Source organism: bacterium, assembly GCA_039961635.1.
In the GTDB taxonomy this organism is placed as follows: Bacteria; 4484-113; 4484-113; order JAGGVC01; family JAGGVC01; genus JABRWB01.
The window spans coordinates 1-57,671 of the sequence record JABRWB010000037.1; the positions used below are offsets into that span (position 1 = coordinate 1).

Genomic DNA, 57,671 nt, shown 5'->3' on the forward strand with positions numbered 1-57,671 from the left:
CGGTATCCGCTGAATCCAAATCTTCGGAATCCGCGGCCTTTGTTTCATCCGGCCCGGCCGGAGCGCCGCCGTCCCCGTTCTCGAAGCTTGCGCCGTCGTGGCGCAGCCCCGCGGGATATTCTAGCTTGAGCTCGCGGACGACGGCCAGCGCAGCGTCAAGCTGGGTGCGCCCGCCGTCAATCAGCAAAAGCGTATCGGGGAAATGCCACTTGTCGTCGGAGAGAAACCGCAGGAGGCGGCGGCGCAGCACTTCGGAGAGCGCCTTCAGGTCGTCGCCGGCGGTCTTGCCGCGGATCGTGAAGCTGCGGTAGGCGCGGTTGTCTGGCGAGCCGTCCGTGAATACGACCATGCTGCCGACGGTCTCCTTGCCGCGATGGTGGCTGATGTCGTAACCCTCGATGCGGCGTGGATAGAACGGAAGCGAGAGAAGCTCCTTGACGCGGGAGACGCCGGGGGTGATCACGAACTCGCCGGGGGCGCGCAGCAGCCGGGATTTAAGGCGCTCGGCGGCGTTTTCCATCACCATCCGCACGAGATCCGCACGGGGGCCGCGCCGCGGGACTTTCAGATGGACGCTTCGGCCGAGGAGGGAGGTCAGCCATTCGGCGGCGGCGGGCGCGGCGGGGATTTCGAGCGGCAGCAGGATCTCCGGCTGGATGTGCTCGCGGTTGGAGTAATACTGCTGGATGAAGCTGGCGAGGATGACGCCGGGCTCCTCCTCCAGCTCGTTCTCCATCTTGAATTCTAGCTCGCCCAAGACGCGGCCGCCGCGGACGGGCAACACCATCACGACGGCGGTTTTTTCGGAATAGGCATAGCCGAGCGCGTCGAAGAAGTCGTCCGGGCGGCCCCAGAGCCGGTGGCGGTCGCGGGTGCGCTTCACGGCATAGAGGACGTCGCGGAACCGGGCGGCGGCTTCGTAGCGGCGGGCTTCGCTGGCTTCGTACATCATCCGCTCGATCTCGGACTGGACTTCGGATTCGCTGCCGGAGAAAAACTTGATCGCCTGGCGGACTAAGCCGCCGTAGTCGTCACGGTTTATCAGGTCGGCGCAAGGGCCGCTGCAGAGCTTGAGGTGGTAGTCAAGGCAGGGCTTGGGGATGAACTTCTTGCCGTCGAGGTCAAGGGAGCAGGTTCGCAGGTTGAACAGGTTCGATATGAACCGAAGCGCCATCCGCATCGCGTTGACGCTGGTGTACGGCCCGAAATACCGGCTGCCGTCGTCGGCGACGCTGCGCGTGACGAGCAGGCGCGGATACGGCTCGTTCGTCGTGATTTTTATATACGGGTATTCCTTGTCGTCCTTCAACAGGATGTTGTATTTCGGCTGGAACTGCTTGATGAGGCTCGCTTCGAGGATGAATGCTTCGTTTTCGGTACGCGTCAGCATCACGTCGAAGTCTTCCAGGCGCCCGAGCATGTACTCGATATTCGGCCCGTGCTTGGGCGATTTGTTGAAATAGGACGACACGCGGTCGCGCAGCGAGAGCGCCTTTCCGATGTAAAGTATGCGGCCGCGCTTGTCCCGCATCCGGTACACGCCGGGCGCGTCGGGAAGGCTGCGCACCTTCTCCAGAATTTCGGGCGGCCACTCTCGGAAACGTCCCACGGCGGCATTATACCCGCCGGCGCTTGACAATGTGACGGATGTGTGCTATACGAGCGTTTGTCATGAAAGAAATCACCGACAACCAGAAAGTGATACTCGAAATCGTCGCCGAATTCATAGACGACGAGGGCTACCCCCCCACCATCCGCGACATCGCGGGCGCATACCAGTGCAGCGTGAAAGGCGCTTACGACCACGTTTTGGCGCTGGAAAAAAAAGGATACTTGGTGCGGGACAAGATGCGCAGCCGCGGCATCCTCTTGACAGACAAGGCAGACGTCGCGCTTGGCCGGATCGGGCGCGGCGCCGTGCCGCTGTACGGCGCGATCGCCGCGGGCGAGGCCATCTTCGCGGACGACAACGTGCTGGGAACGCTCAACTACCCGACGAGCCTTCCGGAGGGGGGGGAGTTCTTCGCCCTGCAGGTGAAGGGGGACTCGATGATGGGCGCGGGCATCTTCGACGGGGACACGGTCGTCATCCGCAAGCAGCCCAAGGTGCTCTCCGGCGAAATCGCCGCGTGCCTTATCGAAGACGAAGCGACGCTCAAGCAGGTGATATATAAAGAGGGCAAGGTCATCCTGCGCTCGCACAACCCCAAGTACCGCGACCGGGAGCTCAAGGAAAAGGAGCTGCGCGTCCTCGGCAAGCTCCACGCGCTGTTCAGACAGTATTAGCAGGGGCAATTTTCTGAATTTGCTCCCGCGGGCTTTTCGGCTTCCTGCATTTTCCGCCTATAAATCCGAGCCTGCATCCTGACGTACTCGGCAAGCGACTTCGCCTTGATCGGGTCCGAAACAAACTCCCGGAACTGGCGTTCTGCTTCCATCCGGGCGACCGCAATCTGAACCGCCAACTCGATTGTTTCCTCGTCAAGATCGAATCGTCCATTTATCGATTCTGGTTTCTCAGGCACATGCATTCAGAACTTCCTCCAGCCGGTGATAAATCCGGGTAAACTTGGAATTATGATCGCTCGGAATGAACGGATTACCCGTCTCTGTGAAGTTGACTGCCGGACACCCACTGGAGCAACGGTCCGCAATGTCGCAATCCCTGCATTTTGATCTCAATTGAAGGTTATCCCAGTTGAGTGCGTACCGTTCGCGCAAGTTTGTTATGCCTTCGAAGATATTGCCTAATACGAAAATGCCGTTGCCGTTGTTGCAGCCCTGAATCTTGGCACATCCAGTAATCGTGCCTGCCGGATCAACTGAAAGCCTTCCCCTGCCCGCGCCGCAACCCCATTGGCCCCTTTTGCGATCCTGAGGCTTTTCGGTGTCGTACTCGAAAATGGTCAGCCGGATGGGCGCCTTTTTCGCCTTCATTTCGTTGTGATATTGGGCAACCTTTAACATTTGCTCTTCATAGGCCGTTATTTCCTCGTCTTTCCACTCAACCCCCGTCGCCGCGCCTATGATAAACTGGTTAACGCCGCACTCGAAAAGACATTTCACACCCTCGGCCAAATCGCAAACAGTGTCGGGATTAACCGTAACACGCGCTCCTTGCCATGGTTGATAGCGCTTCAACTCTGGAAGCCGTGACGTTATCAATTTCCATGTCGGTGCGCCGTCGGCAAAATGTCGGTATTTATTATGCGAATGCTCGGAACCGTCAATGGAAAGCAGATATTTAATTTGCATACCTGCCAGGCGCTCGGCCATGGTCTGGTCAAGCAGCGTTCCGTTCGTCGTCAGCGAAAAGCCTGGAGTTTTTCCTTGCTTCGAGCATATTCCCCTGTACAGCGCCGTTGCATGCTCAATCAGGCCTATCTCAATTAGTGGCTCGCCGCCTATATATGTAACCTGCGGATTCAAATGACGGCAATACTCGCTGTGAAACGCAACAGCGCGCTCCAACACATCCGGAGACATGGATCTGGGTTGCTTCTTTTCCATGAAGCAGTAGGTGCAATACAGGTTGCACTTGGTCGTCATGATCATGTCCAAGTGCATGACGGGTGGCATCATGCGCTTATTGATGAAGGTGTCAAAGGAATTCACAACATGGCCTCGAACTATGGCTATAAGTGGTACATCACCACTGAACACACATGTGTTTCGTTTCCGCAATCGTACCTCTCGCAGTCAAATCCTTCCGGATGGTCTTCGTCGCACTCGAACTTGTGATCGTCAATGTCGCAGGCGAAAATTTCGTACACAAGATACGGAGGACCCGATCCTGCGCATTTGCCGCAATGGTATGCGTTGTCCGCGCAATGGAACTTAGTCCCGTTGTTCCCGCAATTAAAGGTGTCCTGACCTTCCGCATTCCTGCAAGTAAAGCTTGGGGAAGTTGCACCTGCCTTCCCACAAGAAAACATAGAGTGCGTTGTACATAAAAAATGCGTAGCCTGCTCATCCTCCGCACTGCAGTGAAACTGCCACATGCATGAAAACACACCCGGACCGGGGTCATCCGGTAATCCCTCTGGATCCCAAGTCTGAGAACAGGATGTGTCGCCGCCGGTGCAGTCATGGCCACCTTTGCAAGTAAACAAATTGTTGCAATTGAATATGTGCTTCTCCGAACAGTCGAAACTGTCTTCTGTGTCGTCATTGCAATCAAAACGAGTTCCGGGATAGCCACCGGGCAATTCCCCGCACGCGAAATCGTACTTGCTGCCATCGTCGCAGTCAAAATAAGTGCCATTTTCGCCTTCGCACTCAAACTTGTTTGTATCTTGAGATGCGTAGCATTTAAAAACGTCAGCTTCACACCGGAAGTTTTCCTGTTCATCGCAAGAAAAATCGTAATTTTCGTAACAAGTCGGTTCCGGTGCCGATGCACATTCGTAGTTTACCCCAGTGCATCCTCCGTAAACATCCAAACACCTAAACGATTGGTCATTGCACACAAAAAGGGGCTGCGATGAATCACAGGTAAAACTGGAAACACACGTATATGGACTTGGACCAGGACACATGGGGATGCCTTCAGGAGAAATGTTGCCACCTCTTGTCGTGACATCTTCTATTTTATGCGGCTGCGGATATTTGCTTCTGCAATTTTCCACAATCTGCATGATGCGATCCGAAAGCGCTATTGCAACAGCCATCTTCACCACAGCATTGGGGAAGTCCAAATTGCGGTCTTCCAAAGCCATTTCACTTGCCATCATCCTCTCCTTCTAAGCTGTTAACATTAATACCAAACCAGCTATGATACGGCCGGTAGATCGGATTATCCTGCACAAAATCCCTGCTTGATGAGTATGTTTCCGAGAATTCAATCCTTAGAATGTTGATCGCAACACCAGTCGAATCAGCCTCTAAGAAACTGACTGTATTTGGCCAATCCTCCAGCAGTGAACCTTGATCCTCCATCAGGCAAATCGCCGGTCCCGAATATTTTCTCCATAGCAAATCGAATTCCGATTGCAATTCATGGTTGCCCCTAAGCAAATCTAATGCTTGGGAAAACGAGCAGAACCGAAGCAAAATTAATGCCCCAACAAAATCCGTGCAATAATCTCTAGAATTAATCGCATCAGCAGAAGCATAGTCCCATCGGCTTGCACCTGCTGTCGGAACTGGCTCCATCCTCTTCATAGGATTGGCTAATGTAGAATCATATTGCTCGACATCGGTGAGAAACTCATAGATGGCACTAAGGTCGGATTTAATGCCATATCCATACAAGGCCCGACAGCAAGTATTCGACCAGAATTGTGAATAGCGTTGTCCGGAAATCTCGGTCGAATTCGCGGGCGCATCTTGCACCATTACTACCTGCACTAGAAGTAGCAGAAAAACAAAGACAAGGTTGACACTGTGACTCAGTTTCAACTGCCTTTTTCCAAGAAGCATATACCCAGCACACTCCTTTGGCCTTTCCAACCGATTGCCATTATACCCGGAACCGAGGTGCTTGTCAAGCGAAAAAGCCACTTACGACAAAAAAAAAAAATCGGATGTCATATGTTGGCATTCAGGAGCAAAATTACCTGATTATTTTTCCTTTATTCACGCCAAGCTCCAGTTTTCACAAGGCCGCGAGACTCCAATTTAACGACAATCTTTAGACTTGCGCTGGAGGATTTTGTTGCATCGCAAGCAAAAACCTGTCCGAAATTGCGCCCTTTAAGGGGGATTCGCCAATCTGGAGATCGGCAGTATATGCAGTGGGGAAATATTGCGGAGTGCTTTACCTAATGAAACAAAGCGCAGGCATGGCCTGCGCACTCCTTAAAGCAAAGCCGCTAGTCCGTATGCACAACCCGCCCCGCTACCATCGTCGCGGCGCAGGTTTCGTGGCCCGTCACGATCTCGCGGATCACTTCGTCCGCGCTTTCGCCCGCGACGCCGGGCCAGACTGTCAGGTCGCCGATGCATCCGAGGCGCACGCGGCCGAGGTCGTGGTGCAGCCCGAGCGGACGCAGGCCGTTGATCGTAATCATGTCGAACAACGCGGCCAGCGGCATATCCGGGAACGTTTCAAGCACCAGCCGAGCCTCGTGCAGCACCGAAAGCCTGTCGTTCGACGCGTACGAGTCGGTGCCGAGCGCGACGCACAATCCCGCGCGCATATACGTCTCGACGGGATGCTTCGGATGCCGGAAGTAGCGGTGGCTCTTGGGGCAGTAGACCGGAGTCAGCCCGCTTTTCGCAAGGTAGTAAAGGTCGTTTTCTTCCCAGTAATTCAAATGAATCCCGTAGGTGCGCCGACCCAGCATTCCGAGCCGGTAGTAATATTCGACCGGCGTCATCCCCGCGCCCTGCCAGTGGGGATCGTGCGCGTCGCCTTTTTTGAGCAGGCGCTCGATGTCCTCGTTGCCGGTGCGGATAAACTCTATTTCGGCGCGCATCTCCGACAGGTGCGTCGATATCGGCCGCCGCCAGGAATCCGCGAGGCTTTTGCATGCTAGCGCGATTTCCTTGGACGCGGTGTAGGGCGCGTGCACCGCGAAGCTGTACGCGGTGTGCGCGGCGAGCTTTTTTATGTCCGGCTCGTGGTTGTTGAACTCGAACATTTCCCGCATCGGGAAATAACGAAGGCCGGTGGCGCGGACGCGCGCGATCGGCACGTCCATCGTGTAATGATCCACGAGCGTGGTAGTGCCTGTAGAAAACATCTCGCGTATGGATGGAAACGGGTCGGGAACGGGAGGATTGGGGCCGAATTTGATATCGCGGATGGACTGAAGCCAGTCGATGAAATTGCCGTTGTAGCCGATCCTGCCCTTGCACCAGTCCAGTTCAAGATGACAGTGCGAGTTGATGAAGCCGGGAAGCACCGCCGCGTTCGGAAAATCCAGCACGCGGTCGCCGGAATTGCGGGAAACGAGCGCGTTGAAATCGCCGATTTCGGAAATCCTGCCCCTGCTCACGCGCACGGACTTGCCGCGCAGGAGCGTGCGGCTGTCGGAAAGCACAGACTTGGCCCGAACGATGGTTCCCATGCCGGCGATTGGCGGATTTTTAATTATATCACGGCGAGCCGGACGCGCCCGGTCAGGCGCGCACGCGCCGCAGCGCGGCCTTGATCAGCTCCGCCGCATCCGCGCCCGCGCCGACTTCGTCCTCCGCTTCGGATACGGCTTTCAGCGCCGCGCGGTTGGGGAATCCGAGCTGCAAAAGCGCGGCGACCGCGGTTTTAAAAGCGCCGTCGGCCGCCTCTGCGGACGGGGCCTGCTCCCTGCCCTTGCGCGGCGGCTCGGTGAGCGCGGCGAGCTCGCCGATTTTGTCGCGCAGTTCGACGATTATTTTTTCCGCGAGTTTCGCCCCGACGCCGGGCGCCGCGGTGAGAAGCCGCGATTCGCCGGTCGCGATCGCGCGCGCGACCGCGGGCGCGGAAAGCGAAACGAGTGAAAGCGCGATCTTAGGCCCTACGCCGCTCGCGGTCAGGAGCAGCCTGAAAAGGTCGCGTTCCTCCGCGGTCGCGAATCCGTAAAACGCGAGTTTTTCCGCCGTAATCGCAAGGTGCGTGTATACGCGCACGCTGTCCCCCGCCGAAAAATGCGCGTCGCATCCCGGCGCGGCCGCAAGCTCGAAACAAACCGGGCCGACTTCCAGCTCCAAACGGCCGGCGCGGTCAACGGAAATCACGACTCCGTCCAGATGCGAAATCATGCCGTCACCCTTTCGCGGCGCTTGAACGCGTGGCACAGCGCGACCGCGACCGCGTCTATTTCGTCGTCTGCCAATTTTTTCACGTCGAGACCTGTAAGACGCGCGACCATGAACGCGACCTGCGACTTGTCCGCCTGGCCGTTGGACGTTATCGCCTGCTTGACCGCGACGGGCTTGTATTCGAACACCGGAAGTCCGGCCTGCGCGGCCGCGAGCAAAATCACGCCGCGCGCCTGCGCGACGCCGATTGCGGTTTTAACGTTTCTTGAGAAATAAATTTCCTCGACCGCGACCGCTTCCGGGAAATAATCAACTATTGCCTGGCGGACGCATTCATGTATCAAGGCCAGCCGCTCGGCGAAATCGCATTCAGGATTTGTTTCTTCAAGCGCGCTGTACGCAAGCGACACCGTGCTTCCCGCGTAGTCCACTACGGCAAGCCCCATCCTGTGATAACCAGGGTCGATGCCGAGGACGCGCACTATCCGGCCGCCTTCTCCAAGATTTCGTCGTCCATCTCCCAGTTGGCCGAAACGCTTTGAACATCGTCCAGGTCTTCGAGCGAATCCATCAGCCTGAGCAACTGCGACGCCGTTTTCTCGTCGCTGATGGGAACCGTACTTTTGGGCACAAGTACGAGATCGGCGGCGTTCAACTCGATTTCCTTGCTTTCGAAAAACTGGCGCGCAGCGCCGAAGCACTCCGGCTTGCTGGTTACGACGTAAACATCGCCTTCCAGAGAATAGTCGTCGGCGGGGGATTCGAGAACTAGTTCCATAATCGAGTCTTCGTCGAAACCTTCGGCCGGTATTTCGAATCGCCCCTTGCGCTCGAACATCCAGGAAACGCATCCCGTTTCTCCCAGGTTTCCTCCCGACTTTGAAAACGCGTGACGAATATCGGATACCGCGCGATTGCGGTTATCCGTAAGCGCCTCGACGATCACCGCGACGCCTCCCGGGCCGTACCCTTCGAAAATAATCGTTTCGTACTTCGTGCCGCCCGCGCCGCCGGAGCCGCGGGCAATCGCGCGCTCGACCGTATCCTTGGGCATATTGGCGGCGCGCGCCTTTTCCAGCATCGTCTTGAGCGCGGCGTTGTTCTCCTCGTTCGCGCCGCCTTCACGCACCGCCACGACGATGTCGCGGATGATTTTGCTGAAGAGCGCACCGCGTTTTGCGTCCTGCGCGCCCTTGCGATGTTTGATGCTTGACCATTTGTTGTGACCGCTCATACCCTTACACCATCCAACCGATTCTACCGCGGATTCCGCGTGTCGCTAGCGCGCGTATTCCACCTCGCGCACCTCGCGGATCAGCGTCACCTTGATCATCCCGGGGTATTCGAGCTCCTGCTCGATTTGCCGCGATATCTTGCGGCAGAGATCCCAGGCAAGCACGTCGTCCACCACATCGGGCTTGACAAGCACCCGAAGCTCCCGTCCCGCCTGGATCGCGAACGCTTTGTCCACGCCCGTGAACTTGCTCGCAACCTCCTCCAGCTTGGTCAGGCGCTGAATATAACTTTGCAGCGCCTCGCCGCGCGCGCCGGGCCGCGACGCGGACAATGCGTCGGCAACCTGAACGATCGCCGCCTCCAGCGTCATCTCGATGTCGCCATGATGCGCGCCTATCACGTTGCACACGATCGGATTTTCATTGTATTTGCGTGCAAATTCCATGCCCGCGGCCGGGTGGCTTCCTTCCTGCTCCGCGACTATCGCCTTGCCGATATCGTGCAACAAACCGCCGCGCTTCGCGTATTTCGGCTTGATACCAAGCTCGGCAGCGATCAGCCCGGATAGGTGCGCGACTTCCACCGAGTGTTTTAACACGTTTTGGCCGTAACTGGTGCGGAATTTGAGCTTTCCGAGAAGCTTGATTATTTCCGGATGGACGCCGCTGATTCCAGTCTGAAAGCACGCTTCCTGACCGGCCTGCCAAACTATCTCCTCCACCTCTTGCTGCACTTTTTCAACGATTTCTTCCACTTTGGCCGGGTGGATTCGGCCGTCGGTAACGAGACGCTCCAAGGATAGGCGCGCGATTTCGCGCCTCACGGGATCGAAACAGGAAAGCACGACAACGCCCGGAGTATCATCGATAATCACGTCCACTCCGGTCGCGGCCTCGATAGAGCGGATGTTCCTGCCCTCGCGCCCGATTATCCTGCCTTTCATTTCGTCGTTCTTGAGCGTGATAGTGGAAATGATCGCTTCGCTGTAATGGTCTACCGTCGTACGCTGCATGGCTTCGACGATAAGCTGGCGCGCGCGCGCCGCCGCGTTCTGCCGCGCCTCCTCCTCGAGTTCGCGCGTCATCTTGGCGATTTCGTATTCCGACTGCTCGCGCGCCTTGGCGAGAACGATGCTCTGGGCTTCGTCCTTGCTCATTCCCGCGATTTTTTCCAAAAGGCCTTCGACTTCGGACCGCCGCGCTTCCGCTTCGCGATCCTTCGCTTCGGCATCCTCAAGCGTCTTGTCGGCCTGCTGAAGCTTGCGCTCCAGCCGATCCAAATTTTTCTGAAGTCGTTCTTCCTGGCGGTAGAGCGACTTTTCCTTGTTCTTTATTTCGCGCTCCAGGTCTTTGGCTTCCCGTTGCGCCTGCTGAACTATCCTCTGGGCTTCTTCCTTCCCGTCCGCTATGCGTTTCTTGGCTTCTGCGGATGCCCTTTCGAGCTCCATCTTCGCTTTCTCGGTAGCTTCTCCAAGAATCTTTTCCGCTCTTCGGCGGTTTAGGACGGGACAAGTCAGGAAGTGCCCGATCGCCGCGCCTATTATGAACCCCAAAAGGCTCAAGGCGCCTATCAGTACACCTGGCATAACACACCGCCTGTCTTGAATGATTGATCACGTTCATTTCCCCGGTCAGGCTTCCGCCTCGGTCGCGCCGGCTTCGGTGACGATCTCGATGCCGGCCTTTTCCAGGATTTTGCCGCGGATTTCGGCGAAGAGCTTGGGATCGTCCGCAAGCACCTGCTTCGCGTTTTCCCTTCCTTGGCCGAGCTTCTCGTCGCCGTAGTTGTACCAGGAGCCGCTCTTCGTAACGACACCCATTTCCACGGCCAAATCCAGCAAATCCCCGGTACGCGAAATCCCCTGACCGAAAATAATGTCGAACCGCGCGCGCTTGAACGGCGGCGCGACCTTGTTTTTTGCGATCTTGCCTTCGACGATATTGCCTATAACCTCGTTGCCGACCTTTACGCTGTCCACCCGCCGCACTTCGATCCGCACGGAAGAGTAGAATTTAAGAGCGCGCCCGCCGGGCGTGGTCTCGGGATTGCCGAAGACGATTCCTATTTTCTCACGTACCTGATTGATGAAAATCAGAATCGTGTTGGACTTATGGACGATCGCGGTCAACTTGCGAAGCGCCTGGCTCATCAGGCGCGCCTGGAGCCCCATGTGCGCGTCTCCCATCTCGCCCTCGATTTCCGCCTTCGGGACGAGAGCGGCGACGCTGTCCACTGCGATAACGTCTATCGCGCCGCTTCGCACCAGCATCTCGCAAATCTCGAGCGCCTGCTCTCCGGTATCCGGCTGTGAAATCAGCAGCTCGTCAATGTTCACGCCCAGCCTTGCCGCGTATTCGGGATCGACAGCGTGCTCCGCGTCGATAATCGCGGCGCGGCCGCCCAGCTTTTGCGCCTCCGCGATGCAATGAAGCGCAAGCGTGGTTTTGCCTCCCGCCTCCGGCCCGTAAATCTCCACGATTCTTCCGCGCGGCAATCCGCCCACTCCAAGAGCGAGATCCAGCGCAAGGCTGCCCGTGGAAATGACCGCGGTCCGCACGATCGGCTTTTCGCCGAGCTGCATTATCGAACCTTTTCCGAACTGCCGCTCGATCTGGGCTTTCGCAGCTTCAAGCGCCTTGTCCTTGTCAGCTTTCGAACTCATTCCTATCTCCTTGCGTACGAACGATTAATTCAACTGCACGAAAAACACCAGCAAATCCGATGCTAATTCAGGTTTTTGCAGCGCCCGCAGCCGACTGGAAACCCTCCAGCAGCATTTCGAGCGCCTTTTTTGCGGCCTGAATCCGCACTTGGTTGCGATCACCTGCAAAAACGAATCGGCGGGAATCCGCGCCGCGCGGACAAGCCGTTGCAATGTAAACGAGTCCGACGGGCTTTTCCTCGGTGCCTCCGTCCGGACCGGCAATGCCGGTGGTCGCCACCGCGAACGAAGCACCGAACGCCTTTCGCGCTCCCTGGGCCATCTGCTCCGCGACAGCCGCGTCAACCGCGCCGTTTCGCTCGATCAACTCGGGATCAACTTCAAGCAGGGCCGTTTTTGCTTCATTCGCGTACGCGACGACGCCGCCCTTGAAATAGGCGCTGGAACCCGGAACGGATGTGATTGCGGCCGCGATTTTCCCGCCCGTGCAGGATTCGGCAACCGCAAGCGTCGCGCCCGTACCGGTCAGGATCTTATGAAGCCTGGCCGCGAGTTCGGCAACCTCGTTCATTTCACTCCTTTTCCGGAGAGGAAAAGACCGCGGGCCGCCGGGCCGACGAGTTCAGCCTATGAACGCCGCTTCAAGATCGTAAGGATGCGCTTTGGTTATGCGCACAAGCGCAAATTCCCCGGTGGGCCTTCGCTCCCGCGAATGCACGTAAGTGACGCCGTCGATTTCGTGCGCGTCACGATAGCTCCTGCCGAGGTACACATAGCCCTTCCCGTCGACCTTCCTTCGCTCATAGATCAATATCCTGGACGTTTGACCGACCAGTTGCTCGTTCTTCAGCCTAGCAACCTCCTGCTGCGCCTGCATCAGAAGGTTACGCCGCGCTTGCTTCTCCTCCTCGGAGATAGCTTCGTTCTCCTGGTACGCAGGAATGCCGGGATGATTCGAGAAGGGGAACACCCCTAAACGATCGATGAAGCCTTCCTTGACGAACTCCAAAAGTTCGCGGAAATGCGCTTCGGTTTCACCCGGATAACCCACAACCAGGTTTGTACGTATAATCGCGCCGGGAACTTCCCGGCGAATCGTCGAAAGACAACCGATTATAGCACGCTTGTCGCCGATCCGGCGCATGGCGCGCAAAATATCGTCGCTGACATGCTGTATCGGGATGTCAAAATATGGCAAAAGCCGCTCGGGATTGGCCGCAACCTGCGCTAAAACGGCGTTTGTGACCTTGTTTGGGTACAAATACATCGTCCTGACCCAGAAATCGCCCGGAATCGCGGCCAATCGCGCGTAAAGCGCGGGCAAATCCTCGCCGTCGGCGCGCCTGTCCTTGCCGAAATGCGTGCTGTCCTGGCTTATAAGCACGATTTCGCGGACGCCCGAAGCGACCAGCGCCTCGACTTCGCCTGCAATGCTCGCGATCGTCCGGCTGCGGAATCTGCCGCGGATGCTAGGTATGCAGCAGAATTGGCAGGTGTGGTTGCAGCCCTCGGCGATCTTGACGTAGGCCATCCCCGGCGGGGTGCTGCGGATCCGCGGCCCGGCACCGTCGTAAAGGAAGCTCGGAAGCGGGACGCTCTGCCCGACGGTGATCCGCTCGCCGTGCTCCAGCTCCTCAAGCACTTCGGGAAGCTTCATCACGTCGTTCGGCGTCATGAATGCGTCGACGAACGGGTACTTCTCGGCCGCTTTGTCCTTCATGTATTGCGGGAGGCAGCCGGAGACAATCAGCCGGCTGCACCGGCCGTCGCGTTTGTAGCGCGCCGCGTCGCGGATGTTGCGGTCGGCTTCCTCGACCGCGGGGCCGATGAACGCGCAGGTGTTGACTACGAGGATGTCTGCTTCCTCTATACGGTTGGTTATGCGGAAGCCGCTGACCTCGGCCTGGCCGAGCATAAGCTCCAGATCGAGCTGATTCTTTGGGCAACCGAGGCTGATGAATCCGATCGTCCGGACGCGCGCGGGCTGCGCGGATTGCGCGCGTCGCTGGCCGGATTGAACATGTACCGGGTTCATAAGGTGGGTAAGGATAGCATTTGTCCCGCGGTCGGATCCTTGGTGGCCAAATGCAACACCCGCCCCGGCAATTTCGGTTATAATCAGTATGAAGGATTTGATGACCGAAATCGTATTCATGGTGGAAGAGGATCCGGACGGCGGATACTCCGCTTGCGCGGTCGGCCAAGCCATCTTCACGCAGGCTGACAGTTTGGAGGAACTTCACGAAATGGTGCGCGACGCAGTCAAATGCCATTTCGATGAGGATGATGGGATGCCGAGAGCAATCAGGCTGCATTTCGTGCGTGACGAAGTAATTGCTGTCTAGCAATTAAGCTTCCAAGAAATCTCTCTTCCGGTAAACTGATTGCCGCGCTTGAGCGACTAGGTTATAGGCGCATCAGGCAAGCTAGCAGCCATGTTTGACTAGCTCGAAACGGTCATAAAATTACTGTCCCTGCGCATAATCCCATCAAAACGAAAACGCTTTCCAGTATTATCAGGGAAGTAGCACAACATTTGGGGATGAGCAAAGAAGCGCTAATTGAACAAATCATCAACATCTGATTAATTGCATCGCGCGTTATGCGGTTGATTGTATCGAGTTAAGAAGACATTGGAAGGACTATTCCTCCAACCCCTTTATTTTTTCCACCCGCGCCTCGTGCCTGCCGCCTTCGAACTGTGCGCCAAGGAATATTTCGATCAGCTCCATCACGTCGTCGTGCGACTGGCGCTCGTTCGAGAACGTGATCACGTTCGCGTCGTTGTGTCGCTTTGCGTACTCCGCGATCCACCTGTCCCACAGCGGCGCGGCGCGCACGCCCTTAATCTTGTTCGCAGCGATGGCGACGCCCACCCCGCTGCCGCAGAACAGGATGCCGATGCTGCCGGGATCGGCCGCAACCTTGCGTCCAACGTCCGCGGCCTGGTCGGGATAGTCCACGCTTTCGGTAGTGTCCACGCCGCAGTTGACAACCTCGTGGCCCTGTTCCTGCAGCCATTGCATCACGTGCTTCTTTAGCGGGACACCGCGGTGATCGTTGCCGATGTAGATTTTCATAGGAAGTTAATTTTACCATCGGACCGGCGGCGCGAGCCCGGTTTGGCCATTATTCCAGCTCGGAGTAGAATATTTGTCGGTTTGTATCGCTGATTGATTTGAATTGGAAGCGAACGTAGCGCGAAAGTCAAAGAAGCAACGCGGCCTGGACGAGCTGGCCGGGGCGCTGGCGCGCGCGGGCGTCGAGTTCGAACGCGGCGTTCCGCTCGCCCCGTTCACTACTTTCAAAATCGGCGGGCCGGCGGGGATCGTCGCCTATCCGTACGATACAGACCAGGTTGCGGCCGCAGTTGCGTCGTCCGCGGCGCTCGGCGTGCCCTACATAGGCCTCGGCTGGGGATCGAACGTGCTGGTGGACGACGCGGGCTTTCCTGGGCTTGTCGTCACGACACGTAAGATGACGTATCTTGAGCGCGACGGCGCGGTCATTCGCGCGGGAGCGGGGGTGTGGCTGCCCGACGTGACCGAGTTCGCATTCGAAAACGGGCTATCCGGGATGGAGGAGCTTTGCGACGTGCCGGGCAGCCTGGGCGGCGGCGTGTATATGAACGCCGGGTGCTACGGCCGCTCCATCGGCGACATACTTATTGATGTGACCTGGGTGGAGCGCGACGGAACGGTCGTATCGAAAACACGCGACGCGGTTTACCTGGGATACCGCGAGAGCGAGTTCACCGGCACCGAAAGGCTGATAACCGAGCTTTCCATCGCGCTTACGCCGGGGAAGGACGCGGCGGCGATCCGCGCGCGGATGGACGAAATAAAAACCATCCGCTCGACGCGGTTTCCGCAGAATTACCCGAACTGCGGAAGCGTGTTCAAGCGAGTCGACCTGGACGCCGCGGCGCCGTTCGTGGAGAAAGACGGGACGGGCGCGTATTCGGCCGGCTATTACATAGAGCGCTGCGGACTCAAGAACGAAAGGCGCGGCAACGCGCAAATCAGCAGCTTGCACGCGAACTTCATCGTGAATTTGGGCGGCGCGACCGCGGCGGACGTACGCGCGTTGATCGAGCTGGCGCAGGCGCGCGTGAAGGAGCAATACGGCATCGAACTTGCAAGGGAAGTGAATTACTTGGATGCATCCGGGAGACATTGAGGGGGAATAAATTGCGCCCGAATTTAAACGAACTCATTTTAAGGGCATATTACGCGGCCGCGCCGGTCATGCAGCCCGGATACGCGCGCGGGCGCGAGTGGTGCAGGAAAATGTGGCGGCTTCCCGTTCAGGAGTACGAAAGGCAGGCGCTTGCCCGCCTTTTCAAGCTTGTCTCCGTATTCAAAAGCCGCGGCATCTCGCTTGAACCCGACTTTGAAATGGACGGCGGTATTCGCGGTTTCGAGGATCTGTGCGCGCTGCCGGTGCTCACCAGGGAAAAGCTGCGCGAATTGTTCGCGAAGTTGAAAACAAGGTACGACGGCAATCCGATTTATTTCGAGCGCGGAACAGGAGGTTCCACCGGCGAGCCCGTTTACCATTTCAGAAGCAAACTTGACGACGACGAAAACCGCGGAGCGACCCACGAGGCGATGACCGTTGTGGGCTGGCGGCCATGGATGAAAACGTTCAGCCTGTGGGGGAGCGACCGGGACATCGGCATCTTCGCCGCGAAAAAGTCGGGCCTGCGGAGGTTTCTCGATCCGCTGACCGTATTCGGAGGATTCAGTCCCACGAGGGATGTTTACATTCGCTTTTTGGAGACGGTGAAGAAAAATCCGGGCTGCGCCGTATACGGTTTTTCCGGACTGCTTGAAGAATGCTGCAGGATCGCGGCCGAGGAAGGAATTTCGATCCCTCGCGGTACGGTAAAGGCGGCATGGGTCGGGGCCGAGGTTCTCACCGACCGGCTGCGAGCCGAATTCGCGCGGGTGTTCGGCGCGCCGATCAGGGATCATTACGGAAGCAGGGAAGCAAGCTCGATTGCGGTCGAGTGCGAGTACGGCACGCGGCATGTCAATCCCAGGTACATCGTCGAAAGCCAACGCTGCGCGGATCTGGATGCAAACGGCGACACCGGAATGCTGCTTGTCACCGACCTGATGAACACCGCCACTCCGATGATCAGATACGAAATCGGGGACCTCGGCTCGGTGAATTTCACAGAATGCAAATGCGGCAGAAGCGGGCAGGCCCTGCCCCTGCTTGTGGGCAGGAGGGCGGAGCTTGTGGAGCTGCCTTCTGGACGCAAGACGACGCCGCTGTTTTTCAACCATTTGCTTAAGGAATACGATGCGATAAGGAAATTCCAAGTGGCGAGAATCGCGGACTTTAAATACGAACTGCGGTATTGCGGCGGCGATCTCGATTCCAAATCGCGAACCGAAATTATTGAATGCTCCAGAAAAATCCTGGAGGAAGCCGAATTCGAGATTGTCAGAGCGGAAAATCTCGCTCTATCGCCGCACGGAAAATTAATCCAATACCGCGATGAGCGAAAACCGAAACCATATGCGAATTATGAAAAAGGAGCCGGCATAATTGGCTAGCGCGGAAGTTGAAGAGCGCAGGCGCAAGGTGCTTTTCGTTTATCCCTCTTGCTCGCACGGGGGGAGAACGATGCAGCTTTACTATCTTTGCAGCGGGCTGATCCGCCGCGGCTGGGAAGTACACCTGCTCACGATCGTCACGCCCGGTCCGACTGAAAAATCATTTCGCGAATTCGGAGTAAATACGCATTCATACATCCGCCGCGGGAAATTCGACCGCGGGCAAGCACGCGCGATCCGCAGCGCAGCCGCGGAACACGATGTAAAGCTGATCAATGCATGGGGTTACACAACCGGCATATGGGCGGTTCTTGCGTTTCCCGCGAGTAGCAAGCCGGAAGTCGCGGTCACGGTAAATCTCGGAGGCATAGAGCTTGGCCGATCGTTTTTTTACAGAATGCTCGATCGCGCGGCCGCCAAAAATTACAAAGCCGTTTTTTCGAATTCTTATAATTGCAGCGATTACGCGGCCAGATGGTACGGTGTGGACAAAAGCGTCTGTTTCACCGTACCCAACGGATTCGATTTTTCCGCGGTCGAAAATCTGCCGCCGCGAAACGATCTGTTAAATCTAAGAACCGAGCTTGGGATACCGGAAAATGCAATTGTGGTAATCCAGGCTGCAAGAATCGACCCCCTTAAAAACCAGCACGACATGCTGCGCGCAGCTGATAAGTTGGCGAAAAACCGCGGCGACGTGTATTTCGTTCTAATTGGAAGCGCAAAATCCGGACGGGAAAAAAAATACCTTGGGGTACTTGCGGCTGACCTAAAACGTTCAAACGCTCGCAATAATTTCATTATCGCGGGCCACAAAACAAATCCATTGGAATATTTGGCGGTGAGCGACATCTTCCTGCAGACATCTCGCACCGAAGGACTTTCCAACGCGCTTATCGAGGCGATGGCCTGCGGGCTTCCGGTCGTCGCAACCGACGTGGGCGACACCGCGCGAGCCGTAGCCGACGGCGAAACGGGCTTCCTTGTGAAGACGGGCGATGTGGATTCAATGGTCGCTCGTATTTTGAAGCTGGCGGAAAACGCAGATTTGCGAAAGAAACTGGGCGCAGCCGGGAGGGAGCTCGTTCGCTCGAAATACACAATCGAAAACCTGGTGGAACTGCACGAAAGGGAATTCATCAGGCTGTTGGATGAACTACCGCGAAAGGAAACCGGCGGAATCCTGAAAAAATGAAAATCGCCTACCTTATCAACGGCCTGGGATACGGCGGAGCGGAAGTGCAGCTCGTCCGGCTCGCGGAAGCGATGGCCGCGGAAGGCGTCGAAACAACGGTAATTTCGATGACCAAACCGGGAGCGTTTTCGGATAAGCTGGAAAAGGCGGGAGTCAAGGTCGAAAACCTGGGCGTCAAGCGCGGCGTTACCAGCGTTGCGGTGGCTTGGAGACTTGCGCGCCTGTTGCGGCGAATCCGGCCAGACATTCTGCATGCGTTCATGTTTCATGCGAACCTAGCCGCCCGCGTCACGCGCGCCTTTCATCGCGTGCCGGTCGTTATTTGCTCAATCCGCACGAACAACGACGGCGGCAAAAAGCGGGATTTGCTGTACCGGCTTACGGCAGGCCTGGCGGACATGACCACGCACGTATCGCGGTTCGGACGCGACAAATATTCCAAGCTCGGCGCGGCGAAACCCGGCAGGCTTGTTTACATGCCGAACGGCGTCGATACGAACAGGTTTTGCCCGGACGAATCGAAGCGCGGCAAAACGCGGGCCGCACTGGGGCTGTCAAACGAATTCGCATGGATCGCCGTCGGGAGACTGACGGAAGCGAAGGACCATAAGACCCTTTTTCGCGCGTTTCAATCGCTCGTCAATGAGAAACCAGAATCGGTGTTGCTTCTCGCCGGCAAAGGGGAGCTCTGGGAATCGCTGGTCTACCTTGCATCGGAACTGCAAATCGGGAGCAAGGTGAAGTTTCTCGGCGTCCGCGACGATATTCCCGACCTGCTAAACGCATCGGACGCTTACGTGCTTTCGTCCGTTTGGGAGGGCCTGCCGTCCGTTCTTGTCGAGGCCGCTGCATGCGGTCTTCCGATTGTGGCGACTGACATCGGCGGAGTGGACGACGTAATCGAAAAGGACAAAACAGGTCTGGTCGTGCCCGCGCGTGATCCGGACTCGCTCGCAAGGGCGATGCTGTCTTTGCAGAACATGCCTGAACGGGAGCGCAAGGAATTGGGTATCGCGGCAAGAAAAAAAATCGAAGCCGAATTCAGCCTCGATGTTTTCAAAGCCGAATGGATGAGTCTTTACCGCAAATGCCTTGAGGAAAAAAAATTGCGGCTTTAGCGGGTACGCGCTCTTGTCAAGTTGCGGACGCGTCGCCGGCAGGAAGCGTGGCATCCCCCGCCGCTGAAGCACCTGCAGCCGCCGTTCCTGCAAGTCCCAGCTTGCACGTGGCCGAAGCAAGCCCCAGTATCACGTGAACAACCGGCCGCACCGAAACCTCGTGAAGCGTGGCCACGACCATAAGGACGACAATCGCGGAATTTATCGCGGCCGCGGCCAGCGAAAGCTCTCTGTTTCGGCGCGCCGCCGCAAGCGTCGTAGAAATCCCGGAAAGAAGGAAACCTATATAAGCGACGAGGGCGGGAATGCCCGAATCGGCTCCGATTTCGAGATAGGTGTTATGCGCATTCAAAGGAAGCTCCATCGGAGGCAGGAGTTTCCGGCCATAGTTGTACGCTTCCCACCTGAACATGTCCAGGCCGACGCCGGTGAGCGGCTTGTCGAGAATAATATTCTTCGCGGCGACCACGTTTTCAATTCTGTACAAAACGTCAAGTTCCTCAATTGACTGGGTTATGAACAGCCTGCGCTTGAACGCGTTGACGACACCTGTGGGATCGAGAATGAATCCCAAGATGGCCGCAACCGCCGCGATGGACGCGGCAATCCATGCCAATTTGACCAGATTGAATTTCACCACCCTGACGAGATACCAGAGAAACAAAAGCACAAGCGCCGCCCAAACCGATCGAGACTGCGTGATGAGAACGGTGAATCCCAAAATCGCGATCGAAAAATAAAGCAAGATGCGGATTGCGGGCTGCTTCCAGCAGGTGAGAAGATAAACCGCAAGCACGAGGCCGACCATCGCGGTGAAGCCCACCCAAGTGGGATTCTGAACGCTGTATCCGACGCGCTTGAACGCTAGCAGATTGTGCGGCTCGAGTACGAACAAAATATACATATCGAGAACAACGTTGCCGACCACAAAGGCGAGAAACGCCTTTCGGAGATGGTCGGCAGAGCGAACCGCGAGAGCGACGAGGAACATAATCGCCAAAAGCCAGATGTGAAGCCTTAGGTAGTAAAGAGAATGTGAAATATTCTGGGACTGGGCGATGCCGGGAAGTGACAACGCCAGAAAAGCGGAATACCATATCCACGGCACCCCGATCGAAGCGTTGACCGCCGTCAAGGCGCGCCGATAATCAATAACCGTCCCGGAAAGCAGAACGAGCGAAATCAACCTCGGCGCCACCAGCCCCATTCCGCCCACGGTGATTATCCGTTCAAGCGGCGCGATGAAAACCATCGCGTACATTCCCCAGACGGGATTGAATACCATCAGGAACAACGCAGCGGCGGCGGGTAACGCAAGGGAAACCGGGCCGAACAATCCAATCAAAACGCCGCCTATCGCGGCCGAGGCCAGCGCCGCCGCAACCTTCAAATTGCCGCCGTTCGGCCGCATCACAAGGCGATTTTATCAGAAGCGCCGTCTGGCAACGGCCCGCCAAATTTCGAAGTAAAGCGCCAGGTCGGCTCTGTTTACAAGTAACACGGATGCAATTGGAATCCTGTATTCCCTGACATAAAAGAACAGCGCCATCAAGGCCGTGACGCCGTAGCCGACGCAGGTGGCGATTGCCGCCCCGACGCTTCCGTAAGGACCGGCAAGGACCCACGTCAGCGCGACGGTCACGGGTATAGAACTTGCGAAGGACAACATCAAAAGCAGCGGCTTGCCCTGCCCCAGCAGATCTCGATAAAGGATCCGGTAAATTCCGAACAGAACGACGCCGGGGAGAAGCCATAGGAACACCGCGCCGCTGGCGGCGAATTCCTCGCCGTAAAGAAGCCGGATCATCGGCGGGCCGGCGACCGCGCCCGCAATGCAAATAAGAATCGTCACGAAGGTCGTGTTCCTGCAGACGCGCGAGCTCATCGCCGAAGCTTGCTCCCGCGACGACGCAGCCACGCGAGGGAATAGCACGGTTCCCACCGAATCCGGAAGTTTGAGCATCAACATCGAAAGCGAAATGGCGACGGAATAGACACCCACCGTGGCGCTGTCTGTCTTGTATTTCAGGATGAACGTTGTCAGCGGCCCGGAAAGAACGCTCAACATCAGGATTCCGTGCGTCTGCAACCCGAACGATAGCAGCGAGCGCACTTCGCTCCAGGGAATTCGGAACTCTATCCTCGCACTCCTGCCGAGCAACACCATTGCAAGAACGGTGGAGAGCACTCGCCCGATAATCAATCCGACAATCACTCCCGGTATGCCCATGCGGAGCCAAAGCAAAAACGCGACAATCAGCATCACTTCGGTGAAATGCTTCGAAAACTCGACCAAGTTATATCTTCCAACCTGCTGCAATCCAAGCGAAATGTGCTGTATGTAGCTCGTGAAAAGAGACAGCGGGACGATTGCCAAAACCGCTATCGCAAGCCTCGGATCGGTGTCGGAAAAAAGCGCCGTTTTCAGAAACGGGAAAATTGCAGCCACAACAAACGCCATTACCACACTGATAGCGACCGCGAAGTAAAACGAGGCTCCATATGCGCGGCTTGCGGGGATTTTCTTTCCTCCCACGTGATAAGCATTGCTCGGCCCGATGGAAAGATGCCCCAGCTCGAGAACAAGCTTTGACAGCTGCATTATTACATACAGCGTACCCTTGCCTGACGGCCCGAGCACACGAGCAATGACTATGCCCTGAACGGCGTTGAAGAAAGTATTAAGCGTGTTTACACCGAAAGTCAAGCCGCTTTGCCTGATGAAAGCGGCCGCGCCGCGCGTAAGGCCGCCGCCTGATGCATTAGAATCCAATTTCTTCACAGAGCGATTTTGGGACACTAACCGCAAACCCGCTTGTAGTAATCGATGGCGAGCTCAAGCCCGCGGCGGATATCATAACGCGGCTCGTACCCGATCAGCCTTTTCGCCTTGTCAATCGAAGCGTAGCTGTCCCGAACATCGCCCGCGCGCGGCTCCAAAAACTCTGCTTGCGCATCCGGCCTGCCGAGCAGGTCGCGCAGCATTTCGAACAATTCGAGAACGCTCGTGCGCCCCGAAGCGCCGATGTTAATCACCTCACCGGCGCATGTCGGCGGCGCGCTGCACGCGAGCAGGTTCGCTTCCACCGCGTCTGCGACGAACGTGAAATCACGCGTTTGACGGCCATCGCCGTGAATCGGCGCAGGCTGGCCGCGGATAATCTGGCGGCAGAAAATCGGAATAACCGCTCCGTACTGGCTGTAAGGATCCTGCCGCGGCCCGTAAATGTTGAAATATCGAAGGGCGACGGTTTCAAGGCCGTAACAATAGAAAAACGCCTTGCAGAATTGCTCGCCGGTGAGCTTTGTCACCGCGTAAGGCGACATCGGATTTGCGGGCATTTCCTCGTGCTTCGGCAGAGTCGGCGTGTTGCCGTAAGCGCTCGACGAAGCCGCGAACACGAAACGCTTCACACCTGCTTTGACCGCCGCGTGGAGCAAATTGACCGTTCCGCCGACATTCACATGAGTAGAAGAAACCGGATCGATTATCGACCGGGGTACTGAAGGCAACGCCGCCTGGTGCAGCACGAAGTCAATCCCCTCGCATGCGCCACGGCATGTTTCGAAATCGGTTATCGAGCCTTCGACAAGCTCGAAGTCCGCTTCTGCGCCTTCCAGGTTTTCCCGCCTGCCCGTCGAAAAATCGTCAAGAACACGCACCCGCTCGCCGCGTCGCGCCAGCTCGTGGACTATGTTGCTTCCAATGAACCCAGCCCCGCCCGTCACCAGATAGTGCGCCATTTCTTCCCCGTTAAAGCCGTACGATTTTTTCGTTGACGATGCCCTTTGTCGCGTTTCTGGTGTCGAAAACCTGCACCGCATGGTTAAGAATAAACGCCCAGTCGAACGCCGAATGGTCTGTGGTGCATACGACCAGCCCCGCCGAGGATATATTCTTGGGCGTCAGCTCAACCGAGCGCATAGTCACGGGCTTGCCGCTTACTTCCCACAACTTGCATTCCGGCACGTGCGGATCATGATAATAAACGTTCGCACCGCGGTCTATCAAAAGCTCCATCACTTCGAGTGCCGGAGATTCCCTTACGTCGTTTATGTCCTTCTTGTATGCAACACCCAAAACAAGTATGTCCGTGCCTCTTATATGCATCGAGCGGTCATTCAGAATGTCGGCGATCCTCTCCACAACCCACATGGGCATTTCCCGATTAATCTCGTTCGCGAGTTCGATGAACCTCGTACGGAAATTCAGGGAGCGCATCTTCCACGAAAGATAAAGCGGATCTATCGGTATGCAGTGCCCTCCCAGTCCCGGGCCGGGATAAAACGGAACAAATCCGAACGGCTTGGTTGAAGCCGCATTTATCACTTCCCATACATCCAGACCAAGCCTGTGGCAGCTCATTGCAATTTCATTCACGCTGGCAATGTTTATGGCGCGGAAAGTATTTTCGACAAGCTTCACCATTTCTGCCGCCATTGTGGAGCTGACCGGGACGATTTTCGAAATTATCGTTCCGTACAGGCAGCTTGCACGGCTGACGCATTCCGGAGTCACTCCGCCAATCACTTTGGGAGTGTTGCCCGTCCCGTAAACCGGATTGCCCGGGTCAACACGTTCCGGGCTGAACGCGAGGAAGAAATCCTTGCCCACTTTGCGGCTTTTCTTTGAAAGCAGAGGCAGCATCACTTCCTCGGTCGTCCCGGGATACGTGGTGCTTTCGAGCACTACCAGCGCACCCGGCTTAATGTGCTTCGCCAACTGCTCCGTAGCCGAGAGGATATAGCTGATGTCCGGCTCTTGCGTTTTCGAGAGAGGCGTGGGTACGCATATACTCACGGAATCGCATTCGGCAAGCCTGGGGAATTCCGCGGTCGCCGCGAGCTTCCCGTCCGATACAAGCTTGGCGAGCAGCCCGTCGTCCACGTCGGGAATGTAATTTCTGCCGGTGTTAATGCTTTGAATCTTGCCCTTGTCCACTTCGAATCCAAGGACGTTGAATCCCGCGCGTGCGAATTCAACCGCAAGCGGAAGACCCACATAGCCGAGGCCGATTACGCCGATTTTGAGACTTCGGTCGTTCGAGCGATTCTGAAATTCAAGCAACTTTGGCTCCACCCCCGGATTCCGGGGCAACGAAAGGCGAAAATGATAGCACCCCGCGTCGCGGGGCGCACAGACAAGTATAGCCCTCTCGGCGCGCGCCCGCAACAGCTTCCGGAAGCCGGCACTATGGAACTACAGCCGCATAAACAACCGGTCCAGCGGGCAAATTAAGCAGACCTTCAAGCGTGGACAAGTCGATTTCTCCGGTTTCCAGAAACGCAGCCTGAACCTTCCCCGCGCCGAACTCGGCCGCAAGCCCCCTTCCCTGTCCAAGGCCGACGTCGGCGGCGTTCGGCACGTTCGAGCCGGTCTGGCCACTCGCTTCGAGGTCGATCGTCGCGGCGCCCGAGAGCGCGGGGAACGCTGATACGTTGACTTCCGCGTGCGCGGTCACCGCGCCGATCCACGCGTCCTTGCTTGAGCCGGACGGAATGGACACAATCGCGGGTACAAGGCCGTAGGTTATCCCGACTGTAGGCGGGAAAAGACCTATCAGCGAAATCGAACCCGAAACGAAAGTCTTGTTCACAGGCGAAGCTCCGCCCCTCCATACCGACAAATCGAAAACGGGAAGATCGCCTACGGACGGGACTGTGACCGACCTCGCCTTTTGGTAAGTGATTTCCATCTCCCCTTCGACGAAAGCCGCGGACATCGCAAGAGGATTCACATCGCCGAGCTGCGACGCGAGGTCGCTTACGCTCCAGGAATCTGTGCCGAGGCGCGCCGCCCTGAAAGCCGAAGTATCGAATGCAAACGTCTGCGAGTCCACCTGTCCGCCGGTGTACACAACAACGGGCGAACCGTCCGCGGGATCGAAGTCGAGCGCGACCGATACAACCGTGGGCTGCGATCCGATTGTTTCAAAATTCCAGGACAGCCCGTCGGGCGAGCCTCCGGTGTACGGCGCAAATGCGTATCGAACCTCGGCGTCCCCGCCTCCTCCGGGAGCCGAATACGCGATCGCGATATCGCCGCCCGGGGAATAAGCCGCCTTAAGCGAATTCGCGCCCAATGCAGCGTCGGTGACAAGCGCCTCGGCGAAGCCCTGCCCCGGAAGTCCGTAAAATAGCGAAATCGAGCCTGCCGTCGCATCGGGGACGGCGATTAAAACCTGCCCACCCGCAAAGAAAACGTCCGGCGCGCCGAGTCCGGCGCTTCCCGGCGAAACCTGCTCCTCCTGCCAACCGTTTTTGTAATACGCGATGTTGAGCGCGCCTCCCGGCTCCGCGTACGCGATAACCGGCGCGCCCGGCTCCATCGGAACGGGCGGCAGTGCGGATTCGGGCGCAAGCGCGATGTCGCACGCATCCGCGTCCACGGCGCTCACCTGCGTTTTCGTCGCGGGAGGGACGGTTGCGAGCGCATCGAAGGGAGTCGCAAACAGCGTACCTCCGGACGTGTTTTCGTTCGGCGGTGACTCGCTGTCGAGCGCGGTGACGAAAAACGCGTACTCCGCCAAATCCAACCCCGTTATCAGAGCTGAATGGGTATTCGAGCCGAAATCCTCGTAAAACGCATTCGGCGGAATTTCTTCCGATGACAGTCCGTAATAAACTCGGTAAGTCACGGGCGGGCTGTCCGCATCCTCGGCGGTTCCCCAGGTAACCAGAGCCGATCCCGCGCCGGCAACCGCCGACTCTATTCCGTTTCCGGATATCCACACGGGCGGCGTTGTGTCGCCGGGCTCCGTTATTGCGTAATCGCTTGGTGTTCCTTCCGATGCTCCGTCGGTCGGCACTACGCGCCAAGCGGACGAAGACGAAAGAAACGCAGGATCCACCGGAACGGTCACGTCGAACCTGAAAAATCCGTACTGCGGATCTCTGCCCGGTTCGTAAGGAACTACGGTTGAGTTTTCCGGTACTATGCCTATTTCAAGCGGTTGTGCGTTCCAAACCGGCTCGCCGGGGGGGGAGGGGACTCCGCGGTAAATATGGTAGCCGGAGAGCACCGCCAAATAATTCAGCGCGATGGGAGTTATGTCGGATACGCCTACGTCTCCGCTTCCGTCTCCGTCGATCAGCGATTCAAGGACGTCATCGCCTTCGCCGTCGTTTGGATCGCGCAGGAAATTGAGAGCAATCGGCGTGATGTCCGCCACGTTGACCTCACCGCCCGCATCGTAATCGCCGTTGTTTTTGCCGTTCCAGGTAAACCGGATCGAATCGGCGGACTGCGGCGTCGCAATCAGGTTCGTCACGACGTTCGCCGGGCCGGACGGAGCTGCGGATATTGATCTTTCGCCCGAGGTTCCGCAGACAAGGTTGATTGCGGCGATTTCCCCGGCGGGAATAGCCCCGCCGCCGATGCGAGTTACGCCTATCGCCGCTATGCCGGGGCGCGTCAGCACCGCAAGTTTCAAGTATCCATCGCCGAACCTGCGCGAGAAATACGCGGATTTTGCTTCGTACGAATCCTCGGGATACTCGATGTGAACGAAAAATCCATCCGATGCTGCCGGAGCACTCAACTCGATTCGAATCCCGTCAGCCGTTTCTGTTAGATTGATCGAATAATCCATAACGCCCGCGATTGCAACCGCTTTGAACCGGCCGTCGGCGGATTGTGCGGGAAATACGTTTTTCCCGCCGCAAGAAGAAAGCGATAATGCAACAGCAATTGAGGCGAAAAAGACTATGGACGCCGTAAGAATCTTGCTCAAGCGCATTCCCCTGAATTCATTTCAAAAAATGAGACATTTCTATCGAATCGTACATAATACGCGCGCCGAAATCCGCCGCGAAATAGGCGTACAGCGCGGATCCCTCCGGCACGAGCGCAATCGATGCGCTGTCGTCCATCGGCTGGAACGGGTCGTCTAGCTGGTACGCACTTTCGGGAGGAATCGCATACGAGCCGCCCGGATTTCCGAACACGCGCACAAATACCTTCTCCCAGTTCTTTGTCGAGCCGAACTGGCTGAAGTGCGCGAGCGCGTAGTCCGCGCTGCCGTCGCCCGGCCCCGCTCCGGGCGTTGGTATCAAACAAGTGCCGTCGTGAACGTTTGAACCGTTGTTAATATCGCCGAGAGAGACGATATTCCAGACGTCCGCGCCGACCGGCAGCGCGATTTTGAGCAGCTTGTTTTCGATGTCCGAGTAAACGATAACCGGCAGGTCGTTCCCGTCCAAAATCATCGAAAGGTGGTATCCGGTCGTGCCGGTCAGCGAACCGCCGTCGACAGGTACAATCCGCCAATCCGCGACGCCGCGGCGCTCCGCTACGAACAATCCCGTATTGCCGCCGGTCATCGTGTTGCTCTTCGTATATGCAACTACAGGCGTTCCGTCTTTCTTGAACGCTAGATCTATGTACCTTGTCTGCACGAGATTGGCATCTGAATCAATAAATTCTTGCATCCACTGGGGCGGATCCTGGCTGGACAAGTAATGGTATTGCGGCAACAGCTCGGTCAGCGTCAGCGGCATCGAAAGGTCGTTCCAATAGGTATTGGCGGCGGCGGGATTGCCGTTCCCGTCGAATGCCACGGAAACCGTTCCCCAATCATGGCCCGCGCCTGTGGGCAGCTTGGCCATAGGAAATTGCTCGGTAGCGCCCGCAATTGTCCCGATGTAAAGATCTTTGAAACCGAGCGAATTTTCAACTACCGCCGCAAGGGCGTAACTTCCGTCGGCCTCGTTTTTCTCCAAATCCAGATATCCGAGACCGACGATGTCCGGATTCCCCAGCAGGTCGTATTCATGCCGGATAAGCTGGCCTTCCTTGAATGTCGAAAGCTTCCATCCGGACGGCGTTGTCTTGAACATCGCGACAAGAGGACCGTAAAAACCGGCTGAAGCCGCGTCGAACGTGTATATCTTCTCGCCCGCACCGGCGTCGTAAAGCGAATACTCGCCGTTCCAAGGGAACGTATAGTCAACCGTGACCTCGTTGTCGTCTTCGTTCGGCGGAAACGCGCTGTCAAGCGCGCGCGCCGCGTACCACGCGCGGTGAGCATCCCACTTCGCTTTGGCGCGGTTCATGTCCGCGACGTTGAACGTGTAATTCCCCCAGGCGATGGGGCCGAACGAAATCGTGCCGCTGGTCGGCCCGTCCGCGCCGTCGAAATCAACGATTGGAAAATCCGAGAGAAAGTACCGCCACCTTACCGGGGGCGATATCAAATCCACCGCATCGCCCGCTATCAAATTCAGCATCACGTTTTGTCCGACGGAGCCATGCCCCGCCTGGAGAAGCCCGGGCTGTCCCGTCCAAACCGGCGGATCGAAATCGAACGTCGGATCGAACGCCCGAAGCGCGTGATCCGCGCCCTGGTGGTAAATCCTGTTGTTCCATACTACCGGACTGCCCGTCGTGAGCGACGGCGGCCCGCCGCTTGACCACTCCCAAAGCTTTGCCCCGGTTGCGGCATCGTACGCGAGGATTTTTCCGTTGCCGTCCACGACGTACAAATAGTTTCCCGCGATAAGCGGAGACGAGCGGACGGGCGGACTGGCGATCGTTGCCGGCGCGGGCCAAGCGAAGTCGCCCGTCTCCACGTTTATCGCGTAAACGCGGCTCGAGAAGCTGTCCATTACCGCCGATACATAGGCAATGCCGTCCGAATAAGCCGCGCTCGCGTTTATCTCTCCGCCCAGATTGATCGGAGCGTGGAGCGACGCGCCGAATGTCGTGAGGATGTAGAACCGGCCGTTGAGATCGCCGACCATCACGCGGCCGTCGGCGACCGCGGGCGAGGCACGCACTCCCCCCGGTGTATTCGTAAACCAGTCCAGACCGGTGCTTGTATCGTAGCTGACGATTTGCGCGGGGACTCCGGCCTGCGTCCCGCTCCCGACGAAAACCCTTCCGTCCGCCACGGCGGGGCTTGACGCCATCACAGTGTCCACTCCGTACGTCCATCGCGGCCTGCCGTCGAGCGCGGAAAGCATCAGAAGCTCGCCCTGCGCCGTGCCGCAATAAACCACATCGTCAACGACAACTGGACTGGATGGCACGTTTCCGCCGGCGGGGTATTCCCACAGCTTTGTCCCGTCAAGCAAACTCAAACAATACAAGTATCCGCTCTGGCTTCCGACAAAAACACGATCGGCCGCGACGGCGGGGCTTGAATCTATCTGCTCGCCCGGCCCGCCCGCCGGAAACACCCAGCGCTCGGTTATGTTCTGCGGATCGGAAATGTCGTAGGCAAAAAGCGAATCACCCACCGCGCACAGCGCGATTTCGGCATCGCCTGATGCGCCCGCGACAATGGCGGGCGTCGTGTTAGACTGGCCGTCCGGATCCAGCGGATGCTCGAAAACCAGCGTCAGCGGGGGGGGGAGACTTCCGGGCGCCGCGCCCGTCCTGCCGGACCCGCCGCGGAAATCCAACCAACCTTCGTTTTCGACCAGCGTCACCGTCCGCGTTTCGGTGTTTTGATCCTCGTTGGGAGGCGAGTGCGAGTCCCTCGCCCTCACGGCGACAGAAAATTTGGAACCAGCCGGCAGATCCCACAATTGGAATGTATGCTCCGGATCGTCCGGATCGCCTGCATCCACATCCTGCACGAGATCCGGCACATCGAAATCCACCGCATCGCCCAAGGAAAGATAAATGCGGTACGTCACCGGTGGCGAGGCCGCATCCACAGCGCGCCCCCACTTCAAAAGAATGCTGGACTCGCCCGCGATTGCGTCGGTCACGCCTTCTTCGCCGCTGTCCCAGACAGGCGGAACTACGTCCGCGCCCCCGTGAAACGTGAAATTTACCGCCGCCGGATCACTTTCGATGCCGACGGGCTCGTCCTCAAGCGGGTCAGAAAACGGACGCACCGTGTATGTGTAACTTCCCGAAGCACCGGGCGAATCGAGCCATTCGTAATGGAGCCTTCCCTCGCCGGGTTCGGGAACTGGACGTAAAGTCGTGGCTCTCGTCGAGCTGCCGGGCGGAAGCGGCCCCGAAATCCCGCTGCGGTAAACATGGTAGCCGGTTATCCTGTTCAGGTAATTGAGGGCAATCGGCGTAATGTCCGGAATACTGATTTCGCCGTCGCCGCTTCCGTCAATCAGCTCGAAAACTTCCGAATTTTGCGTATTCGCCGGCGTTTCCATCCAGTGCAAGGCAATCGGCGTAATATCGGCGATGCCCACCTCGCCGTTGTTGTCGTAGTCTCCTATGTTGCGCTCCCGCCAAGTCAGCAGCACCGTATCGCCGCCTGTATCCGAAGCCGCGAGGTCGGTTACTTTGTTCCAATCCTGCAGCGGCGCGTTCGCAGCGCGGCGCGATGGCGCTTCCGCCCCCCGCGCAAACCGAACCTCGAAAACTGCCGCGCCGACCGCTCCTTCCGGCTCGGTGCCGCCTCGCGCATCCGCTAATCTCGATGCTCCCAAATGAAGCGTTCCGCTCCCCGCCGGTATTTCCGCGTGGATTGCGTCGCTCCCAAGACCGCCCCTGTATTCAGCCGATTGAAAGCTCCATAGCGCGTGGTCATACGAAACGCATAAGAACAAATCGTCAGGCAGCCTGGATGCCTTTTGAATGATGCGCAATGTCGTCGCATTCCAGCCCGGCTCCACAGCCAGCCCGATTGCAAGTTCCGGGAATGCGGTCGCTTTTAGGCTCCGGTCAAGCAAAGACCCCCTGAAGCCGTCCATTTCAAGCCAGCGGCCATCCGCCGAAGCCGGGTTCGGCGTGACGCTGTGCGCGGGAAGCCCCGCGCGCGCCGTTCCCCCGCCGCGGCAGGATACAATCGTCGACGCAGCCAAAATGCAAATGAAAACGATTAGTGCTGCACGGACTGCGACCGGCCGTTCGTTATCGGCTGAAAACATTTCGAACCGGTTTCATTATACCCCGCCTGCGCACGGGCGCGTGGAATCGCCCAAAGCACGTCGCAGCCCGGAAAATCCGCTTTTACGCGCCTGCGCCGGATGCAAGCATAAGGAAATACACGCCGGTGTCGTTGATTGCTCCGACGATCATCCCGTCGTCCTCGTCGTAAGTGGTCGGAATTTCGTCGATAAACTCCTCGACTACCGTTTCGCCCGTTTCCTCGTCCGTCGTCACCACGACATAGTAATGCCCGATCGCCAGGTCGCCCGGACCCACTCCCGCAGGAACTTCGGAAAGCGCGTAGGAAATGCCCAGAAACAGGTTCGACGTTATCTGCGCCTCGAAATTAGATACCGCGTTGATTTCGATTACCGATCCGGGAATATAGCCCGCGGGCTGCGCGTAAGATTTAACCAAAGCGAAGTAGGTGGTCAAATCCCTGCCCCGCTCGTCGCCCTGCTGATCTTCGCGACCCGTATCCGTAAGCGTAATCGAATTCGGCGGAATCTCCAACCTGGCGAAGCCGGCCTCGATAGTGCCCCCGGCTATGCTGAACTTGCCCATCATCGTGCCGGGATGGTTGTTGCCGCCCGTGCAGGCGGTCATCAGCAAAAAGGCGCCGCAAACAAACGCGGCAAAAACTGGCCTGAAGCCGATCATAGCTTCATACCTCCATGTAGGTTCGCGGCGGCGTGAGCGGAATTATACCATGTCAAGCATTTTTATGCAAACGCGGCGAAAATTATCCACAAGCCCGGTTGGAGACCGGCCCGGGCGGTGGAATTACCGGCCTTTTTTGCATTTTCCTCAAATTAGACCCGCATCCGGAAATCGCTTGAAACTTCCTTGCCCAGAAACTCCGAAAAGACCGAAACAGTCATGATGAACGCGTCGTATCCTTTACTCGGAACTTTGAACACCCCATGAAATACGTTCTTATCTGCGGAAAGTGCATCATAGCGCGGCTCATCCTCCCAAACGATCCGGCCCTCCGCGTTTTTCTTGCCGAGGTAGTACTCGATCTTCACTTGATACTTGGTGGAATCGGGATTGTCCACGTCTATCCGCACCTTGTATCCCTCGGCGGAGTTGTCCAGGCCTGTGAGTTGTATGACGAGCGGCTTGTACGCCGCGCCGGCCTTGATCACCTTGTCCACGTCGCCGTAACTGTCGCTCCAGATGTCGGTCAAGAGTATCTTCCCGTCCGGACCGATCAGCATAAGCTGCGGAATGCTCTGAACGCCGTAGAGCTTGGCAATCGAGTTGTCCCACCCGCCTCCGTCGTAGGCCGTCGGCCAGTCGAGGCCGTTCGCGATAAGCTCCTCCAATGCCGGCTTGGTTTTTTCATTGTCCAAGCTGATTGAAACGAAGGCCAGCTTGTCCCCGAACTTCTGGTTCTTCCTGTATTCCGCAAGCAGAGGAAACTCCTCCATACAGCCCCCTCACCAGGTTGCGAAGAAATCCAGAAGAACGTACTTCCCCTTGAAATCGGCCAGCGAAACGGGCGAGCCGTCAACGCCCGCGCCCGTGAACTCCGGCGCCTGCGTCCCCGCGGAAAGCCGCGCGTGCGCCGCGGTCGCGGCCAGCGCGACGACCAGCGTCGCAAGTACGAATGCTCTTTTCATGTTATGACTCCTTGAAACGATGTTCCCCGGATGCATAATACCAGTATTGACTGCGATTAGTATGTATCGCCGAATTCACAGCCCATGGAGCGCCGCGTTCAGGCTGCGGATTTCCACTCGGTATCGGTGTCTATCCACGACACCAATGTCATCGATTTTACCGGCACGATACCGCATCGACTTGCCGCCAAGGTGAATGCGGCGCGCGGCGATCACATTTCGCCTGCGCGCGCATTTTCGCGCCGTGCAATCCGTCGCGGATTCTGCAGACTGTTTCCGTTCAGCTAGAAATACAAATTGACGGTCAGCTCGAATCCCTTGAACTCCGGCAGTAACTGGCAGATGCCGCCGGAGCAGTTGTAGCCCGCGCGCTGCGAGCCGACCTTGAACTGGACGTCGTATCTGTATCCGGGGTCGCTGTAACGCACGGTGACGTTGTTCCACTCGTTCTGCGTCGGAAACTTGAACTGCGCCAGCTCGTACATGTAGTTGATCGACAGCATCTGCTGGTAGTCCGCGCCTAGCGCCAAAAGGTGCTCCTGACGCGTACCGCTGAAGTCATCCACCCAGGTTATCTCGCCTGAAACCGTGCTCGTCCAGTCTTCGTCAATCGTATGCTGCCATTCAACAAGCGTCGCGTTCTGCTTCGTATCCAACCAGAAATCGTACCGGCTTTGAATCTGGATGTTGTCGCGCTTCATCGAGGGCAGCGTCCAGGTTGTTATGGCCTCGGTATATGGAAAGCCGCCGCCATCCTCGTTGCTCTGCGCGTAGTTGATGTCTATCTGGCCGAGGTCGGGCGGGCTCCAGGTTACCTTGGCGCCGTAGCCCACTTCGTCCGCGGCCGAAACTCCGCCGTGCTCGGGATGCTCCTTGAACGTGGCTGGCACCGCGTATACCGTGGCTATTTCGTCGTAATCGTAGTAGCCGCCGTGAACGCTCCAGTTCTTGCCGTAATACGTTCCGGCAACGATCCAACCGGAGCCGTCGAACGTGGACTCGTCCTCCTTGCGGTCGAAAATCACGAACTCGCCGGAAAACTCGAACGGCCCCACGGAGACCGAAGCGTTCGCGCCCGTCTCGGTGTGCTCCTTTGTACCGACAAACTCGCTGACGTAGTCATCGACTTCCACGTACGAGCCCCCGATTGACACATTATCGCTAATGGGAATTTCAAGGTGCGCGGCCTGCACCGTGTCCGGCTTCTTAATGCTGTCCGATTTCCATTCGCCGTGAAGCACCGTCAAGAGCGCGTCTCCGATTTCGACGTCAGCCTTGAGACCCTCCAGCTCCGTGTCGTAATCGATGTCCGGCGCCTCGAAAACATTCAGCGCGAGTCCGTTCGAGAACAGCGCGCTGAAGTCGCCGGCCGTAAGCGTCACGTTTCTTCCGTGCCAGCGGATGGTGGCTTTTTCGAACTCTGTGCTTTTTTCCGTGTTCGGAAACGCGAGGTCGTTCGAGATGCGGAAGTAGCCGTCGAAATCGCCGTATCCCAAATTCAGCGCGAATTCGTTTTCGGTCTTGCGCGTGTCGCTGATCTTGTCGCGTGTGTACTGCGTCTTGTTGCTTCCGCCGTAAGTAAGTACGGGAAAACTGTCATTGCTGCTTCCTTCATCCTCCGTGGACGCGCCCGCCAATGGAACGGCTGCGGCCAGAAGCATTGCAAACGCAAATGAAAAACGCAAGGAATTAGGCCAACCCATATCTCCTCCACGCGGCCGATTTGCCGCGCAAATCAACGCCCAAAAACTAATCCGCCTGCGGAAGATTGGCTTCGATGGCATCCTCTATTTCCTCCTCCACCCCTTTTTTGTATCCCAGATGGCGGAGGACGATTTCGCGGTTCTTGTTGACGAGCAGCGTCGTGGGAACGCCCTTGACCTGATAGCGCTTATATACTTCCAGGTTTGGATCGAGCAACACCGTGAATTCGTAATTGCGGCCCGAGATGAATGGCTTGACCTTGGAAGTGGTCTGCGAGCTGTCGGTGTTGATGGAAAGGATCGTGAATCCCCGATCGCCGTACTCTTCGTTCCAGGGATCAAACGAGTTCATGAACTCGGCGCACGGCTTGCACGCGATGTTCCAGAAATCAATAAGCACAAGCTCGTGTGTCTTCAACACGTCCGTGAGCTTGACATTGTTTCCGTCAAGATCTTTGAGGGTGAAGTCGGGCGCGGTGGTGTCCGCGGCGGACCCCGGCAGAAGCGGTACAACGGCGACCGCAATTACAATAAACAGCATAACAGCTACGCGCATCTGGAAACCACACTCCTGAAGCAATGCAAAGGTAGGGAAATTATAGCATTTACAGGGATTCCTATCCTGTTTGCAGGACATCCGTCACCAATGTGAAACAATCAAACTACTTTCACGAGGAGACAAATCCCTTGACGCGCTTGTAAAGCTCGTCAAGCTTTGACAGGTAATAAGCCACATTCACGTCCGGGTTTTCGGGATCGTATTCCGACAAGAGCTTCGCGCTTTTCCATACAACCGCGCCCGGCTTATCGCCGGTTACGTAATAGGTGACGTAATCCCCCGGGCCGAACTCGCGCCCCGAAGCGATCGCAAGCTCATATCCTGCCTGGCGTCCGCGCCCGGAAGCCGCGGTTTTTTCCTTGTATGCGGAAAGCGGCTCCTGCAAGCGCTCGGTTTTCGCGAGCCTGGCGACGGGAATGGTCATCTCCGCTATGCTTTTTTTGAGATTCGCATAAAGAGCCTCGACCTCATCCATCTTTTCCTGAAGGATAAGCCTGATTGAATCGGCCAGAAAGTCCCTTTGAAAAGGCTCGAGCCCTCGCGATTTCATTCCGCTGCCCTTGATTATCACAGTACCGTCCCGCCGGAGCAGCGCGTAGTTTTTCACCTTGTAACTTAGCATCACCGGATAGCGGCCTTCGATGTCGACGCTGATTCCCTCGGGGAGTGTGCTTTCCAACCGCCCGATTATCGCTTCCACTTCTTCGTCGCTCATTCCTTCCCGCGGCGGGTTGAAATAAATACCGTCAGTGTCCACCTCGATAATCGAACAGCCTTCCGCTTCCAGCCGTTCCATCATTTTGCGCAGGATTTCCTGGCCGGCTCCGGTTACGCGGTTCGCGGCCGAGCCGTCGCCGAAGTACGCGCCCTCCGCTCCGAGATAACCGAAAAAGCTGTTGATGAGGATTTTGAACGTCGCCTGCTGGTTTTCAAGCCGGCGCTTTTCGGATGGATTTTCGGCTTTTTTCTGAGCTGCCTTCGCCAAAAGCCTGCGCTCGCGGAGTTCGGTGAGCATTGCAAGAAACGCTCCAAGCTCATCGGATTCGGGCGCGATTCCGTAGGAAATCATCAAAGACGGATACAGGCTGGCCGCGTCGCAAAGGACCACGTCCTTTATCAGCCCCGTTTTTTTTAGCTCGGTCAGCCCGCCCGTAACTTCGATTTGTCCCTTGAACGGCCTTGGCATCGAATGGCCGCGCCTTAAGTATTCGCGCAGCATCAGCCCGTTGATTTTCATCGCGTTGCCGCGAACGAATATATCTTGATACGCGAACGGCAGCATTTGCGCCTGGTAAAAGTACGGTGCCCCCAGCATCGCGGATATCGCGGCGGTTTCGCGTACGTCATCCAGCGCGTATTCGATCAACCGATCCGGATCGCTTCGCCAAATGGTGCGGATTTCGCTTCCCTCGACGTACGTCCTGTCTTCTCCCGCAATTCCCAGATACTTGGCGACCTCCTTCAGCCCGTAGCTTTCCATCTCGCGTTTCACGAGATCGTAAAACTGTACGAGTATGTACGTGTCCACGAAAGCTCTTCCGGCAACCTCGTACTTCACGTAATCGAACCTGCGCTCCGCCAAATTCAGCCTGCTCTTGTGGCTCGCAACAATAGAGCCGTCCCTGCCCCAGGCGAGCTTGATCTTGTGGCGTTTGGCCCTGGTCTCGATGTATGGAAGGTCAAAGCGGAATATGTTGTGTCCTTCGATTACATCCGGATCCCACTCGCGCACGATTTCGCCGAGCCTGATCAGCATCTCCGATTCGGATAAGTCCCGCCTGGACAAAACCAGCTCCCTCCCTCCCGACATGGACAACGCTATCAAGATAATCTCGTCGCAGGCGCGCTCCGCATTCGGGAATTCATATCCCTCTGTCGTATCCGTTTCGATATCAAGCTGCATCCGGACCACGTCGTCCTCGGTCATTCCGCGGAAATGAGTCGCGCCGGTGCAAACCAGCCCTTGCTGTACAGGATCGGAAAGATACAAGTACTCTTCGGTAACCCGCTTGAAGCTGCCTTTGAACTTGGCATCGATCGCTTTTTTGGCGCGTTCGAGCTCTTTGAAAGTTGCGAATTCCGCTTTGTATCTGTAATCAAGATTGCCCGACAGTGTCGAGATCTCTGCGCCATCCAGAACTGCGGTCATTTCCTCGTGCGCCGCGATCAGAAACGGGCGGAAAATTACATCCTTGTTCGAAACACTCCCGCCGTCGCGGATGTACATCCGCAGAACTTGCCTGCCGTCCGACTCGTGCGACGAAAACGCGACGACGCGCTCCGTATCGTTCCAACCGTAAAGGATTTCGCCGTTTCGCTCTGTCATTCGCGGCCTCCGCCGAAGTTTTCCCCGATTGAGGTTAACACTACCCTGCGAAAGCGTCAACGCGCCGCGGTATAATCGACGCTCGATGAAATACAGATTTGAAAAAGTCGAGCGCAAGATAACTCGAGAGGAAAAGAAGCGCTACGCGCTTGCCGGCATTTTCGCGACTGCAATCCTTATCGCGATTATCTTGTTCATTTACGGCTCGATGTGGATGCGAATCGCGAGCTTCCGCTCTCGCGTAAGCAAGCTGGGTGAGAGCCTGGAAGCCGGAAAATACATGGACGCATGCAACTGGGTGAGGTACCGCGACCGCGCGCAGGCGACCGCGGCCGCCCGATGGGCCGAAGTCGCCGGATACACCGCCGTGATCGAAGATATGGCGATTCTTTCCATGAAACATTCTGCAAACTGGCAGGAATGGACGGCCGATCTCAAGTTCACGCTGCGCGTCGACTCCGGCCCAAACAAAATATTCCTTCGCTCGAAATGGATTCGCGAGGAGAACGAGTGGGTGATGGACCTGAAGGAAACAAAGGAATACATGCCCATGGACAATTCCGAACGCGGCCCCGTGCTTGACCTGCTGAAACATTACAGCAATCTCGATCTCGACTCGATGATTCAATCGGAGAATCCCCCCGGCGAGGGCGATTTATGACTCTGAAGGACGACAAGGAAAGGCGCTTCGCCGCGGGCGTCCCGCTGGTAATCATCACCGGGCTTTCGGGCGCGGGCAAATCAACCGCCATGCGCTGCTTCGAAGATCTGGGATGCTTTTGTGTGGACAACCTTCCACCCGGGCTGGTGCCCACATTTTACGGACTATACAAGCAAAGCATTCCGGCAGGCCCCGGCGCGGCGATAGCGAGCGACCTACGCAGCGGCGCGCTTTTCGCCGATTTTTCGACCATGGTCGAAACGCTGAAGAAGTCCGGCGTGAAATTCGAGGTGCTTTACCTCGACTGCTCCACCGACACACTTATACACCGCTTTTCGGAAGTGCGGCGGCAACATCCGCTCCAACATGGCAGATCCACCGAGGAGGCAATCGAGGAAGAGCGGCGGCGGCTTGAGCCTGTGCGCGAAGTTGCAACGCGCATAATCGACACGAGCGAGCTGTCCGCGGCCGCGCTTCGTGAGGCCATAATCCGGAGCTATGTAAGCCAGGATACGAGCGACGCGATGAAGCTCGAATTCGTGAGCTTCGGATTCAAGTACGGAGTGCCGCTGAACGCCGACTTCGTGTTCGACGTGCGATTCCTTCCGAATCCTTTTTACATTCCGGAGCTTTCGCAGCACACTGGCGAGCATCCGGACGTGTACGACTTCGTAATGAACGGCGAGCTTGCAGAGGAATACTTTAAAAGCATAACCGGCATTCTGGATTTAACGCTTGAAAGTTTCATCAAAGTCGGCAAGTTCAATCTGACGGTGGCTGTCGGATGCACGGGGGGACACCACCGGTCGGTTGCATACGTAAAACGTCTGGCTGATTACTTTTCCGCGCAAGGGCATTCGGTTGCGGTGATACACCGAGATTCCGCCAAGCCGCAAAATTAACCGGCTATTCGTCCGAAAAAAGCTCGTCCAACGACGCGTCTTCCGCGGTGCCCACCCCGAATACCTCTTCGAACAGGCTGACATGGCTGCGGTGGGTCGCGAACTCAAGTTCCTTGCGTCTATCGTCCGGAATCAATTTGTAGTCGGCCATGTATTCTCCGAGCAGCTTAAGCGATTTCACCTGGCGGCTGAACAAATCGTAATCGAGGTTGACGGTTAGATACTCGATCAACCTGTACCTGTTGAGCGTAACGCGTTCCTGCGCCATCCTAACGACCTTGTCGGATTGCGCGAGCCCGGTCTGTTTCGCCTTGATCACGCGCGCATAGATCTCGTTCCGCCGCTCCAGCGGCATATCGGCCGACACCAAAAACAGACTGAAAACCGCCGGCAGCTCGGTTATCCGCACCCAGAATTCGCCCACGTCGTACTTGTGCAAACCTTCCGGCAATCCGAACGCCCCCTCCCCGGAAATCACCGCTCCGTCGCATCTCTCCAAGTCCGTATGCGGATTGCCCACTCCGATTTCGAATCGGTACGGTATTTCCGGAAAAAGCTCCCTAAGCGCGATTTCAAGCATCGTCCGGGAAGTATCCGGCTGGTTGGGAAAGGCAACCGATCTGACTTCAGGAAGCGGCTTTTTGCTTACTAGCAACTCGCTTCCCATCTGAACATACGTTGAAACCGCGACATCGGGGACTATCATATAGTCGCCTTGGAAGTACATCACGGAAGGCACCAGCGCGCAATCCACCACGCGATGCGCCAGAAGATCCGCCGCCCGGTGCGGAAGGTCAACCACAAGCTCCACATCATTGTCCTTGGCCAGGCCGTACTCGAAAAGAATCGCGTCAAGCCTGTGCGGGAGCGCAATTTTAACCTTCGCTTTTTTCGACTCTTCGGTCACGGTCGGATTATATCCGCTGGGCGCAGCCGTTTATACTCAATTCGAAAAGTGCATCGAGCCGCGTTCTCGCTAATCCGCAAATTCCTTGGGTAATTAAATTGACTTTGGGGCAAGGAGCACAAATGAAGCTTAAAGACAGGCTTGACGCAATCGTCGCCCGCTACAACCTGCTCGGCCATCCTTTCTACAAGGCCTGGAGCGCCGGCACGTTGCCGGAATCGGCGCTTAAAACATACGCGGAGGAATACGGCCAGCTCGTGCGGCTTATGCCGCAGGCCTGGCTCACGCTGGGGGATGACGAGACCGTTCGCGAGGAGGAGGAACACTCCGAGCTTTGGGATTGTTTTGCAACCGCGCTCGGCTGCGCGGTCGGGGATTCTGCATCGATTGCCGAGGTCGAATCTTTGGTGGATACGGCCGAGAGGCTATTCTCCCATCCGCTTTCCTGCGCCGGAGCCCTTTACGCTTTCGAAGTGCAGCAGCCGGAGACGGCGAAGTCCAAGCTGGAAGGATTGCTCAAGCACTTCCCGCAGGTGAATCCCGAACTTGCGCTGCCGTATTTCGAGGCGCATTCGCACAACCACCATGAATGCGAAAAGCTTTTGAAAAGAATGGAAGGGGCTTCGCTCGTCGAGGAAGCGGAATACGAGCAGGCATGCGAAGAGATGAGCGCCGCATTGTGGAATGCCCTGTCGGGAATATACGGGAAGCACTGCAGGGCATCCGCGTGAATATTCGACCAAAAGCTAAATCTCTTTGCTTTCTCCTTTAAGCGACCTGACGCGCGTGGCGTCCTGCACCACTTCAAGAATGCCGCGGTAGCGGCCAAGCCCATCGCGCACCGCAATGTATTTCGTATAAAGGAACTTGCCTTCCCGCTCGCCCCAGGTTTCGAAAAAGCCGCGTCTCCCCGCCCGAAGCTCGGCTATCACTTTTTCCAGATCGTCCGCGCTTTTTTCGGTATGGCAATTGCGGATGCCGCGCCCCAGTATCCCCGGCTCTCGCGGGAATATATACTCCCGCTTTTCTGCATAGAAAGCTATTTCATCCCGCTCATCCACGTATGTCAGGTCGGCGGGAATGTGGCCGAGAACCAATCCCGCTTGCTCGCGTGTCAGCCTTCCTGTGGCGAACTCCATCGTTTCGTCATCCGTTTCCCCGGCCGCGCCGAATGCACCGCGCAGCAGCCGAAGAGCGGAACGGTCAGTGTAATCCAGCAAAAGCGGCGTTGCGGAAATGTAGCCCTCGCGTACCGAGCGAAGGTCGCTGCCAGGAGGATCGTCCGCGACAACTTCGTCTCCCGCGATCCAGTAATAAGGCTTGCCCCGCGGATCGTTTCTGGGAAGCACCACGTCCTTATAGTCGCGCCTTCCAAGCGACGTCGCCATCCAGCCTTTTATTTCGGATTCCGGCAGGTCGGGCACGTTTACATTAAGCAGAAGGAACGGCCAGCCCGCCCTTTCGTCATTCGGGCCGGGAACGCGCAGCTTGGTAGGCACCGATGCGAGAGCCTTCTCGGACAACGGCTTGCCAAGGCCGCGGCCGATGCGTGCTACGAGCGAAAGCGTCGCGAGCGCGGCGACGTGAAAGTGCTTCTCGTCCGGACCTTCCAGCGAAATCGCGACGGACGGAATCCGGTACATCGCGCCCTCGATCGCCGCTGCGACCGTCCCCGAGTAGCTCACGTCCTCCGCGGTGTTCCCTCCCTTGTTGATTCCGGACAGAACCAGGTCGGGGCGATTGTCTTTCAGCACCACGTCGACGCCCAGCAGCACGCTGTCCGTGGGCGAGCCGCTGCAGGTGTACGTCGGCACGTCCGGCGCGACGTCCTCCACCTGGTAGAGCCGTAGCGGCTTGTGCAGCGTCACGGCATGCGAGGATGCGGATCGCTGTCCGTCCGGCACGACGACGGTCACCTCGCACCAGGGGGCGAGCACCGTGGCAAGCTCGGTCAGCCCGATGCTGTCCAGCCCGTCGTCGTTGGAGATAAGAATTCGTAATCTGTCATTGCCCACACGCGGATAATATCACCGTTATTGCGTCTATTTGCGTCGCCTAATAATGCCCAAGCATCCCCTGCTCCTTGGCGATGCGCTCGCAAAGCAGGTAAAAAAGCGTCCCGAGAGCGAAATAAACGGCGGAGTTGAACGCCAGGCTGAGCAGGTTCGCCTGCGCTTCCGCACCGCCGAGTGTCCATCCTTCGACAACCAGGCCGCGTAGCAGCGTCATCCCGCGGGCGAGCGGAAACGAATATGCAATCGTTTGCCAGAGCGGGCTTAGCTTTTCGACAGGCGGGAACGCAAGAAACAAAAATCCGAACTGCGCAATAGTGTTGAGCTGTCCAAGCCGCTTGAAAACAAGCTGCAATCCGCCCAGGATCAGCGCCGCGCCATGCACGCCCACCATCGCGAGCGTCACGACCAGAAGCGCGGGCAGCACGTCGAAAGACAGCCAGCGTCCGGTTGTCGCCATTATTAAAAAAAGCAGAATTGCGGTCGCGACAAGCGAATAAAAATAGCCGACTACCGAGCGCACCAGCATAAGATTCACGAACCGGACGGGAGCGAGGAAAAGCTGCTCCAGCGTGCCCGCCATCGCCTCCATTTCGAGGACGACGCGGATTTGATTGAACACCGCTATTGTGAACAGCCACATCGCCGCGCCGATCACCATTCCGTCTATCGTCGAATCCAGGCCCGGCGCGCCGCCCATATTGGCGCTTACGCCGGTGAAGATGCCGAAAAACAGCAGGTAAAGGATGATTACGCCTGCCAGGTAATCCACCGGATAGCGAACGACCATCCAGAACCGCCGGACGAACTCGGACGAAAAAAGCCGCGCGATGTATCCGAGCGAGGTCACTTTGCCTCACCCGCCTTGTCCGAAGGTTTGCCGCTCGTGTAGCTGAGGAAAACGTCTTCCAACCGCGGCGATACTTCCGAAAGCCGCTCCGGAACAACGCCCTGCCCTTCCAGCAGGCGGACAAGCCTTGCCACATTCGAGTCCGGGCCGAGACGCACCCGGATGGCTAGCCTTCCGGGCCGCCGGGTTTCACGGTAATCGAACGGCAATCCGAACAGCGCCCGCTCGACCTGTTCACGATAGTGCACCGGCACTTCGAATTCGTAATCCTCGCGCCGGAAAACGCCGGTCAACCCTTCGACGGTGTCTTCGGCGACAAGCTTCCCTTTGTTGATTATCCCGACGCGGTCGCAGACGGCTTCGGCAAGCTCCATTTGATGCGTCGTGAGAAGGATGCACTTGCCTTCGCGGTGCGCCAACTCCTTGAGTTGCCACTGGATATCGCGCGCGGTGGCGACGTCCAAACCCAGCGTCGGCTCGTCCAATAGCAGAATATCCGGATCGTGCACCAGCGCGACCGCGACCGCGAGCTTCTGCTGCATTCCGCGGGACAGCGTTTGCGCGGTGGCCTTCGCCTTTTCTGCCAGGCCGTATCGCTCCAACAGCGCGGCCGAGCGTGTGCGCGCATCGCGCGCGCGCATCCCGCGCAGCGCGGCGAAGTAAGCGAGATTTTCGATTACCGACAGCCGCATATATACGTTGCGGCTGCCTTCCAGGACCGCACCGATGCGCGTCCGCCCGTCCTTTCGTACGATTCCGCCGGGGAATTCCATGCTACCGGCGCTCGGCCTGACAAGACCGAGAATCATTTTGATGGTCGTAGTCTTGCCGGCGCCGTTCGGGCCGAGAAATCCGTATATTTCACCGGCTTCCACCGAAAGATCAACCGAATCCACGGCGGTGACGGGCCGCGCCCGCGAAAAAAGGACGCTCCGGTATACCTTCCTAAGGCCGTGCGTCCGAAGCTCGTACACGCCGCAATTATACAGGCGGGGCCGCCGCTTCGTGCTAAAATGGCCGCGACGCTCGACCGGAGGAACGATGGAAGTTACCCAAAAGCCTGACGCTTCGCTGCTTAGGCTGCGCGCGCAGCTTGAAAGCGCGGAGCGCGCGGGGCTTGCGCCGTTCGCGATGAAGTCGGGCGACACCGCGGGAAGGGAACACGAAGAGCCGCCGCCGCGCCATCGGACGCACTTCCAGCGCGACTGGCACCGGATCACGCATTGCCAGGCGTTCCGAAAGCTCGAATTCAAAACGCAGGTGTTTACCTTCGGCGAGGGCTACGAAACCGCCCGAAACCGGCTCACGCACACTCTCGAAGTCTCTCAAATAACAACATCAATCTGCCGCGCGCTTGGATTGAACGAGGATTTGGGAACCGCTATCGCGCTTGCGCACGACCTCGGCCATCCGCCGTTCGGCCACGCAGGCGAGGACATACTTCATGAGCTTGTCCGCAGCTTCAACCACAACGTGCACGGGCTTCGCATAGTCCGGCAGCTCGAAATGCGCTATCCGGACTTTCCGGGGCTAAACCTGACGCTCGAAACATTGGAGGGGCTTGAGAAGCACGATACGGAATACGACAAAATCGCTCATCACGAGTTTTTGCCCGGCAAAATGCCGACACTCGAAGCGCAGGCGGCGTCGGTTGCGGACTCCATCGCATATCGCAGCCACGATCTGGAAGACGGGCTTTCCTCCGGCATTTTCGGCGAAAACACGCTCGATGCCTCCGGGCTTGAAATTTGGAAGATGCTCAAGGAAAGGCTGGCCAATACCGAAGGCGAGGTGCGCATGGCGCAACTATCGAGGCACCTGATTGACATAATGGTTGCGGATGTGCTTGCGGAATCGTCGTCGCGGATTAGGGCGGCCGGAGCGGATTCGGTAGATGTGGTTAGGGCGTATCCCGGAGTGCTCATAGCGTTCAGCAACGAAATAAAGTCGGCCGACGCGGAGCTCGGCAAGTTCTTGTATGAGCATTTTTACAGCAACTACCGCGTTTTAAGGCTAACGAACAAAGGCAAGACCATACTTAGGAAAATGTTCGAAACGTTCGCTTCGACACCGCAATTGCTGCCGCCCAATGTATACTTGCGTTACCGGGAAGCCGGCGAAAAGCGAAACGAGGAACCGCTTCGAGTTATCGCCGATTACCTGGCCGGCCTCACCGACAGGCAGGCGACCGACGAGTACGTTCGCCTTTTCGATGTCGGAGCGAAGTGGCAATAACAAGTTCAAAATCGCGCCGGGCGGATTCGCGGCGCGGGAGAAAGAGAAATGAAGCTTAGAAAATTTCAAGATGCACCGCTACGAGGAGCGAGGGTGCTTGTCAGGGCGGACTTCAACGTGCCGCTGAAAGACGGCCACGTGGCGGACGACACGCGGATACGCGAAAGCGTTCCGACCATCGCCACGCTTATCGAGGAAAAGGCCAAAGTGATGCTCTGCTCTCATTTGGGCAGGCCCAAAGACGGGCCGGATCCCGCGTTTTCGCTTGCTCCGGTTGCGCCCGTTCTTGAAAGATTGCTGGACAAAGAGCTTGCCAACCGTGGAGCGCCCCCGGTTTCGGTAAGGTTCGTAAACGACTGCATCGGTTACAAGGTTATCTCCGAACTCAATTCAGTTGAATCGAACACCATACTGCTTCTCGAAAACACAAGGTTTTACCGCGAAGAGGAAAAGAACCAGCCGCTTTTTTCGATGGCGCTTGCGGCGCTGTGCAGCCATTTCGTGAACGACGCGTTTGGAAGCTGCCATCGCGCCCATTCCTCGACTGAAGGCATTGCTCATTTCCGCCCCGCGTACGCAGGTTACCTCGTGCAGCGGGAAGTGCAGTTCTTGAGCAAGGTTGCGGAAAGCCCGGACAGACCGTTCCACGTGGTACTTGGCGGCGCAAAGATAAGCGGAAAGTTGGACGTAATAGATCGCATGATCGAGCTGGCGGACGAGATTTATATCGGCGGCGCCATGGCATTTACGTTCGCCAAGGCGCTCGGCTACGAAACGGGAAAATCGCTTGTGGAGTTCGAGCGCGTCGGCCTCGCCAAAGCGATGCTGGAAAAAGCGAATCAACTTGGCCGGACTATACACCTGCCGAAAGATATCGTGGTAACCGACGATATCGAAAAGCCTACCCGTATTGAAGCCAAACCGCTGGATGCGCTGGGCGCGACGGATATCGGCGTGGACATCGGTCCCCTCACAAGACAGGCATGCGCAAAGGGGCTAGAATCCGCCAAAACCGTTTTCTGGAACGGTCCGATGGGCGTTTTCGAAAAGCCCGCCTTCGCGGACGGTACCAATGCGATTGCATTCGCCCTTGCCGCCCTTCATGCCACAACCGTGGTCGGCGGAGGCGAAAGCGCGATGGCGGTTAAGCAATCCGGCGTTGCGGATAAAATCTCGCACATCTCCACCGGCGGCGGCGCCAGCCTGGAGTTCGTCGAAGGAAAGGAACTGCCCGGCATAAAGATCCTCGAAGAGGACAATCAAAGCAATCCGGCATACCACTTGGGAAACAGATAACAGCGGCATTTGATTGTTGCGCTGAAGCGGCAATACCGATGTTAATCAAAGCCTAACCGAAGCCGCAAACAGGACTGACAACGCTCATTCAGAATTCCGGCGTCGCCAAACGGAATGTATTGCGGCAATCCGAATGGCGCGAATCAACCAACTCATAAGGAGATTCGAATGCGCCTAATAATTGGAATTACAGTCCTGGTATTCGCTGTTTCGCTTGCAGCTGCATCTTGCACGAGCGCAATCGGGACCGACCGGCCCCAGCCCGCACATTCCGCGGAAGAAATAGACGTTCCGGGCGGGCACAATCAGGGCGGCGGAGCAACGCTGTAAACATTCGTCGGCGCAAGAGTGTTGGCCGATGTTGACAACTTGCATGAAACCTGGGTATAATTGCCTCCAGCTCATAAAGGAGGTGATCCAGTAGATGCATGACTGTACGAGCGAGGTGGGCGAGGCCTAGTCAGGCTGAGCCTCGGCCCGCAGTGCTGGGTCACCTGCCGGGCTAATCCAACTCGACCCACCTAGGGGACGCCGAAAGGCGTCCCTATTTTTTTTTTCTTTAGAACGCCTTGTCGCCCAAGTACTTGCCCTGAATCCCCAGCATTTCCTCGATGCGCAGCAGCTCGTTGTACTTTGCGATGCGGTCGGTGCGGCAGGGCGCGCCGGTCTTGATCTGCCCCGTGTTCCAGGCGACGGTCAGGTGCGCGATCGTAGTGTCCTCGGTTTCGCCGGAGCGGTGGCTGATGACGGCCTTGAATCCCGCCTTGTGGGCCATTTCGACGCATTCCGCAGTCTCGGTCAGCGTCCCGATCTGGTTCACCTTGACCAATATTGCGTTGGCCGCGGCGCGCTGGATTCCTTCCGAAAGACGCTCGGTGTTCGTCACGAACAGGTCGTCGCCGACGATCTGGATTTCGCCGCCGATCCGCTTTACCAGCTTTTCAAAGCCTTCCCAATCGTCTTCGGCGAAACCGTCCTCGATTGACAGGATTGGATATTTGGCTGCCCAGTCCGCCCAGAAATCCACCATTTCGTCTGTGGACAGCTTTTTGCCGCCCTCGCCTTCGAGAACGTATTTGCCGTCGTGGTAAATTTCGCTTGCTGCCGGGTCGAGCGCAATCGAAATATCCTGGCCCGCCACGTAGCCGGCTTTTTCGATGCCTTCAAGGATGCATTCGATTGCCTCGGCGTTGGACTTCAGATTCGGCGCAAAGCCGCCCTCGTCGCCGACGTTCGTCGCGTAACCTTTGCCTGAAAGCACTTTCTTGAGCGAGTGGTAGGTTTCGGCACAAAACCGCAATGCCTCGGAAAAGCTCGGCGCACCTACGGGAACGATCATGAACTCTTGGAAGTCCACGTTGTTGTCGCCGTGCTTCCCGCCGTTCATCACGTTCATCATCGGTACGGGCAGTACATGCGCATTCGGCCCGCCGAGATACTGGAAAAGCGGGATTCCGATAAAGTTGGACGCCGCGCGCGCGACCGCTAGCGAAGTCGCTATCGTGGCGTTCGCTCCCAATTGCGCTTTGTTGGGCGTACCGTCTATCTCGCGGAGGATGTAGTCAACCTCGCGCTGGTTCGTCGCGTCGCAACCGATCAATTCCGGCGCAATCTTGTCGCGGACGTTGTCCACCGCGGTTTTGACGCCCTTCCCGCCGTACCGCCCCTTATCGCCGTCGCGAAGTTCGACGGCTTCGTGGCTGCCCGTGGATGCGCCGGATGGTGCGATGGCGCGGCCAAGCGTGCCGTCTTCCAGAAAAACGTCCACTTCGACGGTGGGATTGCCGCGCGAGTCGAGGACTTCGCGGGCGGTTACCTGCGCAATCGTGGTCATGTTCGGCCTCCTTGAAAGAATACCGGCGAGATCTACCTGCATTCCTCGCCCGCAAGCATAATAACGTTTCTTGATTATGCTTTAAAGCGCGCCTATTTATACCCCATATCCCGCAGGACGGCTTGGGCAGCCGCCAATCTTGCCGTCGGCACTCTATATGGGCTGCATGAAACGTAATCCATCCCGACGCGATGGCAAAATTCTACCGTAGCGGGATTGCCGCCATGCTCGCCGCAGATGCCGACCTTAAGCGTGGGGCGCGTCTGCCTGCCCAGCTCGATCGACATCTTCACCAGCTTGCCGACCCCGGCGAAATCAAGCTCCGCGAACGGATTGACGGGGTAAAGCCCCATATCCACGTACAGCCTTAAAAACTTCTCCTCGGCATCGTCGCGGCTGATACCCAGCGTCATCTGCGTCAAGTCGTTGGTTCCAAAGCTGAAAAACTCCGCGGACCTTGCGATTTCGTCCGAGGTCAGAGCCGCGCGCGGCACTTCGATCATCGTGCCGAACAGGTAATCAATGCGCCTTCCCTTTTCCTTCATGACGGCCTCGGCAACCGCCCGCAGGTCTTTCTCGACGCGTTCAAGTTCGCTTATGCTCCCGATTAGCGGGATCATTATCTCTACGCGTGTTGATTGTCCTTTCTTTTCCACTTCGATCGCGGCTTCGATTATGGCCCGCACCTGCATCCGGTTGATTTCCGGATAGATTATTCCCAGCCGGCAACCGCGGAATCCCAGCATCGGATTCGCCTCGTGCATGGACTTCACCCGCGCGCGAAGGTGCGATTCTTTTGCCGCGCGCTCGGATTTATCCATAATGCCCGCGGTGAAATTCTTTATTACTTTTTCGAGCGCGGCTTCCTCGCTCGGCAGGAACTCGTGAAGCGGCGGATCCAAAAGCCGGATCGTCACAGGATAGCCCTTCATCGCCTTGAATATGCCCATGAAATCATCGCGCTGGTATTCGAGCAGTTTCGCCAACCACTTTTCGCGCTCTTCCGGCGTGTCCGAAAGGATCATCGACTGGACAAACGGGATGCGCTCCTCGTCAAAGAACATATGCTCGGTGCGGCATAGTCCTATGCCTTCCGCGCCGAACTCGATCGCCTGCGTCGCGTCTTTGGGCGTGTCCGCGTTCGTACGGATTTTTATCTTGCGCTCCGCGTCCGCCCAGGACAGAAATTCTTTGAATTCGCTCCCGATGCCCGCGGGAATCACCGCTACTTCGCCGGCAAAAACCTTTCCCGTCGTCCCGTCAATCGTCAGAGTATCTTTATCCGTAAGCGTGTGGTTTGCGACGTAAACCTTGCGCGCTTGTTCATCGATTTTGATATCCCCGCAGCCCGCGACGCACGGCTTGCCCATCCCCCCGGCTACGACCGCTGCATGGCTTGTTTTGCCTCCGCGCGACGTAAGGATTCCCTGCGCCGCCGCCATTCCGTGGATATCCTCCGGCGTCGTTTCCGCCCGCACGAGGATTATCTTTTCGCCTTTCCCCGCCCGTTCGACGGCCTCGTCCGCGGTGAACGCGATTTTGCCTTTCGCCGCGCCGGGACTTGCATCCACGCCCGATGCCACAGGCCGCGGATTTTTCGAGTAGTCGATCTGCGGCAGCAGCATTGTGCGCATGACTTCCGCATCGACGCGCATCAGCGCCTCGCGCCTGGTGATGAGTCCTTCGCGCACCATGTCCACCGCGATTTTGACCGCCGCAAGCGGGCTGCGCTTGCCGCTACGCGTCTGCAGTATGTAAAGCTTCCCGCGCTCGATCGTGAATTCCAGATCCTGCATGTCGCGGTAGTGCTTCTCAAGCTTCTTCGCTATCTCCTCAAGCTGCTTCGCCTGCTTCGGAAAAACCTCGCGCAGCTTGCTGATGTTTATCGGCGTGCGGATGCCCGCGACCACGTCCTCGCCCTGCGCATTCACCAGGAAATCGCCGAAAAGCCCCTTGTCGCCGGTGTTCTTGTTGCGGCTGAACGCGACTCCGGTTCCGCAGTCGTCTCCCATGTTTCCGAACACCATCGCCTGCACGTTGACCGCGGTGCCGAGATCGTGCGGGATGCGGTTCAGCTTGCGGTACGCGATCGCGCGCGGGCTGTTCCAGCTTCGGAAGACCGCGATTATCGCCATTTCGAGCTGCTCGAACGGGTCTTCCGGAATCGCCGCGCCGTGATTTGCAAGAGCATCACGATACTGCTCTATCAGCTTCGAAAGATGCTCCGCCGTCAGCTCGTGGTCGAAATGGAGCTTGTGCTTCTCCTTCATCGCCTCGATCAGGTCGTCGAAAATCCGGACGTGGATTCCCAGCACGACGTCGGAGAAAATCTGAATGAACCTACGCTGCGAGTCCAGGACGAACCGTTTGTTGCCGGTTTCCGCGGCCAGCGCCTCGACGGTCTTCGAATTCAGTCCGAGATTCAGAATCGTATCCATCATCCCCGGCATGCTGAACTTCGCTCCGCTGCGCACGCTTACCAGAAGCGGATTCTTCGAGCCGCCGAATACGCGTCCGGTCTTTTGCTCAAGTTCGTTGACGCGTTCCTTTACTTCATCAATCAACCCTTCCGGGCACACTTCGCCGCCTCGGTAATATTCCCTGCAGCAGTCGGTGGTGATAATGAATCCCGGCGGGATAGGCAGCCCAAGCGCCACCATCGACGCAAGGTTCGCGCCCTTGCCGCCGAACTTGTCCTTGTTCGTGCCTTCCGCATCCTCGAATAGATACGCCCAGCGAGCCATGAAGTCCTCCGAAGTAAGACAGTCGCTGGCATATTAACATCAGCTTCCGGAGAGCCGGCGCGCATAAGCGTCATTTAGCCAAATACAAGTTGTTTGCTAAATCTATCCTAAAGCCGCCGTCGGCTTGTCAAGCGCCCGAGCCTTTCCCGGATTTTCCGTCCGCAGGAGGATGACCGGGGGGCATTCCGCCGTGCGGATTCGCCATTCCCCCGCCGCCGTGCGGGTCAGGCATTCCGCCGCCGCCGTGAGCGGACATCGGTCCGCCGCCGTGCGGATTCGGTTTCGGCGGCTCGGACTTTGCGTACTCCTCGATTGCGCCTTCCAAATCAGGGGACAGGATTTTGACCTCTGCCGCCAACAACGCTTCGTCAATGAACTTGTCGAATTTCACAAGCCGCTTTTGCATCAACTCCCGCTCGATGAATTCCTCTTCACTGCCAGCGGGAAGAAACGCGGGCTTGCCGGCGTCTCTTGACGCCTCGTATTCCTTCATCAATTGAGCGAACTGAAGCTTAAGCGCGGCCTCGTCCACGGTGACGTCGGCGCCGACCTTTTCGATCAAGGCGACTTTATTCAAGTCGCTTTTTTTCCACTTTTTAAATTCCTCGATCGAGCCTATTCCATGAGCCATTCCCATGCTCCCGAGGGCAGCCAAAAGCTCCTCCTCGCCGCCGAATTTGCCGATAATCTGCTTAACTTCAGCATCTACTTGTTCGTCCGTTGATTCAACGCCAAGTTTTTTGGCCTGGACGTCTATGACTACGCCCACGACCATCTTGGCGAACTGCTCGCGGCGGGTTTGAACTTTCATTTCTTCGGTCACGGTCATCCCGGCGTTGGCCAGGTCATTCAGCTCGCGTTCGGTTCTCGCATCCAATTCGCCGGAAAGGATTTGAATTCCTTCTACCACCGCGACGGGCTTGCCCTTTTGCTTGCTGACCGCACCTGTTCCTCCACGGAGCATTGAGTCAGGACTTGTCGCCGATTCGTTTTTTCCGGCCGGATACAACAGGTACGCGACAAACGCCACCGCCACAACCGCAACTATGGCGAATACCAAGGACTTGCTTTTTTTCATTTCGCCTCCATTCCGGGGATTTGCATTCCGCAATCCGGACTGTTGCCGCTGGAATACAGATTGGCCGTTCGCCCGGCTAAGTCGAAAGCAAAAGGCTTAATTCCCCAATCTAGCCCTCCGGCTGCTTTTCATCGGCGGCCTCGGTATCTCCGCCGGCTTCCGAGTCCGCCTTGGCCGATTCGTCCGCGGATTCGCCTTCCGATTGTTGCTTGTCCGAATCGGAATCCTCGGCAGCCGCGGGCGGCGGCGGCGGCGGCGTTTCCTCTTCTCCGGTATAACGCGTCCAGTTGAATTTCAAATTTTGGAAAGGACCCATCAGCTTGATCTTGCCCTTGTACTCGAGGACGATTTCCTTGATCACGGTCTGGCCTTCCGTACTGGCACGCTCGTCGAAAAGCATATTCCTCGCGGTTTCCTTGACGTCTTCGAAAGTCAGCTTTTCGGTCTCTTCCTGGGTCAGCCTCGCGTTGGCGCCATGCTTTTGAATAACCATCTGGTGCTGCGTATCGAAGTAATCCCGCAAATCCTCGTCTGAAATTACAATCCTGTCCCTGAGCAGCTTCTCCATCGCGAAGCTGATTGTCATTTGCCTTTTTACGTCCTCTTCGGTTTGCCCCATCATCTTGAGCTGTTGTTCAAATTCCTCCGGAGTTCCGAATCGCGCTTTAAGCTTCTTTAGCCCTTCATCGTAATCCTCCTGAGTAAGCGCTTTATGCTCTCTTGCAAGCTTGTCCTTGAGCATATACTCGAAAACCTTCTGCTGCACTGCATCCCTGAAGCCTTGGTCTTCCACCAGGTCTCCAATCTTGAGCTGGCTATCCCCCACGATAGCAACAAGCTCCGGATTGCTTCCGGTGAGGCCGGACGAGCCGCCGGTTGACGGGCCGTTGCAAGAAGCGATAGCAGCAGCCGAAATGAAAATCGTCAAAATCAAAATCTTGCGATACACGCGGTTCCTCTCAAAACTGAAATGAACATAAATCATATCACAGGCCCAAGTTCCAATTCCACCAAGTCTGGAATTGCGGGAGGCATCCTTGTTTATGCCATATAATCCACACGTGCGCAAAGTGCTTTTGTTCGGCTACTTCGGCGAAGACAATTACGGAGACGACTTGTTGCTCTGGTCGGCCGCCCTCGGTTTGGCAAAGCATATCGAAACCGGAAAAGCCGAATTGTCCGTGCTTTCCACAAAGCCATATCCAAAGTTTCCGGTTCCGGCGACATTCATACCGCGGCTCAAGCTTTCCGAGGTCAATAAAGCCGTACGGCAGTCGGATATTGTATGCGCCCCCGGAGGAGGATTGTTGCAGGATTCCACCAGCCTGAAAAGCCTCTTATACTATTTGAACATCGTCAGGCTGGCGCAATTGCTGGGAAAGCCCGTGCTTTTGCTGGCGCAGGGGATAGGCCCGATTAAAAGCCAAATCGGGAGGCTCGCGTGTTCGCGCATTTTGCGGCGCGCTTATCGGATATCGGTAAGGGATGAAGCCAGCAAAGAATTGCTTGCATCCTTGTTGGGTCCGAAAGCCAAAATCGAGGTTACCGCGGATTTCGCCTTCTCGCTCGGCTCCGCGCTCCGCCCCGATGAAAGAGGTCAAATCGCACGCGGCGCCAAACAAGAACCGGTGATACTTGTCTGCCCGAGGGAAACAGGCAATCCGGAAATCCAACTGACGCAGCTATCCACGGCGTTGATTTACGCGGGAAACTTATTCGAAACCGGGAAGCCGATATACCGGTTTTTCGCCATGCACAAGGGACGTGATTCCGAGCTTTGCAGAAAGCTGATAAGCCGGGTCGGCGGGGAAATGATAACCGCTGAAACAGATAATCCGCTTTCCGCGTTCGCCGCATTTGACGGAGCCGCAGCGGTGCTTTCCTTCCGACTCCATGGATGCGTGGTTTCCGCTCTAAGAGCAAAGCCGTTTGTTGCGATCAGCTACGATCCCAAGGTGGAATCCTTCGCCAATTCATTCAACAAACAGTGCTTTCAAAGCGATGGCTTTGATCCTAAAGCGGTCGGCAGGGCGATCGCCGACTCCGCGAATTCGATTTCAACCGAATACGGCGGCTCCGCGCTTGAAAATGCAATCACTGCATCGAAATCGGATACGCGTGCGCTGGTTGAAATGCTCGACTAACCTCGATTCCGTCATCGCAATTGCATACTTGTTTTATTTTTGGCTTTTGATATCCAATTCACAAGCCGGATATTTGACGCCCAAACAAGAGCCTGATTGACGTTCAACGCAGGCAAGGATAAGATTAATTGAGACTGAGTCTCAATAAGCTCGGAGCCGAAATGTTCTTTTCTGGTCGAAACCGTTGCAGGCACGCCCGAATCAGAGGCTGCAAACACGCGGATGCCCGCCTTGGCGCGCTGTTACCGGGGAGTGAATCCTCTGACTTTCCGTTGGAAGGGACAACCGATTTAACCGGTGGGGAGCTGCCGATCAATATTTTCGCCCCCCTCGCGGCGGTTTCCGAGGGCGTATCGGTCGTAATCAAGGACGTCAAAGGGCCGCCGGGCATCGCGTTAAGACTTGCCGCATTCGGTCTGATGCCGGGAAAAAAGGTGAAAATGCTCAGAAACTCCCCGGGTAACGGCCCGCTGTTGCTGGAAATAGACAATACGAGATTAGGCCTGGCCAAATCCATCTGCATGAATGTCTTGACCAGCGCGTTGGATGGCCGGAGTACTTTTGAGCCCAACGAAGCGGCGGAAATGCGGGGGGAGATGGCTGTCTAGTTTCCGCCGACATGCACGTTTTCGGAAAAACCGGAAGTGAGTTGACGATCGCTATTGCGGGCGCCCCGAACACCGGCAAATCCACCGTATTCAACGAACTTACAGGCTCGCACCAGAGCATTGGCAATTTTCCGGGGGTGACGGTCGAGGCGCGCGCCGGAAGGCTGAAAGTTTGCGGAAAATCCGCGATTGCCATAGACCTGCCGGGAACCTACAGCCTGACCGCATTCAGCCAGGAAGAGCTGGTTGCACGCAAATTCCTGCTCGACACGGCTCCCGATCTTGTTGTTGACATTCTCGATGCGGGCAATTTGGATCGCAATCTGTTTTTGACCGTCCAGTTGATGGAACTCGGCGTCCCGCTTGTAATTTGCCTGAATATGATGGATCGAGCCGAAGCGGACGGAATCAGGATAGATTGCGATCTGATGTCCAGACTTCTCGGCGTACCCGTGGTGCCTACGTCGGCCCGCAATGGAAAGGGACTGCGCGAGCTTCAATCCGTGATTTCGGAGCACGCGGGCAAAATCGAGCAGCGGGCCATCAAGATTGATTACGGGCGGCACGCGAACGCCGAAATCGAAACGATTGCGGAAACGCTGGCCGGCGATCCCGCGTTTTCGGGGCCGCGCGCGCGCTGGGCCGCCGTCAAGTTGCTGGAAGGCGACCGCGAAGTTGAGCTTGCTGTAAAGCATCATGCGAATTCAAAGGCCGTCCTTTCGGCGCTTGAGGAATCGCGGAAAAGGCTTCGAGTGGCGCTGGGTGAAGGATATGAAGTCACGCTCGCTCAACGCAGATACGGCTTTATAAGCGGCATTGTCCGCCAAGTATTGAAAAAGGTAAGGCGGGACGTCAAATCCCTTTCGGACAGGCTCGACAATTTCCTTACACATCCGATTGCGGGGATTCCGATTTTCCTTGCGGTTATGTGGGCGCTTTTCACCGGCGTGTTCGTCGCGGCCGAGCCGTTCGTCGGATGGATCGAAACGGCATTCGGCTGGCTTTCGGGCGCGCTTGCGGGACGATTCGGCGGAGGGCTTTTGGAATCGCTAGCCGTGGACGGAGTCATCGGAGGCGTCGGAGCCGTCCTCGTTTTTGTTCCAAATATCTTCTTCCTTTTCGCGGGTATCGCCCTGCTGGAAGACAGCGGCTACTTGGCGCGTGCGGCGTTCATAATGGAGCGCATAATGTCCCGCATCGGCCTGCCCGGAAAGGCGTTCGTGCCCATAATTATGGGCTTCGGATGCAACGTGCCCGCGATCATGGCGACGCGTGTGCTTGAAGACAGGCGGGACAGGCTGATTTCAATTCTTGTAATTCCCCTCGTTACCTGCAGCGCAAGGTTGCCCGTTTATCTGCTTTTGATCGGGGCGTTCTTTCCGGCGAAAATTGCGGGCGGTATACTGTGGTCGATTTATATCGCGAGCGCGATTTTCACGCTGGGTCTTGCGAAGTTGATTCGCACCCTTTTGTTTAAGGGCGCCACCAGCCCGATGATCCTGGAGCTGCCGCCTTATCTTGCACCCACCTTGCGCGGCGTCGTGACGCATGCGTGGATGAATACCAGGCATTACATCAAAAAGGCGTTCACATTCATTCTCGTGGGTGCCGTCTTGGTTTGGTACGCGATGAACTTCCCCGTCACCGTGACAAAAAGCGAGACGGAAGCAGGCGCGGCTGCGATCGCGGCCATGTACGATGCCCGCATCGCGTCGGCGGCGGAAACCGAAGTAGCATCGCTTGAAGCGGCCCGCGACGCGGAAATCGCCGCGCTCGAAACAAATAACGCGCACGTGAACCTGAACAACAGCATTGCCGGGAAGATCGGGCACTGGCTTGAACCAGCCCTTTCCCCGCTCGGTTTCGACTGGCGGATTGGAATCGCCTTGATCGGCGGAGTTCTCGCCAAGGAAATCGTCGTATCTACAATGGGCGTGATTTTCAACGTTGCGGATAATGGCAAGGGGGGGGAAGGGCTACGTTCGGCTCTTCGAGAAGCGACGCTGCCCTCCGGCGCCAAGGCGTACACTCCGCTTTCAATGCTGTCGCTCGTTCTTTTCGTGCTGCTGTACATTCCCTGCGTGGCCACGCTTGCAGTTCAACGGAAGGAACTGTCAAGCGGAAAGTGGTTTCTTTTCGCCGCGACATACACCACAGTTCTTGCTTACGGAGTCAGCCTCGCGTTTTATCAGGGCGGAAAGCTTCTTGGATTTAACTGATGATTGAAGCCCATTGAGACCTTGAAATCATGTTTTTTGAGAATGCCATTCTGGGTGTTGTGCTTTTCGCCGCTATAGTGGCTGCGGGAAGGCTTTTCGTTGCAACTCATCTGAAATCCGGCTGCGGGGGCGGAAGCGGATGCTGTTGCGACAAAGGCAGCGCCTTTGCGGGCTTCTTGGACGAAGAGCGCAAAAAACGCTCCAAAAAGGAAATTGGTCGCTGATCCTGCCTGGCCGCAGCGGGATAATCCCCCCGGACTATCACGGCTGATTTTCCAATAGCGCTCGCATAAAAAAAAAGCCCCGGCCGTAACCGGGGCTTGCTGTCAATTCACTTTATCCGGATCAGCTGATCGGAATCGTAAACGGCTGGGATATGACCCCCGAGTTGATCAGATCGGTTGCTTTGCCGTCCACAAGCGCGTTGGACCAAATGTAAAACGACCATGTTCCTGGGGTTTTCGCCACCGGCCTTCCGAGGTTGTCAACCGGCTTCCAGCTGTTCAAGTCGAAGGAAATCGAAAGGTTGGATATTATCACCGGTTCAACGATGAACGGCGGCTGCCCCGGCATCGAAATGATCAGGCTGGTTTTCCGCGGCGCGACGTCGCCCGGCCAGTCAATCTTGTCGACGACTTCCGTATCGAAAGTGTAAAAGGTTA

Annotated in this window: 52 protein-coding genes (1 of these 52 running past the window's edge); 17 read left to right on the forward strand and 35 right to left on the reverse strand. The window is 57.1% G+C overall.

Annotated elements, in window-relative coordinates; all coding sequences use genetic code 11:
* Window positions 1-1,609 (reverse strand): excinuclease ABC subunit UvrC (uvrC, locus tag HRF49_05590; protein MEP0814121.1); only part of this gene is annotated, 1,609 nt, incomplete at its 3' end.
* Between the two features lie 62 nt (window positions 1,610-1,671).
* Here uvrC and lexA point away from each other — a divergent pair.
* Window positions 1,672-2,286, forward strand: a complete 615-nt coding sequence (lexA, locus tag HRF49_05595; GenBank protein ID MEP0814122.1) for a repressor LexA — start codon at window positions 1,672-1,674, stop codon at window positions 2,284-2,286.
* Here lexA and HRF49_05600 read toward each other — a convergent pair.
* The 12 genes from HRF49_05600 to rimO form a co-directional block, all read right to left on the reverse strand.
* Window positions 2,283-2,525 (reverse strand): hypothetical protein, encoded by a 243-nt coding sequence (locus tag HRF49_05600; protein MEP0814123.1) that lies wholly within the window; start codon window positions 2,523-2,525, stop codon window positions 2,283-2,285. The two genes, lexA and HRF49_05600, sit on opposite strands and share 4 nt — an antisense overlap.
* Window positions 2,518-3,663, reverse strand: coding sequence for a radical SAM protein (locus tag HRF49_05605; GenBank protein ID MEP0814124.1), 1,146 nt, complete (start codon window positions 3,661-3,663; stop codon window positions 2,518-2,520). Before HRF49_05605 ends, HRF49_05600 begins: the two co-directional genes overlap by 8 nt.
* Window positions 3,636-4,733 carry a hypothetical protein gene (locus HRF49_05610; protein MEP0814125.1) on the reverse strand — a complete coding sequence of 366 codons (1,098 nt, stop codon included), beginning with the start codon at window positions 4,731-4,733 and terminating at the stop codon, window positions 3,636-3,638. Before HRF49_05610 ends, HRF49_05605 begins: the two co-directional genes overlap by 28 nt.
* Complete coding sequence (locus tag HRF49_05615) at window positions 4,720-5,421, reverse strand: hypothetical protein (protein MEP0814126.1); 702 nt, start codon at window positions 5,419-5,421, stop codon at window positions 4,720-4,722. Before HRF49_05615 ends, HRF49_05610 begins: the two co-directional genes overlap by 14 nt.
* 392 nt (window positions 5,422-5,813) lie before the next feature.
* Complete coding sequence (locus HRF49_05620; protein MEP0814127.1) at window positions 5,814-7,013, reverse strand: amidohydrolase family protein; 1,200 nt, start codon at window positions 7,011-7,013, stop codon at window positions 5,814-5,816.
* 52 nt (window positions 7,014-7,065) lie between these two features.
* Window positions 7,066-7,683, reverse strand: coding sequence for a Holliday junction branch migration protein RuvA (locus tag HRF49_05625; GenBank protein MEP0814128.1), 618 nt, complete (start codon window positions 7,681-7,683; stop codon window positions 7,066-7,068).
* On the reverse strand, window positions 7,680-8,165 hold the full coding sequence (gene ruvC, locus HRF49_05630; GenBank protein ID MEP0814129.1) for a crossover junction endodeoxyribonuclease RuvC: 486 nt from the start codon (window positions 8,163-8,165) through the stop codon (window positions 7,680-7,682). Before ruvC ends, HRF49_05625 begins: the two co-directional genes overlap by 4 nt.
* Window positions 8,165-8,917 carry a YebC/PmpR family DNA-binding transcriptional regulator gene (locus HRF49_05635; GenBank protein ID MEP0814130.1) on the reverse strand — a complete coding sequence of 251 codons (753 nt, stop codon included), beginning with the start codon at window positions 8,915-8,917 and terminating at the stop codon, window positions 8,165-8,167. The genes ruvC and HRF49_05635 overlap by 1 nt, the downstream gene beginning before the upstream one ends.
* A 45-nt stretch (window positions 8,918-8,962) precedes the next feature.
* A complete protein-coding gene (rny, locus tag HRF49_05640) occupies window positions 8,963-10,504 on the reverse strand; it encodes a ribonuclease Y (protein MEP0814131.1) in 1,542 nt (513 codons plus the stop codon).
* Window positions 10,505-10,549: 45 nt separating this feature from the next.
* Window positions 10,550-11,581, reverse strand: coding sequence for a recombinase RecA (gene recA / locus HRF49_05645; GenBank protein MEP0814132.1), 1,032 nt, complete (start codon window positions 11,579-11,581; stop codon window positions 10,550-10,552).
* A 67-nt stretch (window positions 11,582-11,648) separates the two neighbouring features.
* Window positions 11,649-12,152 (reverse strand): CinA family protein, encoded by a 504-nt coding sequence (locus tag HRF49_05650; GenBank protein MEP0814133.1) that lies wholly within the window; start codon window positions 12,150-12,152, stop codon window positions 11,649-11,651.
* 51 nt (window positions 12,153-12,203) lie between these two features.
* Window positions 12,204-13,616: a 30S ribosomal protein S12 methylthiotransferase RimO gene (gene rimO / locus HRF49_05655; GenBank protein MEP0814134.1), complete on the reverse strand. Its 1,413-nt coding sequence runs from the start codon at window positions 13,614-13,616 to the stop codon at window positions 12,204-12,206.
* 100 nt (window positions 13,617-13,716) lie between these two features.
* On the opposite strand from rimO, the gene HRF49_05660 reads away from it, so the two are divergent.
* Window positions 13,717-13,926, forward strand: coding sequence for a 2-oxoisovalerate dehydrogenase (locus HRF49_05660; protein MEP0814135.1), 210 nt, complete (start codon window positions 13,717-13,719; stop codon window positions 13,924-13,926).
* A 297-nt stretch (window positions 13,927-14,223) separates the two neighbouring features.
* Here the strand turns inward: HRF49_05660 and HRF49_05665 are convergent, their stop codons facing one another.
* On the reverse strand, window positions 14,224-14,661 hold the full coding sequence (locus HRF49_05665) for an RpiB/LacA/LacB family sugar-phosphate isomerase (GenBank protein MEP0814136.1): 438 nt from the start codon (window positions 14,659-14,661) through the stop codon (window positions 14,224-14,226).
* A 103-nt stretch (window positions 14,662-14,764) separates the two neighbouring features.
* On the opposite strand from HRF49_05665, the gene murB reads away from it, so the two are divergent.
* The 4 genes from murB to HRF49_05685 are packed head-to-tail and all read left to right on the forward strand — an operon-like array spanning window position 14,765 to window position 19,461.
* Entirely contained in the window at window positions 14,765-15,760 is a 996-nt protein-coding gene (gene murB / locus HRF49_05670; protein MEP0814137.1) for a UDP-N-acetylmuramate dehydrogenase, read from the forward strand.
* Window positions 15,761-15,771: 11 nt separating this feature from the next.
* Window positions 15,772-17,148 (forward strand): phenylacetate--CoA ligase family protein, encoded by a 1,377-nt coding sequence (locus HRF49_05675; protein MEP0814138.1) that lies wholly within the window; start codon window positions 15,772-15,774, stop codon window positions 17,146-17,148.
* Window positions 17,141-18,343, forward strand: a complete 1,203-nt coding sequence (locus HRF49_05680) for a glycosyltransferase family 4 protein (GenBank protein MEP0814139.1) — start codon at window positions 17,141-17,143, stop codon at window positions 18,341-18,343. The genes HRF49_05675 and HRF49_05680 overlap by 8 nt, the downstream gene beginning before the upstream one ends.
* Window positions 18,340-19,461, forward strand: coding sequence for a glycosyltransferase (locus HRF49_05685; GenBank protein MEP0814140.1), 1,122 nt, complete (start codon window positions 18,340-18,342; stop codon window positions 19,459-19,461). Before HRF49_05680 ends, HRF49_05685 begins: the two co-directional genes overlap by 4 nt.
* 16 nt (window positions 19,462-19,477) lie before the next feature.
* Here HRF49_05685 and HRF49_05690 read toward each other — a convergent pair whose 3' ends face one another.
* The 9 genes from HRF49_05690 to HRF49_05730 all read right to left on the reverse strand — a co-directional run bounded on the left by HRF49_05690 (window position 19,478) and on the right by HRF49_05730 (window position 32,967).
* On the reverse strand, window positions 19,478-20,875 hold the full coding sequence (locus HRF49_05690) for an O-antigen ligase family protein (protein MEP0814141.1): 1,398 nt from the start codon (window positions 20,873-20,875) through the stop codon (window positions 19,478-19,480).
* Between the two features lie 12 nt (window positions 20,876-20,887).
* On the reverse strand, window positions 20,888-22,234 hold the full coding sequence (locus HRF49_05695) for an oligosaccharide flippase family protein (GenBank protein MEP0814142.1): 1,347 nt from the start codon (window positions 22,232-22,234) through the stop codon (window positions 20,888-20,890).
* A 26-nt stretch (window positions 22,235-22,260) separates the two neighbouring features.
* Window positions 22,261-23,205, reverse strand: a complete 945-nt coding sequence (locus HRF49_05700; GenBank protein ID MEP0814143.1) for an SDR family oxidoreductase — start codon at window positions 23,203-23,205, stop codon at window positions 22,261-22,263.
* Window positions 23,206-23,215: 10 nt separating this feature from the next.
* The gene (locus tag HRF49_05705; protein MEP0814144.1) at window positions 23,216-24,529 is read right to left on the reverse strand and encodes a nucleotide sugar dehydrogenase; all 1,314 of its coding nucleotides are present in this window, start codon (window positions 24,527-24,529) and stop codon (window positions 23,216-23,218) included.
* Window positions 24,530-24,653: 124 nt separating this feature from the next.
* Window positions 24,654-27,194, reverse strand: a complete 2,541-nt coding sequence (locus HRF49_05710) for a fibronectin type III domain-containing protein (protein ID MEP0814145.1) — start codon at window positions 27,192-27,194, stop codon at window positions 24,654-24,656.
* A 16-nt stretch (window positions 27,195-27,210) separates the two neighbouring features.
* Window positions 27,211-31,305: a PQQ-binding-like beta-propeller repeat protein gene (locus tag HRF49_05715; protein MEP0814146.1), complete on the reverse strand. Its 4,095-nt coding sequence runs from the start codon at window positions 31,303-31,305 to the stop codon at window positions 27,211-27,213.
* An 82-nt stretch (window positions 31,306-31,387) separates the two neighbouring features.
* The gene (locus HRF49_05720) at window positions 31,388-31,966 is read right to left on the reverse strand and encodes a hypothetical protein (protein ID MEP0814147.1); all 579 of its coding nucleotides are present in this window, start codon (window positions 31,964-31,966) and stop codon (window positions 31,388-31,390) included.
* Window positions 31,967-32,118: 152 nt separating this feature from the next.
* A complete protein-coding gene (locus HRF49_05725; GenBank protein ID MEP0814148.1) occupies window positions 32,119-32,739 on the reverse strand; it encodes a hypothetical protein in 621 nt (206 codons plus the stop codon).
* Window positions 32,740-32,748: 9 nt separating this feature from the next.
* On the reverse strand, window positions 32,749-32,967 hold the full coding sequence (locus HRF49_05730) for a redoxin domain-containing protein (protein MEP0814149.1): 219 nt from the start codon (window positions 32,965-32,967) through the stop codon (window positions 32,749-32,751).
* 48 nt (window positions 32,968-33,015) lie between these two features.
* Here HRF49_05730 and HRF49_05735 point away from each other — a divergent pair, with 48 nt between their 5' ends.
* Entirely contained in the window at window positions 33,016-33,219 is a 204-nt protein-coding gene (locus HRF49_05735) for a hypothetical protein (protein ID MEP0814150.1), read from the forward strand.
* Here the strand turns inward: HRF49_05735 and HRF49_05740 are convergent.
* The 3 genes from HRF49_05740 to HRF49_05750 all read right to left on the reverse strand — a co-directional run bounded on the left by HRF49_05740 (window position 33,216) and on the right by HRF49_05750 (window position 37,519).
* Window positions 33,216-34,592 carry a hypothetical protein gene (locus HRF49_05740; GenBank protein ID MEP0814151.1) on the reverse strand — a complete coding sequence of 459 codons (1,377 nt, stop codon included), beginning with the start codon at window positions 34,590-34,592 and terminating at the stop codon, window positions 33,216-33,218. The genes HRF49_05735 and HRF49_05740 overlap by 4 nt on opposite strands.
* Before the next feature lie 88 nt (window positions 34,593-34,680).
* A complete protein-coding gene (locus tag HRF49_05745; protein ID MEP0814152.1) occupies window positions 34,681-35,190 on the reverse strand; it encodes a TlpA family protein disulfide reductase in 510 nt (169 codons plus the stop codon).
* 112 nt (window positions 35,191-35,302) lie between these two features.
* Entirely contained in the window at window positions 35,303-37,519 is a 2,217-nt protein-coding gene (locus tag HRF49_05750; GenBank protein ID MEP0814153.1) for a DNA polymerase II, read from the reverse strand.
* A gap of 85 nt (window positions 37,520-37,604) precedes the next feature.
* Here HRF49_05750 and HRF49_05755 point away from each other — a divergent pair, with 85 nt between their 5' ends.
* Entirely contained in the window at window positions 37,605-38,180 is a 576-nt protein-coding gene (locus HRF49_05755) for a hypothetical protein (protein MEP0814154.1), read from the forward strand.
* The gene (rapZ, locus tag HRF49_05760; protein MEP0814155.1) at window positions 38,177-39,082 is read left to right on the forward strand and encodes an RNase adapter RapZ; all 906 of its coding nucleotides are present in this window, start codon (window positions 38,177-38,179) and stop codon (window positions 39,080-39,082) included. The genes HRF49_05755 and rapZ overlap by 4 nt, the downstream gene beginning before the upstream one ends.
* A gap of 4 nt (window positions 39,083-39,086) precedes the next feature.
* On the opposite strand, the gene HRF49_05765 is transcribed toward rapZ, so the two are convergent.
* Window positions 39,087-39,989 (reverse strand): hypothetical protein, encoded by a 903-nt coding sequence (locus HRF49_05765; GenBank protein MEP0814156.1) that lies wholly within the window; start codon window positions 39,987-39,989, stop codon window positions 39,087-39,089.
* Window positions 39,990-40,111: 122 nt separating this feature from the next.
* Between HRF49_05765 and HRF49_05770 the strand changes: the two genes are divergently transcribed.
* The gene (locus HRF49_05770; GenBank protein ID MEP0814157.1) at window positions 40,112-40,720 is read left to right on the forward strand and encodes a hypothetical protein; all 609 of its coding nucleotides are present in this window, start codon (window positions 40,112-40,114) and stop codon (window positions 40,718-40,720) included.
* A 15-nt stretch (window positions 40,721-40,735) separates the two neighbouring features.
* On the opposite strand, the gene surE is transcribed toward HRF49_05770, so the two are convergent.
* From surE to HRF49_05785, 3 genes are read right to left on the reverse strand one after another with little or no spacing between them, the layout of a single operon-like run.
* Window positions 40,736-42,004 carry a 5'/3'-nucleotidase SurE gene (surE, locus tag HRF49_05775; protein ID MEP0814158.1) on the reverse strand — a complete coding sequence of 423 codons (1,269 nt, stop codon included), beginning with the start codon at window positions 42,002-42,004 and terminating at the stop codon, window positions 40,736-40,738.
* Window positions 42,005-42,044: 40 nt separating this feature from the next.
* A complete protein-coding gene (locus HRF49_05780) occupies window positions 42,045-42,851 on the reverse strand; it encodes an ABC transporter permease (protein MEP0814159.1) in 807 nt (268 codons plus the stop codon).
* On the reverse strand, window positions 42,848-43,747 hold the full coding sequence (locus HRF49_05785) for an ABC transporter ATP-binding protein (GenBank protein MEP0814160.1): 900 nt from the start codon (window positions 43,745-43,747) through the stop codon (window positions 42,848-42,850). Before HRF49_05785 ends, HRF49_05780 begins: the two co-directional genes overlap by 4 nt.
* Before the next feature lie 145 nt (window positions 43,748-43,892).
* Here HRF49_05785 and dgt point away from each other — a divergent pair, with 145 nt between their 5' ends.
* From dgt to HRF49_05800, 3 genes are all read left to right on the forward strand, one after another.
* Entirely contained in the window at window positions 43,893-45,086 is a 1,194-nt protein-coding gene (gene dgt / locus HRF49_05790) for a dNTP triphosphohydrolase (GenBank protein MEP0814161.1), read from the forward strand.
* 48 nt (window positions 45,087-45,134) lie between these two features.
* A complete protein-coding gene (locus HRF49_05795) occupies window positions 45,135-46,382 on the forward strand; it encodes a phosphoglycerate kinase (protein MEP0814162.1) in 1,248 nt (415 codons plus the stop codon).
* 168 nt (window positions 46,383-46,550) lie between these two features.
* A complete protein-coding gene (locus HRF49_05800) occupies window positions 46,551-46,712 on the forward strand; it encodes a hypothetical protein (GenBank protein ID MEP0814163.1) in 162 nt (53 codons plus the stop codon).
* Between the two features lie 229 nt (window positions 46,713-46,941).
* On the opposite strand, the gene eno is transcribed toward HRF49_05800, so the two are convergent.
* The 4 genes from eno to HRF49_05820 all read right to left on the reverse strand — a co-directional run bounded on the left by eno (window position 46,942) and on the right by HRF49_05820 (window position 52,987).
* Window positions 46,942-48,216 (reverse strand): phosphopyruvate hydratase, encoded by a 1,275-nt coding sequence (eno, locus tag HRF49_05805; protein ID MEP0814164.1) that lies wholly within the window; start codon window positions 48,214-48,216, stop codon window positions 46,942-46,944.
* Window positions 48,217-48,308: 92 nt separating this feature from the next.
* A complete protein-coding gene (locus tag HRF49_05810) occupies window positions 48,309-50,960 on the reverse strand; it encodes a pyruvate, phosphate dikinase (protein MEP0814165.1) in 2,652 nt (883 codons plus the stop codon).
* 127 nt (window positions 50,961-51,087) lie between these two features.
* Complete coding sequence (locus tag HRF49_05815; protein MEP0814166.1) at window positions 51,088-52,038, reverse strand: SurA N-terminal domain-containing protein; 951 nt, start codon at window positions 52,036-52,038, stop codon at window positions 51,088-51,090.
* 109 nt (window positions 52,039-52,147) lie between these two features.
* Window positions 52,148-52,987 (reverse strand): hypothetical protein, encoded by an 840-nt coding sequence (locus HRF49_05820; protein MEP0814167.1) that lies wholly within the window; start codon window positions 52,985-52,987, stop codon window positions 52,148-52,150.
* A gap of 94 nt (window positions 52,988-53,081) precedes the next feature.
* On the opposite strand from HRF49_05820, the gene csaB reads away from it, so the two are divergent.
* The 4 genes from csaB to HRF49_05840 all read left to right on the forward strand — a co-directional run bounded on the left by csaB (window position 53,082) and on the right by HRF49_05840 (window position 57,233).
* Window positions 53,082-54,182: a polysaccharide pyruvyl transferase CsaB gene (csaB, locus tag HRF49_05825; GenBank protein MEP0814168.1), complete on the forward strand. Its 1,101-nt coding sequence runs from the start codon at window positions 53,082-53,084 to the stop codon at window positions 54,180-54,182.
* A 272-nt stretch (window positions 54,183-54,454) separates the two neighbouring features.
* On the forward strand, window positions 54,455-54,790 hold the full coding sequence (locus HRF49_05830; protein MEP0814169.1) for a FeoA domain-containing protein: 336 nt from the start codon (window positions 54,455-54,457) through the stop codon (window positions 54,788-54,790).
* Window positions 54,791-54,831: 41 nt separating this feature from the next.
* Window positions 54,832-57,009, forward strand: coding sequence for a ferrous iron transport protein B (gene feoB / locus HRF49_05835; GenBank protein ID MEP0814170.1), 2,178 nt, complete (start codon window positions 54,832-54,834; stop codon window positions 57,007-57,009).
* Between the two features lie 29 nt (window positions 57,010-57,038).
* The gene (locus tag HRF49_05840) at window positions 57,039-57,233 is read left to right on the forward strand and encodes a hypothetical protein (protein ID MEP0814171.1); all 195 of its coding nucleotides are present in this window, start codon (window positions 57,039-57,041) and stop codon (window positions 57,231-57,233) included.
* Between the two features lie 121 nt (window positions 57,234-57,354).
* Here HRF49_05840 and HRF49_05845 read toward each other — a convergent pair whose 3' ends face one another.
* On the reverse strand, window positions 57,355-57,671 hold the 3' portion of the coding sequence (locus tag HRF49_05845) for an IPT/TIG domain-containing protein (protein ID MEP0814172.1). 2,125 nt of this gene lie beyond the right edge of the window; 317 of the gene's 2,442 nt are visible here — the last part of the coding sequence; its start codon lies beyond the right edge, outside the window; its stop codon occupies window positions 57,355-57,357.

Coding starts and splice junctions, on each gene's coding strand:
- lexA (MEP0814122.1), top strand. CDS start 1,672: ATGAAAGAAATCACCGACAACCAGAAAGTGATACTCGAAATCGTCGCC.
- HRF49_05610 (MEP0814125.1), bottom strand. CDS start 4,733: ATGATGGCAAGTGAAATGGCTTTGGAAGACCGCAATTTGGACTTCCCC.
- HRF49_05615 (MEP0814126.1), bottom strand. CDS start 5,421: ATGCTTCTTGGAAAAAGGCAGTTGAAACTGAGTCACAGTGTCAACCTT.
- HRF49_05620 (MEP0814127.1), bottom strand. CDS start 7,013: ATGGGAACCATCGTTCGGGCCAAGTCTGTGCTTTCCGACAGCCGCACG.
- HRF49_05625 (MEP0814128.1), bottom strand. CDS start 7,683: ATGATTTCGCATCTGGACGGAGTCGTGATTTCCGTTGACCGCGCCGGC.
- HRF49_05635 (MEP0814130.1), bottom strand. CDS start 8,917: ATGAGCGGTCACAACAAATGGTCAAGCATCAAACATCGCAAGGGCGCG.
- rny (MEP0814131.1), bottom strand. CDS start 10,504: ATGCCAGGTGTACTGATAGGCGCCTTGAGCCTTTTGGGGTTCATAATA.
- recA (MEP0814132.1), bottom strand. CDS start 11,581: ATGAGTTCGAAAGCTGACAAGGACAAGGCGCTTGAAGCTGCGAAAGCC.
- HRF49_05650 (MEP0814133.1), bottom strand. CDS start 12,152: ATGAACGAGGTTGCCGAACTCGCGGCCAGGCTTCATAAGATCCTGACC.
- rimO (MEP0814134.1), bottom strand. CDS start 13,616: ATGAACCCGGTACATGTTCAATCCGGCCAGCGACGCGCGCAATCCGCG.
- HRF49_05660 (MEP0814135.1), top strand. CDS start 13,717: ATGACCGAAATCGTATTCATGGTGGAAGAGGATCCGGACGGCGGATAC.
- HRF49_05665 (MEP0814136.1), bottom strand. CDS start 14,661: ATGAAAATCTACATCGGCAACGATCACCGCGGTGTCCCGCTAAAGAAG.
- HRF49_05685 (MEP0814140.1), top strand. CDS start 18,340: ATGAAAATCGCCTACCTTATCAACGGCCTGGGATACGGCGGAGCGGAA.
- HRF49_05700 (MEP0814143.1), bottom strand. CDS start 23,205: ATGGCGCACTATCTGGTGACGGGCGGGGCTGGGTTCATTGGAAGCAAC.
- HRF49_05715 (MEP0814146.1), bottom strand. CDS start 31,305: ATGTTTTCAGCCGATAACGAACGGCCGGTCGCAGTCCGTGCAGCACTA.
- HRF49_05720 (MEP0814147.1), bottom strand. CDS start 31,966: ATGATCGGCTTCAGGCCAGTTTTTGCCGCGTTTGTTTGCGGCGCCTTT.
- HRF49_05725 (MEP0814148.1), bottom strand. CDS start 32,739: ATGGAGGAGTTTCCTCTGCTTGCGGAATACAGGAAGAACCAGAAGTTC.
- HRF49_05730 (MEP0814149.1), bottom strand. CDS start 32,967: ATGCATCCGGGGAACATCGTTTCAAGGAGTCATAACATGAAAAGAGCA.
- HRF49_05735 (MEP0814150.1), top strand. CDS start 33,016: ATGGAGCGCCGCGTTCAGGCTGCGGATTTCCACTCGGTATCGGTGTCT.
- HRF49_05740 (MEP0814151.1), bottom strand. CDS start 34,592: ATGCTTCTGGCCGCAGCCGTTCCATTGGCGGGCGCGTCCACGGAGGAT.
- HRF49_05745 (MEP0814152.1), bottom strand. CDS start 35,190: ATGCGCGTAGCTGTTATGCTGTTTATTGTAATTGCGGTCGCCGTTGTA.
- HRF49_05750 (MEP0814153.1), bottom strand. CDS start 37,519: ATGACAGAGCGAAACGGCGAAATCCTTTACGGTTGGAACGATACGGAG.
- HRF49_05755 (MEP0814154.1), top strand. CDS start 37,605: ATGAAATACAGATTTGAAAAAGTCGAGCGCAAGATAACTCGAGAGGAA.
- rapZ (MEP0814155.1), top strand. CDS start 38,177: ATGACTCTGAAGGACGACAAGGAAAGGCGCTTCGCCGCGGGCGTCCCG.
- HRF49_05770 (MEP0814157.1), top strand. CDS start 40,112: ATGAAGCTTAAAGACAGGCTTGACGCAATCGTCGCCCGCTACAACCTG.
- dgt (MEP0814161.1), top strand. CDS start 43,893: ATGGAAGTTACCCAAAAGCCTGACGCTTCGCTGCTTAGGCTGCGCGCG.
- HRF49_05795 (MEP0814162.1), top strand. CDS start 45,135: ATGAAGCTTAGAAAATTTCAAGATGCACCGCTACGAGGAGCGAGGGTG.
- HRF49_05800 (MEP0814163.1), top strand. CDS start 46,551: ATGCGCCTAATAATTGGAATTACAGTCCTGGTATTCGCTGTTTCGCTT.
- eno (MEP0814164.1), bottom strand. CDS start 48,216: ATGACCACGATTGCGCAGGTAACCGCCCGCGAAGTCCTCGACTCGCGC.
- HRF49_05810 (MEP0814165.1), bottom strand. CDS start 50,960: ATGGCTCGCTGGGCGTATCTATTCGAGGATGCGGAAGGCACGAACAAG.
- HRF49_05815 (MEP0814166.1), bottom strand. CDS start 52,038: ATGAAAAAAAGCAAGTCCTTGGTATTCGCCATAGTTGCGGTTGTGGCG.
- csaB (MEP0814168.1), top strand. CDS start 53,082: ATGCCATATAATCCACACGTGCGCAAAGTGCTTTTGTTCGGCTACTTC.
- HRF49_05840 (MEP0814171.1), top strand. CDS start 57,039: ATGTTTTTTGAGAATGCCATTCTGGGTGTTGTGCTTTTCGCCGCTATA.